The 57,671-nt window shown below is 57.9% G+C and carries 46 protein-coding genes, 1 tRNA gene and 1 pseudogene (2 of these 48 cut by a window edge); 16 read left to right on the top strand and 32 right to left on the bottom strand.

Annotated elements, in window-relative coordinates:
• Together JHX88_RS04250 and JHX88_RS04245 are read right to left on the bottom strand one after the other, a co-directional pair.
• On the bottom strand, positions 1 to 270 hold the 5' portion of the coding sequence (locus JHX88_RS04250) for a CBS domain-containing protein (protein WP_076525558.1). The gene continues 192 nt to the left of window position 1, outside the view; 270 of the gene's 462 nt are visible here — the first part of the coding sequence; it begins with the start codon at positions 268 to 270; the stop codon falls past the left edge of the window.
• Between the two features lie 98 nt (positions 271 to 368).
• Positions 369 to 1,262, bottom strand: coding sequence for a LysR family transcriptional regulator (locus JHX88_RS04245; RefSeq protein WP_076525556.1), 894 nt, complete (start codon positions 1,260 to 1,262; stop codon positions 369 to 371).
• 101 nt (positions 1,263 to 1,363) lie between these two features.
• Here JHX88_RS04245 and JHX88_RS04240 point away from each other — a divergent pair, with 101 nt between their 5' ends.
• Together JHX88_RS04240 and JHX88_RS04235 are read left to right on the top strand one after the other, a co-directional pair.
• On the top strand, positions 1,364 to 2,863 hold the full coding sequence (locus JHX88_RS04240; RefSeq protein ID WP_076525554.1) for a CoA-acylating methylmalonate-semialdehyde dehydrogenase: 1,500 nt from the start codon (positions 1,364 to 1,366) through the stop codon (positions 2,861 to 2,863).
• A 378-nt stretch (positions 2,864 to 3,241) separates the two neighbouring features.
• Positions 3,242 to 3,931 (top strand): GntR family transcriptional regulator, encoded by a 690-nt coding sequence (locus tag JHX88_RS04235; RefSeq protein ID WP_076525552.1) that lies wholly within the window; start codon positions 3,242 to 3,244, stop codon positions 3,929 to 3,931.
• A gap of 33 nt (positions 3,932 to 3,964) precedes the next feature.
• Here the strand turns inward: JHX88_RS04235 and JHX88_RS04230 are convergent, their stop codons facing one another.
• The 10 genes from JHX88_RS04230 to ectA all read right to left on the bottom strand — a co-directional run bounded on the left by JHX88_RS04230 (position 3,965) and on the right by ectA (position 15,150).
• Positions 3,965 to 5,065, bottom strand: coding sequence for a substrate-binding domain-containing protein (locus JHX88_RS04230; protein WP_076525550.1), 1,101 nt, complete (start codon positions 5,063 to 5,065; stop codon positions 3,965 to 3,967).
• Positions 5,066 to 6,130: an ABC transporter permease gene (locus JHX88_RS04225; RefSeq protein WP_076525548.1), complete on the bottom strand. Its 1,065-nt coding sequence runs from the start codon at positions 6,128 to 6,130 to the stop codon at positions 5,066 to 5,068.
• Positions 6,131 to 6,132: 2 nt separating this feature from the next.
• Complete coding sequence (locus JHX88_RS04220; protein ID WP_076525546.1) at positions 6,133 to 7,683, bottom strand: sugar ABC transporter ATP-binding protein; 1,551 nt, start codon at positions 7,681 to 7,683, stop codon at positions 6,133 to 6,135.
• 20 nt (positions 7,684 to 7,703) lie between these two features.
• The gene (locus tag JHX88_RS04215; RefSeq protein WP_076525544.1) at positions 7,704 to 8,627 is read right to left on the bottom strand and encodes an SMP-30/gluconolactonase/LRE family protein; all 924 of its coding nucleotides are present in this window, start codon (positions 8,625 to 8,627) and stop codon (positions 7,704 to 7,706) included.
• A gap of 221 nt (positions 8,628 to 8,848) precedes the next feature.
• Positions 8,849 to 9,826 carry a YncE family protein gene (locus JHX88_RS04210; RefSeq protein ID WP_076525877.1) on the bottom strand — a complete coding sequence of 326 codons (978 nt, stop codon included), beginning with the start codon at positions 9,824 to 9,826 and terminating at the stop codon, positions 8,849 to 8,851.
• A 151-nt stretch (positions 9,827 to 9,977) separates the two neighbouring features.
• A complete protein-coding gene (locus JHX88_RS04205; RefSeq protein ID WP_272848185.1) occupies positions 9,978 to 11,045 on the bottom strand; it encodes a 4-hydroxythreonine-4-phosphate dehydrogenase PdxA in 1,068 nt (355 codons plus the stop codon).
• Positions 11,046 to 11,426: 381 nt separating this feature from the next.
• Complete coding sequence (locus tag JHX88_RS04200; protein ID WP_076525542.1) at positions 11,427 to 12,851, bottom strand: aspartate kinase; 1,425 nt, start codon at positions 12,849 to 12,851, stop codon at positions 11,427 to 11,429.
• Positions 12,852 to 12,853: 2 nt separating this feature from the next.
• Positions 12,854 to 13,249, bottom strand: a complete 396-nt coding sequence (locus JHX88_RS04195; protein WP_076525540.1) for an ectoine synthase — start codon at positions 13,247 to 13,249, stop codon at positions 12,854 to 12,856.
• A 7-nt stretch (positions 13,250 to 13,256) separates the two neighbouring features.
• On the bottom strand, positions 13,257 to 14,549 hold the full coding sequence (gene ectB / locus JHX88_RS04190; protein WP_141225816.1) for a diaminobutyrate--2-oxoglutarate transaminase: 1,293 nt from the start codon (positions 14,547 to 14,549) through the stop codon (positions 13,257 to 13,259).
• A 55-nt stretch (positions 14,550 to 14,604) separates the two neighbouring features.
• The gene (gene ectA / locus JHX88_RS04185) at positions 14,605 to 15,150 is read right to left on the bottom strand and encodes a diaminobutyrate acetyltransferase (RefSeq protein ID WP_076525539.1); all 546 of its coding nucleotides are present in this window, start codon (positions 15,148 to 15,150) and stop codon (positions 14,605 to 14,607) included.
• Between the two features lie 224 nt (positions 15,151 to 15,374).
• Here ectA and JHX88_RS04180 point away from each other — a divergent pair, with 224 nt between their 5' ends.
• Entirely contained in the window at positions 15,375 to 15,881 is a 507-nt protein-coding gene (locus tag JHX88_RS04180; protein ID WP_076525537.1) for a MarR family winged helix-turn-helix transcriptional regulator, read from the top strand.
• 98 nt (positions 15,882 to 15,979) lie between these two features.
• Here the strand turns inward: JHX88_RS04180 and JHX88_RS04175 are convergent, their stop codons facing one another.
• From JHX88_RS04175 to radA, 4 genes are all read right to left on the bottom strand, one after another.
• On the bottom strand, positions 15,980 to 17,575 hold the full coding sequence (locus tag JHX88_RS04175; protein ID WP_076525535.1) for a peptide chain release factor 3: 1,596 nt from the start codon (positions 17,573 to 17,575) through the stop codon (positions 15,980 to 15,982).
• A gap of 174 nt (positions 17,576 to 17,749) precedes the next feature.
• Positions 17,750 to 19,240: an amidophosphoribosyltransferase gene (gene purF, locus JHX88_RS04170; RefSeq protein WP_076525533.1), complete on the bottom strand. Its 1,491-nt coding sequence runs from the start codon at positions 19,238 to 19,240 to the stop codon at positions 17,750 to 17,752.
• Positions 19,241 to 19,374: 134 nt separating this feature from the next.
• On the bottom strand, positions 19,375 to 19,974 hold the full coding sequence (locus JHX88_RS04165; RefSeq protein WP_076525531.1) for a CvpA family protein: 600 nt from the start codon (positions 19,972 to 19,974) through the stop codon (positions 19,375 to 19,377).
• A 41-nt stretch (positions 19,975 to 20,015) separates the two neighbouring features.
• Positions 20,016 to 21,380, bottom strand: coding sequence for a DNA repair protein RadA (gene radA / locus JHX88_RS04160; protein ID WP_076525529.1), 1,365 nt, complete (start codon positions 21,378 to 21,380; stop codon positions 20,016 to 20,018).
• Between the two features lie 135 nt (positions 21,381 to 21,515).
• Here radA and JHX88_RS04155 point away from each other — a divergent pair, with 135 nt between their 5' ends.
• Genes JHX88_RS04155 through JHX88_RS04145 form a run of 3 tightly spaced genes read left to right on the top strand, consistent with a single transcriptional unit; the run spans position 21,516 to position 24,008 of the window.
• Positions 21,516 to 22,817, top strand: coding sequence for a lipoprotein-releasing ABC transporter permease subunit (locus JHX88_RS04155; protein ID WP_076525527.1), 1,302 nt, complete (start codon positions 21,516 to 21,518; stop codon positions 22,815 to 22,817).
• Positions 22,810 to 23,481 (top strand): ABC transporter ATP-binding protein, encoded by a 672-nt coding sequence (locus JHX88_RS04150; protein ID WP_076525525.1) that lies wholly within the window; start codon positions 22,810 to 22,812, stop codon positions 23,479 to 23,481. The genes JHX88_RS04155 and JHX88_RS04150 overlap by 8 nt, the downstream gene beginning before the upstream one ends.
• Positions 23,482 to 23,504: 23 nt before the next feature.
• Positions 23,505 to 24,008, top strand: a complete 504-nt coding sequence (locus tag JHX88_RS04145) for a phosphatase PAP2 family protein (RefSeq protein ID WP_076525523.1) — start codon at positions 23,505 to 23,507, stop codon at positions 24,006 to 24,008.
• Between the two features lie 1,462 nt (positions 24,009 to 25,470).
• Here JHX88_RS04145 and JHX88_RS04140 read toward each other — a convergent pair.
• The 3 genes and pseudogenes from JHX88_RS04140 to JHX88_RS04130 all read right to left on the bottom strand — a co-directional run bounded on the left by JHX88_RS04140 (position 25,471) and on the right by JHX88_RS04130 (position 28,959).
• Positions 25,471 to 26,714: pseudogene (locus JHX88_RS04140) on the bottom strand (IS3 family transposase).
• Between the two features lie 43 nt (positions 26,715 to 26,757).
• Positions 26,758 to 28,077 carry an IS701 family transposase gene (locus JHX88_RS04135; protein WP_272848116.1) on the bottom strand — a complete coding sequence of 440 codons (1,320 nt, stop codon included), beginning with the start codon at positions 28,075 to 28,077 and terminating at the stop codon, positions 26,758 to 26,760.
• Positions 28,078 to 28,201: 124 nt separating this feature from the next.
• Positions 28,202 to 28,959, bottom strand: a protein-coding gene (locus JHX88_RS04130) for an IS5 family transposase (RefSeq protein ID WP_272848100.1) whose coding sequence is annotated in 2 segments (ribosomal slippage) — positions 28,202 to 28,635 and positions 28,635 to 28,959 — 759 coding nt in all. Because the reading frame shifts where the segments join, the coding sequence is not laid out codon by codon here.
• Positions 28,960 to 29,072: 113 nt separating this feature from the next.
• Between JHX88_RS04130 and JHX88_RS04125 the strand changes: the two genes are divergently transcribed.
• Positions 29,073 to 29,936 (top strand): hypothetical protein, encoded by an 864-nt coding sequence (locus tag JHX88_RS04125; RefSeq protein ID WP_272848184.1) that lies wholly within the window; start codon positions 29,073 to 29,075, stop codon positions 29,934 to 29,936.
• A gap of 582 nt (positions 29,937 to 30,518) precedes the next feature.
• Here the strand turns inward: JHX88_RS04125 and JHX88_RS04120 are convergent.
• The 3 genes from JHX88_RS04120 to JHX88_RS04110 are packed head-to-tail and all read right to left on the bottom strand — an operon-like array spanning position 30,519 to position 33,873.
• Positions 30,519 to 31,412, bottom strand: a complete 894-nt coding sequence (locus tag JHX88_RS04120; protein ID WP_076527486.1) for a plasmid partitioning protein RepB C-terminal domain-containing protein — start codon at positions 31,410 to 31,412, stop codon at positions 30,519 to 30,521.
• Positions 31,409 to 32,305, bottom strand: a complete 897-nt coding sequence (locus JHX88_RS04115; protein WP_272848183.1) for a plasmid partitioning protein RepB C-terminal domain-containing protein — start codon at positions 32,303 to 32,305, stop codon at positions 31,409 to 31,411. Before JHX88_RS04115 ends, JHX88_RS04120 begins: the two co-directional genes overlap by 4 nt.
• Complete coding sequence (locus JHX88_RS04110; protein WP_076527488.1) at positions 32,302 to 33,873, bottom strand: recombinase family protein; 1,572 nt, start codon at positions 33,871 to 33,873, stop codon at positions 32,302 to 32,304. The genes JHX88_RS04115 and JHX88_RS04110 overlap by 4 nt, the downstream gene beginning before the upstream one ends.
• Positions 33,874 to 33,938: 65 nt before the next feature.
• Here JHX88_RS04110 and JHX88_RS04105 point away from each other — a divergent pair, with 65 nt between their 5' ends.
• Positions 33,939 to 34,328 (top strand): hypothetical protein, encoded by a 390-nt coding sequence (locus JHX88_RS04105; RefSeq protein WP_076527490.1) that lies wholly within the window; start codon positions 33,939 to 33,941, stop codon positions 34,326 to 34,328.
• Positions 34,329 to 34,516: 188 nt separating this feature from the next.
• Here JHX88_RS04105 and JHX88_RS04100 read toward each other — a convergent pair whose 3' ends face one another.
• The 5 genes from JHX88_RS04100 to JHX88_RS04080 all read right to left on the bottom strand — a co-directional run bounded on the left by JHX88_RS04100 (position 34,517) and on the right by JHX88_RS04080 (position 40,576).
• Positions 34,517 to 36,382 (bottom strand): TniQ family protein, encoded by a 1,866-nt coding sequence (locus tag JHX88_RS04100; protein WP_076527492.1) that lies wholly within the window; start codon positions 36,380 to 36,382, stop codon positions 34,517 to 34,519.
• Positions 36,372 to 37,334 carry an ATP-binding protein gene (locus JHX88_RS04095; protein ID WP_076527653.1) on the bottom strand — a complete coding sequence of 321 codons (963 nt, stop codon included), beginning with the start codon at positions 37,332 to 37,334 and terminating at the stop codon, positions 36,372 to 36,374. The genes JHX88_RS04100 and JHX88_RS04095 overlap by 11 nt, the downstream gene beginning before the upstream one ends.
• On the bottom strand, positions 37,327 to 39,486 hold the full coding sequence (locus tag JHX88_RS04090; protein WP_076527494.1) for a Mu transposase C-terminal domain-containing protein: 2,160 nt from the start codon (positions 39,484 to 39,486) through the stop codon (positions 37,327 to 37,329). The genes JHX88_RS04095 and JHX88_RS04090 overlap by 8 nt, the downstream gene beginning before the upstream one ends.
• Positions 39,483 to 40,172 carry a TnsA endonuclease N-terminal domain-containing protein gene (locus tag JHX88_RS04085; RefSeq protein WP_076527495.1) on the bottom strand — a complete coding sequence of 230 codons (690 nt, stop codon included), beginning with the start codon at positions 40,170 to 40,172 and terminating at the stop codon, positions 39,483 to 39,485. Before JHX88_RS04085 ends, JHX88_RS04090 begins: the two co-directional genes overlap by 4 nt.
• A 209-nt stretch (positions 40,173 to 40,381) precedes the next feature.
• Complete coding sequence (locus JHX88_RS04080; protein ID WP_076527497.1) at positions 40,382 to 40,576, bottom strand: helix-turn-helix domain-containing protein; 195 nt, start codon at positions 40,574 to 40,576, stop codon at positions 40,382 to 40,384.
• Between the two features lie 212 nt (positions 40,577 to 40,788).
• Here JHX88_RS04080 and JHX88_RS04075 point away from each other — a divergent pair, with 212 nt between their 5' ends.
• A complete protein-coding gene (locus JHX88_RS04075; protein ID WP_076527499.1) occupies positions 40,789 to 41,259 on the top strand; it encodes a hypothetical protein in 471 nt (156 codons plus the stop codon).
• A gap of 4 nt (positions 41,260 to 41,263) precedes the next feature.
• On the opposite strand, the gene JHX88_RS04070 is transcribed toward JHX88_RS04075, so the two are convergent.
• Entirely contained in the window at positions 41,264 to 41,866 is a 603-nt protein-coding gene (locus JHX88_RS04070) for a tyrosine-type recombinase/integrase (protein ID WP_076527501.1), read from the bottom strand.
• A 258-nt stretch (positions 41,867 to 42,124) separates the two neighbouring features.
• On the opposite strand from JHX88_RS04070, the gene JHX88_RS04065 reads away from it, so the two are divergent.
• From JHX88_RS04065 to JHX88_RS04040, 6 genes are all read left to right on the top strand, one after another.
• Positions 42,125 to 43,939: an McrB family protein gene (locus tag JHX88_RS04065; protein WP_076527503.1), complete on the top strand. Its 1,815-nt coding sequence runs from the start codon at positions 42,125 to 42,127 to the stop codon at positions 43,937 to 43,939.
• Entirely contained in the window at positions 43,939 to 45,183 is a 1,245-nt protein-coding gene (locus JHX88_RS04060; protein ID WP_076527505.1) for an McrC family protein, read from the top strand. The genes JHX88_RS04065 and JHX88_RS04060 overlap by 1 nt, the downstream gene beginning before the upstream one ends.
• A 756-nt stretch (positions 45,184 to 45,939) precedes the next feature.
• The gene (gene hsdR / locus JHX88_RS04055) at positions 45,940 to 49,395 is read left to right on the top strand and encodes a type I restriction-modification system endonuclease (protein WP_272848182.1); all 3,456 of its coding nucleotides are present in this window, start codon (positions 45,940 to 45,942) and stop codon (positions 49,393 to 49,395) included.
• Complete coding sequence (locus JHX88_RS04050) at positions 49,392 to 50,867, top strand: class I SAM-dependent DNA methyltransferase (RefSeq protein WP_076527511.1); 1,476 nt, start codon at positions 49,392 to 49,394, stop codon at positions 50,865 to 50,867. Before hsdR ends, JHX88_RS04050 begins: the two co-directional genes overlap by 4 nt.
• Positions 50,864 to 52,189: a restriction endonuclease subunit S gene (locus JHX88_RS04045; protein WP_076527513.1), complete on the top strand. Its 1,326-nt coding sequence runs from the start codon at positions 50,864 to 50,866 to the stop codon at positions 52,187 to 52,189. Before JHX88_RS04050 ends, JHX88_RS04045 begins: the two co-directional genes overlap by 4 nt.
• 720 nt (positions 52,190 to 52,909) lie before the next feature.
• Complete coding sequence (locus tag JHX88_RS04040; protein WP_141225899.1) at positions 52,910 to 54,097, top strand: hypothetical protein; 1,188 nt, start codon at positions 52,910 to 52,912, stop codon at positions 54,095 to 54,097.
• A gap of 400 nt (positions 54,098 to 54,497) precedes the next feature.
• On the opposite strand, the gene JHX88_RS04035 is transcribed toward JHX88_RS04040, so the two are convergent.
• The 4 genes from JHX88_RS04035 to JHX88_RS04020 form a co-directional block, all read right to left on the bottom strand.
• Positions 54,498 to 54,574: transfer RNA gene (locus JHX88_RS04035), tRNA-Pro, on the bottom strand.
• 48 nt (positions 54,575 to 54,622) lie between these two features.
• Positions 54,623 to 55,582: a DMT family transporter gene (locus JHX88_RS04030; RefSeq protein ID WP_336389926.1), complete on the bottom strand. Its 960-nt coding sequence runs from the start codon at positions 55,580 to 55,582 to the stop codon at positions 54,623 to 54,625.
• Positions 55,583 to 56,710 (bottom strand): 3-isopropylmalate dehydrogenase, encoded by a 1,128-nt coding sequence (gene leuB / locus JHX88_RS04025; RefSeq protein WP_076527517.1) that lies wholly within the window; start codon positions 56,708 to 56,710, stop codon positions 55,583 to 55,585.
• Between the two features lie 57 nt (positions 56,711 to 56,767).
• A complete protein-coding gene (locus JHX88_RS04020) occupies positions 56,768 to 57,403 on the bottom strand; it encodes a ribonuclease T2 family protein (RefSeq protein ID WP_076527660.1) in 636 nt (211 codons plus the stop codon).
• A 185-nt stretch (positions 57,404 to 57,588) separates the two neighbouring features.
• On the opposite strand from JHX88_RS04020, the gene JHX88_RS04015 reads away from it, so the two are divergent.
• On the top strand, positions 57,589 to 57,671 hold the start of the coding sequence (locus JHX88_RS04015; protein ID WP_076527519.1) for a DUF1013 domain-containing protein. It continues 679 nt past the right edge of the window; only the first 83 of its 762 coding nucleotides appear in the window; the start codon lies at positions 57,589 to 57,591; its stop codon lies beyond the right edge, outside the window.

The following is a 57,671-nucleotide window of genomic DNA, read 5'->3' as shown; positions in this document are numbered from 1 at the left end:
CTGAACGGATGTCGTCATGACATCCTGGATAACTGTATTCAGGGCTCCGGCACCTTTTTCGCCAAGCTGGCGAACGACATCGCGCTCGGACAGGATACCTTCGGGCTTGCGTCCGTCCGAGGATACGACAATCGCACCGATCCGCCGCTCAGACAGCATCTTCGCGGCGTCTTCCAGTGTTGCGTCCGGCTTGATCGTGACAATGGTTGCGGCTTCGACCCCCGGCTTGCCGGACAGGCCCTTCATCGACAACAGTTGATTGACAAGCATGGATATTCCTCCGTCCGGGTCATCACCTTCATCATTTTCCCACAATCGTCCCGCGTCAAGCCCGACATGTTCTGCGCGCGGATTATAGCGCTTTGGTCTTAGACCCGTGCCGCCTTTTCCAGCCGCGCCACCTCTTGCCTGACCCCCTGCCCCAACTCCTCTGCCAACAGCGTCAGCCGCCTGGAAGCGCGATCATCCGCGTGACGCAAAAGCCAGAAACTTCGTGTGAGCGAGATCTCATCGGGCAGCACCTTCCGAACACCAGGGGCAAACGGGATAGCGAAATCATGCACGATCCCCAACCCGGCCCCTGCCCGGATCGCCTGCATCTGGACCGAGACGGAATTCGAGGTGATCGCCGCCGTCTCGACCCCGGTTTCCGACAGGTAATCCAGCTCGCGGTCAAAGATCATGTCAGGGATATAGCCGATCATCCGATGGCCATGCAGATCGGCCAATCCAGCGATCTGCGGATATGCGTACAGATAATCCTCATGCGCGGCCAGATGCAGGTGATATTCTGTCAGCCGCTGCACCGTCAGCCGCCCGGTTTCCGGTGGCGAGACGGTGATCGCCATATCGGCCTCGCGTTTCGACAGGTTGACCACGCGGGGAAGCGCGACGATCTGGACCTCCAGCCCCGGATGCGCCTCGCACAGCCGTCGCGCCACCTGCGGAAGCAGGTAATTAGCGCAGCCGTCCGGCGCCCCTATCCGCAACTGCCCGCTGATTCCCGTCTCGCGCCTTGTCGCCTCTCCCGCAGCCACGGCGGCCTTCTCCGCCGCTTCGGCAGGTGCGACCAGCCGCCCGCCTTCGGCGGTCAGCACATATCCCTGCGGGGTCTTGGCAAACAGTGTGGCCCCCACCGCCTGCTCCAGCCGGGTAATCCGACGGCCCACGGTTGAAGCATCCAGCCCCAGTCTCCGCCCTGCGCCCGACAGGCTCTCCATCCGCGCCACGGCCAGAAAGATGCGCAAATCATCCCAATCCATCACCCCACCTTTGCGAATTTGCAAAACGCTTTTGTCACCCTGCCTCTTTCACGGGTATTTCCGCAAGGCTATGCTGGTCTCAACAAGCTCAGGAGGATGCGATGAAAGAGATTCACCACTGGATCGACGGCAAGGAAGTCAAAGGCACATCCGGCCGTTTTGCCGATGTCTACAACCCCGCCACGGGCGAGGTTCAGGCCAAGCTGGCACTCGCCACCAAGGCAGAACTTGACGCCGCCGTGGACAGTGCGGCCAAGGCACAGATCGCATGGGGGAGCACCAACCCGCAGAAACGCGCCCGGGTGATGATGAAATTCGTCGACCTGTTGAACCGCGACATGGACAAGCTGGCCGAGGCGCTGTCATCCGAGCATGGCAAGACCTTTCCCGATGCCAAGGGCGACGTGCAGCGCGGGCTTGAGGTGATCGAATTCTGCATCGGTGCCCCGCATCTGCTGAAGGGCGAATATACCGACAGCGCCGGAACAGGTATCGACATGTATTCGATGCGTCAGCCTCTGGGCGTCGTGGCGGGCATCACGCCGTTCAACTTTCCCGCCATGATCCCGCTGTGGAAAATGGGCCCCGCGCTGGCCGCCGGAAACGCGATGATCCTGAAACCCTCCGAGCGCGATCCCTCGGTGCCAATGATGCTGGCAAAGCTGCTGCAAGAGGCCGGCCTGCCCAATGGCATCCTGCAAGTCGTCAACGGCGACAAGGAAAGCGTCGATGCGATCCTCGACAGCCCGGTGATCCAGGCGGTCGGTTTTGTCGGCTCGACCCCGATCGCGCAATATATCTATGAACGCGCAGCGGCGACAGGCAAACGCGCACAATGTTTCGGTGGTGCCAAGAACCACATGATCATCATGCCCGACGCCGATCTGGACCAGGCCGCGGATGCCCTGGTGGGCGCGGGTTACGGCGCGGCGGGAGAGCGCTGCATGGCCATCTCGGTTGCCGTGCCGGTGGGTGAAAAGACCGCCGATGCGCTGATCGAAAAGCTGGTGCCGCGTATCGAGAAACTGAAAGTCGGCCCATGGACGGCTGGCGACGATGTCGATTACGGCCCGGTCGTGACCAAGGCGGCCAAGGAAAACATCCACCGCCTCGTGCAGTCCGGCGTCGATCAAGGTGCCGAACTGGTCGTCGATGGCCGTGACTTCAGCCTGCAAGGCTACGAGGACGGGTTCTTCGTCGGTCCACATCTCTTCGACCGGGTGACCCCCGACATGGATATCTACAAGACCGAGATCTTCGGCCCGGTCCTCTCCACCATCCGCGCGGGTAACTATGAAGAGGCGATCGGCCTGGCCATGAACCACGAATACGGCAACGGCACGGCGATCTTCACCCGCGACGGCGATGCCGCCCGCGATTTCGCCAACCGGATCAATATCGGCATGGTCGGCATCAACGTGCCGATCCCGGTGCCGCTGGCCTATCATACCTTTGGCGGCTGGAAGAAATCGGGCTTCGGCGATCTGAACCAGCACGGGCCGGACGCCTTCCGCTTCTATACCCGCACCAAGACGGTCACAGCACGCTGGCCCTCGGGCATCAAGGAAGGCGGAGAATTCAACTTCAAGGCCATGGACTGACTTCCAGCTATCGATCCGAACAAAGGAAGGCCCGCGATAGCGGGCCTTTTCACGTAAAGATCCCCGTATCGATGTGAAAACGGACAGTGGCATTTTCATGCCAAGTTCATAGCTGCGGGGCAGGCACGGTTCCCCTCAGCCCCTTTTCACCGGACAACATTCTCGGAACAAAGGCGGACGCGAAGCAATCCATGCCCTGCGTTAAGCAAGTGATATCACCGGAGAATCGTCATCGAATGCGATCAAGTGATCGACAAGCGCCATCACAGAGGTTAGTCATCCAACTTGTCGTGTAACTATGTGCAATTGAAACGGTCCGGCTGTTTGCGACCCGATACCTGGTTGCTATGCTGGCGAGGTACTAGAAAACGGACACGCATGAGCACGAATCACATCCCTCGTTCCGCCCGTCTGACCAGGTCATCGCTCTCCGAGCGTGCCGCTGTCTCGCTGCGCAAATTGATCTTGCGCAATACCCTCCCGCCGGGCAGCCCAGTGACCGAACGCGAGATCTCGGATCAACTTGGCATCTCGCGCACTCCGGCGCGCGAGGCTATCCGGACACTGGTGGGCGAGGGCCTGATCGTCGTCAGCGATACCGGGCGCCTGACTATCGCCAACCCGGATCTGGAGGCGATCATCAATCTCGTTCAGGTGTTACGTGTCCTCGAAGGGCTGGCAAGCGAACTGGCTGCGAAAAATGCCAGCGATTCCGAATTGAACAGTATCGAACAAAGCCACATCAAGATGGCCGATGCGGTCGCCGACTCCAGTGATTTCAAGTATTTCGACGCCAATATCGCCTTCCATCGCGCCATCGTCGCCGCCAGCCACAACCCGGCGCTGGTGCAAGCGCATAAGTTCATCGACGACCAGCTTTATCAAGCGCGTTTCCGCTCTTCGCGCAAGCAGGGCCGACGAGAGATCGCGATCGAGGAGCATGGCCGGATTGCCGCCGCCCTGCTCGCTCGAGACAGCGACGAGGCGCGGAGTGCCATGACCCATCATCTGACGACAACGATCCACAATCTCCATGCCATAGAGAAAGAAACGAAATCCGAAAGCTGACACCGCCGCGGGGGAACGGGTGACGAAGCCGGGTCAGTTCCCGTCCCAGATCTGTTTATAGGCTTCGCGATATCCGTTCTCCGGGTCGAAACGGTTCTCGGTTCCGCCATCGCGGTCTATATTCTCGGCAGTCACGATATGCAGCGGCGAAGTGTAGCCGGACCATTCCTCACCCGCCAAGGCACGGTTCATCTCGTCCACAAGCTGCCAGCCCTGCAGATTCAGCGGTTCGGCCACAGTCACGGCCTGAAACTGCGCGTTGCGGATACGCTGATATGCCGCCTCGGAGCCGTCACCGGCGGCGACATTCCGTGGAGCCGCGCTCCCGGCGATTCCCGCGGCTTCCAGCGACGGCCCCATGAAGTCGAAGTAAAGATCGTTGATCGCAAGTGAATGGGTCCATTTCTCGCCATGGCGTTGTAGCAGTGTCGTGGTCAGTTGCGGCATACGGGTCGATGTCTCGTCCAGCGGCGTATCGACATATTCCAGCACCTCGCCCCCCAATTCCTTGATGGCCTCCTTCATCCAGTCGGCCTTGTCGATGGCGATCTGGTAGGTCGAGTCGGTAAAGATCACCACGGCGGGCTCTTCCTCGGCATCGAGATAAGCCCAATAGGCGGCCGCGCGCGCAACATCTTGCGCATCGGTGGTGATATTGGCGAAAATCCCATGCTCTTCACTGGGGCCGTTCCCGGATACCGAATGCCATGTCACCATCGGAATACCGGCGTCGCGCAATTGCGCCATCCCGGCCTGCTGCTCGGTCGGATTATATCCGAGGATGATCACCCCGTCAGGTTTCAGCGTAAGCGCCTGCCCGAATGTCGAGCTGCGCCCAGAGACCGTGCCGCCGCCCTCGATGATGGTGACATCCCATCCGATGGCCTCGGCGGCCTCTTCGACGCCATTCGCCGCACCCAGCACCCCGCCATTGGTCATATCTGCTGCCAGCATGACGATGGTCTTGTCGCTGGCCGCTTCGGGTCCTTCGGTCGGGCCGGTCCATTCACTGACCGGGGATGCGTATTTTTCGATGAAGGCCTTGGCTTCATCAGCGGATTGCGCCTGCACGTGCTGGACCGCGGACAGCCCCAAACCCGAACCTAACACAAGGCATGCTGCAAGATGTTTCATTTAACCTCTCCTCTCCGGACAATCTGATACGGTCGGCTTGCTTATTGTTCCGCGTCTTGTTCCGCGTCTTCGCTGTGCGTATCCCGCGATCCCGATCGCGGCCAGCAGCGTCATACCGTTGAACATCGGCTCGACCCAGAATGAACCGCCGAATTGCTGAATCCCAGAGATCCCGACGGCCAGGATCGTGACACCGATCATCGTGCCCCAGACATTCACTCGCCCCGGCTTGATCGTTGTCGAACCAAGGAAGGCTCCGACCAGCGCGGGCAGGAGGTATTCCAGCCCGACACTGGCCTGACCTATGCGCAGCTTGGCTGCCAGCAGGATACCCGCGAAGCCGGACAGAACGCCCGAAATGACGAAAGCGGCAATCGTGTAGCGTGCCACCGGAATACCGTTGAGCATCGCGGCGCGGGGATTGGCACCGATGGCGTAAAGGAAGCGCCCGGCCGGTGTATATTCCAGCATGATCCACAGTAGGACGGCCAATGCCAGCACGTAATAGGCAGTGACAGGCAGTCCAAGGACGAATGTGGAATTGATCGCATGGAAACCAGAAGGGAGCTCTGCCACGACTTGCCGCCCTCCGGTATGCCATAGCGCCACGGCATAAATCACGGTTCCCGTTCCAAGTGTGGCGATGAAGCTGTCGATCTTGGCGATCTCGATCAGCGCCCCGTTGAGCAGACCGACCAGACCGCCCATGATGACCACCAGCAGACAGGCCGCCGGCCAGGGCAACCCGGCCTCCTGCAGGCTGATGACCAGAATATGCCACAGCACGATGCCGTAGCCCACGGTCAGATCGAGCTTGCCGGTCACCATGGGCATCATCGCCGCCAGGGAGAGAATGGCGATGATCGACTTGTCCCCAAGTATCGAGCGCAGGTTGAGCATGGTCGGAAATGTCTGCGGCAACAATAGGCTGAACAGCAGGATAAGCAGCACTGTCAGGACCGGCAGGCCGTAAACCGGTAATCGGCTCACCAGCCTTGCCCGCGCGGACATCCGCGCCAGCTCGGGACGCGTCGGCTCCAATGCGTCGGATTTCAGAGACTGCATTGTCAGGCTCCTCGCATCGCGGGCTGGTGGGCAGAGGCGGCAGCGATCAGCGTCTCGACAGTCAGGGCGTCTCCCTCGATCTCCTCGGTGATCCGGCCTGCGGTGAAAACCAATGCCCGATGACAGATACTGGCAACTTCCTCGAAATCGTTCGAAACGATCAGGATGCTGTTCCCCTTGGCTGCGGTCTCGTTCAACAGTTTATGGATCTCGGCCTTGGCACCGATATCGATTCCGGCGGTCGGATCCTCGCAGAGAAGCAGGCGGCGATCACTTTCCAGCCAGCGCCCCAAGGCCAGTTTCTGCTGGTTTCCCCCTGACAAGGCCTCGACCGGCAAATCGGGATCGTTGGGAAGCAGCGTGACAAGCTGGCCAACGGCTCTCGCCCTGACGGTTTCACCCGACCGCGCCATGGGTCCCCACCAGTCGTGCCCATAAATCTGGGGGTTGAGAAAGATATTCTCACGTATATTCAAGCCCGGCGCGACGGCTTCCCTCAGCCGGTCGCGTGCGACCAGCCCGATGCCTGCCTCTATGGCTCGCCGCAGGTGAGAAAGATCATACCTGACATCATCAATCGCGATCTCCCCCGAACGAGGCTCCACCCCGAATATCGTCCGCGCCACGCCTTCATGCCCGGCACCGCGAAGTCCGACCAGGCCCAGCACCTCGCCCGCAGCTATATCGAACGAAAGCGGACCGGCCTTCGCGCAGCGCAAATTACGTATCGTGGCAAGGGCACGCCCTTTTTCCGACACCGGTCTTTTGCTCGTCTTTTGCGCGGTGCGGCCCACGATATCCCGCATCAATTGCCCGGAATCGGTCTCGCCAATCGGACGGTCGGCAACCAACCGGCCATCACGCAAGACTACGGCCCGATCGGCGATCTCGAACACATCAGACAAGCGATGCGAAATATAGATCATTCCCACCCCCTGCCCTTTCAGCTGTCGTAGCATCGCCAGCAATTGCCCGACCTCTTCTGCGGGCAAGGATGCCGTCGGCTCGTCCAGCACCAGAAAGCGGCAATCGACGGCCAGCGCACGGGCGATGGCGACCAGGGATTTCTCCGCACGGCCAAGGTCCTGGACCCGGCTGTCGGGATCGATATCGCAATTCAGCCGGGCCAAGGCATCGGCGGCCAGTTTCCTGACCCTGCTCCAATGGATCAACCCCGCCCGCCGGGCGAAACCCGGAGCGAGTGCCATATTCTCGGCCACACTCATCCAGTCGATCAAGCCCAGATCCTGATGGATGAAGGCGACAGGCTGCGTCTGACCAAAGCGCGGAGCGTGATGATGATAGGGCGCACCATCGAGGGTGATCCTGCCGGAATCGGCATGATGGATTCCACCGAGGATCTTGATCAGCGTCGATTTCCCGGCACCGTTCTCACCCAGAAGCGCGACGATCTCACCCTCGCGGACCTCCATCGAAACATCGTCAAGCGCCTGTGTGCCGTCGAAACTCTTGACGATGCGGTGAAAATGCAACCCCAGTCCCGCCTCCCTCGACCAGTCGGCATTTGCTTGTAGATGGGCGGTTTCCTCCATGCGTTCTCCGAACCCCCAGCCTACGGCCGCTGCACGCCCATGCAATTGAGCGTGACGGCATAAAGCGATGTTGTGGCACAGATATAAAGCCTCGACTTGCCCCGTCCGCCGAAGCAGATATTGGCGACGGTTTCGGGTACCAGGATTTTACCCAGAAGCTCTCCCTCGGGCGACAGGCAATGCACCCCGTCTCCGGCCGAGCTCCACAGGTTACCATCGCTGTCGAGCCGGAAGCCATCGGCTGCGCCAGGGCTGACGCTATGAAAAACCTCTCCGCCCGTCAGGCTGCGTTCGTCGGCACCGATATCGAAGACGCGAATATGCCGTGCCGCGTCCGCATCGAACATCAGGCCGGTTTCGGCGATATAGAGACGGCTTCCATCGGGCGAGAAGGCCAACCCGTTGGGACAGGCGAAATCGTCGCAGACGGCCTGAAGCTCGCCGCTGACCGGATCGATACGATACACAAGGCAAGGCAGTTCCTGCGGTGCCTGATAGCCCTCGTAATTCGTCATGATCCCGTAATGCGGATCGGTGAACCAGACCGAACCGTCGGATTTCACCACCACGTCATTGGGCGAATTCAGCCGCTTGTCCTGATAATGCGAAGCCAATGTGGTGATGCTTCCGTCATGTTCGGTCCGGGTGACGCTGCGCGAGCCATGTTCGCAGCTGATCAGCCGCCCCTGCAAGTCGCGCGTATGACCGTTGGCGAAATTCGATGGGCAACGATAGACTGAGACCTGTCCCTCTCCCGGTCCAAGTGGCGGGGTGTAGCGCATGATTGCATTGGCGGGAATGTCGGAAAACAACAGGCATCCGGCATCGCCGCACCAGGCCGGACCTTCGAGCCAGCGAAACCCGCCCGCCAGCCGTTCCAGCGGCGCGTTATGCATCACAAAGCGGTCAAAGCGCCGATCAAAGGATTGATGCCATTCCGTCATTTGTCGATCACCTCGAAATCAACTAAACACTACTCGTTTCAGTGCCGGCCCAGGTGCGGTCTCGGCCCTGGGCTTTCCTTTTAACGCATAGCGGGAAAGTTCGTTGCCTTTCTCACTGTATATATAGAAAAATAATCCAAAGTAGAGGTGGCAGACCCGGCAACAACCATTCACAGCAGTGGGCCGTATCGCTGGCCCCTGCGATCCCCAAAAGTGCAAATTCAGGATGTGGGAAGTGACCCGGCAATCGCCTCTGCCTGTTCATCCAGCGTGACGATGGCCGAAACATCGGGTTCCCGGAAAGTCGAGAATTTCTGCGTCACCGTCAGCTCGCCCAGGTCCAGAACATGGATCTCATCGCTATCCATACTGACGAAAGCCCGTTTCATCCCACGATCGAAGCTCATCGAGATGGGGCGGGAATCGAGTGCCACCCGCCTGGTTATCTTCAGGCTTCTATCATCCAGAAGCGATATCGTCTGTCCAAGATAGTCGATTGTCATCAGCCGCTCACGCTCGGGATCATGAAAAATCCGCACAGGGTCTCCGGACACGTGCTCGTGGGCCACGATCTCGAGTGTCGCGGTATCGATGGCGACCACGGTCTCGCTGATCCTGTTGGTGACGAACAGCATCCTTTCATCTGCCCGCAAAAGCCGGCCCTCGGGCTTTTCGCCGGTCGAGATCGGCACCGGCGTCACCGAGGAATCCCGCGGATCGAAAACCGTTACGTCATTGCTTCCAAGATTCATCGAATAGCAGCGCCGCCCATCGCTCGTCACAGCAAAGAGATGCGGCTTGAGCCCCCCGACCGGGACTGTGCGATCCGGTGCCCCGCCCCTGGCCGGATCGTCCCAGACCGCGATCCGTCCCGCCCCTTCGGACAGTGCGTAAAGCCTGCCTTGCCCGTCCAGGCCGACACCATGCGGTCGGGTCATTCCGTCCCCGAGGCTCAGCCGGTCGATGATCCGCCCTCGCGCGACATCCAGCGCCATGACTTCATGCCCGCCGGCGTCGGCGCTGCCCGAGTTCGCCACACCGTAATGGCCTATCCATGCCATCGCACGCCCTGCATTCAACGTGAACTCATGCGGGAAATCCGGCAATGGCACGCTATGCAGCCTCGTGCCGCTATCAGCGTCGTAATAGGATAGGCAATGCGCACTCTTTTCGATCAAGAGCAGGATTTGGCGAGCCATCGAGTTCAGCTCCCTGATTTGCGGGCCATCGGAACCGGCGCGCCATCCATGGGCACGCAGCGGGTACGTCACACGGGATCCATAACATCGCCTCCTCGCCCTTGACGAGAGGATGCATCGCCTGATTCTTGTCGCATCGAATCGACGTCTCTTATTCCGCCGCCGCCAGATGGTGACGGGCCATCCCGACCACCATGTTAAAGGCGTTTCGCGTGGGCGTCATCTTGGCCTTGTTCTGCCCGGCAATGTCGAAGGCGGTTCCATGCGCGGGTGTGGCAATCGGAATCGGCAGACCCGCCAGCACCGACACCCCCTGGTCAAAGCCCAGCAACTTGATCGCGATCTGTCCCTGATCGTGATACATGCTCACGACTACGTCATATTCCCTGTCTCGCATTTTCAGCCACAGGGTATCGGCCGGAAAGGGCCCGGCCACATTCACCCGGCGCTCTTGCATGGATTTCACGGCAGGGGCGATGATGTCGATCTCTTCGCGCCCCAGCAATCCTCCCTCCCCGGCATGAGGATTATATGCGGCTACCGCGATCCGTGGGTGGACATAGCCTGCAAGGCGCAGGGTGCGATCCGCCAATGCGATGCCGTCCATGATCTTGGACTGGGTCAGCATCCCCGGCACATCCTTCATCGCAACATGCGAGGTAATCCGTCCGTTCCACATGTCATGCGCGACGTTGAACTCACTCACCGCTCCGGTCGTCCCCAGGAAATGCCGGGCAAAGCCGATCTCATCGGCAAAAGGATTACCGCCAAGATACATGGATGCCTTGTTGAACGGCATGAACAGGATGCCATGCACCGCAGTCGTTTGGGATAGTTCCAGCGCCATGCGCATCTCTTCGAGCGAGGACCGCCCACCCTCTGCCGAAACCTGGCCCAGAGCTGTTTCGGCGATACCAGGAATATGTATATCGAGATGTAGCAATCCGGTCTCTGAAAACTCGATCTCCTCAGTCTTTGCGATCGAGCGCATCCCCGCCACCCTGCGGCCCACGATCCGCTCCCCTCGCTGGAAAATCTCGGGATCGCCGAGAACCACGATATTGGTTATCTCGCGGATATCATCGTTCAGCAGCTTGACCAGAAGTTCAGGCCCGATGCCCGCCGGATCCCCCTGCAAGATTGCAATAACGGGCTTTCTCATGGCGGTCTGAACCCGGCCCACCGCCCCGACGGTCATATTCTGTATGTCATCCGCCATGCATTCCACCAAACCGGGCTGAACAGGCTCTGATTAGCGCATAGGCGAAGGGTCCGCCCATAAACGAAAGGAAGAGCAGCCATCAGCCCCTGAAAGTGAGTCAAGCTCCCGATCTTGCAACTCACTCTTCGAATATAGCATCATTCGATGTAATTTTGGTATACTATATTTCGTACAACTTTCGGACCAAGCAGGTAAGCACAATCCGCCTCGCCGCTATCGTCAGAAATAACAACTGTGAACCACAGATGGCCTCCGGCCCTCGCACCAACCATTCCCTGGTCCCAGAACATAAAACGCCCCGGCACTTCGATGAGATGCCGGAGCGTTGCATTCAAATCCACCCGCCGCCTTGATCGACGACTGGTAAAAGGCGACGCCTTACGCCGCTTTCAGCATCTCGCGCTCAGAGCTTTCGATCAAAGCGTGGTGCAGCGCCTTGATCGCCGGCTTCATCACCTCGCGCTCGACAATGAATTGCACATCCACAGGACGTGGTCCCTGCGTCGCGCCGATCGCCTCCAGCCCATTATCGGCCAGCGCGTTCAATCCGCGGCTCAGGACCGCCAAGCTATTCAGATCGCGCCCCACCGCGGCAACCATCGAGATCGCGCGCGATGTCACCCGCGCCGAAGGATAGCGTTCCATCAGGTCCTTCTCGACCCGGCGAAGCACCTTCAGCGAGCTGTCGACGTAATGCGTGACCGTGTTGGCATTCGAGACCTTGGACACGATGCGGACATTGTGCCGCGTCAGGATATCCAGAACGGCGCTGTCATAGCCCTTTGCGCCGACCATGTCCTGCTCGAACAGTTCCAGCGCGAACAGGTCGAGGCCAGTCACGATCTCGACATTCGGGCCATCGGCGGGCTGATCGTCGATCAGCGTGCCAGGGTCTTCGGGTTCGAATGCGTTGGTCACGCGCAGCGGTACACCCGATTGACGCAGCGTCTTGGCTGCCTTGGGATGGATCGCTTCCATGCCCAGGTTGGAAAGCTGATCCGCGACATCGTAATTCGTCCGGCCCAGCTTGCGCACGGCATCCTGCCCGACGAGCTTGGGATCGGCCGAGGACAGATGAAATTCCTTGTGGATGATCGCCTCGCGCGCGCCGGTCAGCGATGCCAGCCGCGAGAAGGTCACCTCGGAATAACCACGGTCGAATTCGCGCATCAGCCCCTCGGCACATTGCGCATAGCCGGTAACGATGGGCATCTCGGCTGCCGGATCGATATCCTTCATTGCGCCCTTGATACGCTCGTCGAGGCTGACATCGCCCTCGTCACGCCAACCCGACAGGTCGACAAAGCGGGCATTCACGCCGGCACGTTGCAGCATCAGCGTGGTGACAAAGGCCGAATGCGCCTCGCCCAAGCCCGACAGCAACTCGCGGGTCTGCAGCATGTGCTCGGACAGGCGGAAATGGCCGTAAGTGCACAGGCGCTGCAGATCGATCAGGCAATTGCGGGCGCCAAGGAGGCGGTCATGCACGAAAGCATCCGCGCGCTCGATATCGCCGGGATGATCCAGCACAGCCTTATGCGCCGCGACCATCGCATCCGAGACGCGGTCCAGCGCCTCGTGCCAGCCATGATCAGAATCCGAATTGGCGAATGCCGCATAGACCCCCGCCTTGCCGGATTTCTTGTGTTCCAGCAGCAGATCGGTGATCCCGCCAAAGGCCGAGACGACAAAGATACGTCCGTAAAGATCAGCCTCTTTGCGGTCACCGATGATCAGCGTGTCGCGCAATTCATGCACACGTGACATGGACGTGCCGCCGATTTTCTCGACAGTATGGGTCATGTTCAATCCGTCAGTTCATCCACCGGGGCATACGAGCCGTCTTCACGGTGGACTTCCTTGCCCGTTACCGGCGGGTTGAAGCAGCAGGCCATGACCAGCTCTTCCTCGGCCCGCAGGGTATGCTTGTCATGCAGGTTCAGCGCATACATGACACCGGGCTTGATTTCATGCGTCTCGCCGGTCGCCAGATCAGTGATCGAGCCCTTGCCCGACATGCAATAGACGCTTTCGAAATGATGCTTGTAGTGGAAGGTATGTTCGGATCCCGCCTCAAGTGTGGTGATGTGGAACGAGAACCCCATTCCGTCATCGGCCAGCAGCATCCGCACCGAGTTCCAGCGCGCATCCGACACCGAACGGTCAGTGTCTTTCAATTTGTTGAAATCGCGAATGATCATCTCTGTCTTACTCCGCAGCAATCTTGGTCGTGTCGAGAATTTCCTGGGCCGCATCCAGCAGGATGTCAAAGCCCTTTTCGAATGTCTCGACCGGGGTGGTCAGCGGGGCCAGAACCTTCACGACCTGATCTTCGCTGCCCGAAGTTTCGATGATAAGCCCTTTTTCATAGGCGCGTCCGCAAATCTTCTCTGCCAGCTCTCCCGAACCGACATCGACGCCGCGCATCAGCCCGCGGCCTTTCAGGAAGGCGCCGGGAACCAGATCTGCAAGCTCGGTCAGCCGCTTTTCGATCAGCGCGGCCTTCTCAGCCAGTTCGGCCTCGAAACCCTTGTCGGCCCAGAATTTCTCGATCGCGACACGGGCGGTGACGAAGGCATGGGTATTACCCCGGAAGGTGCCGTTATGCTCGGCCGGGCCGAATATGTCATGTTCGGGCCGCACCAGGACCAGTGCCAGTGGCAGACCGAAGCCCGAGATGGATTTCGCCATGGTGACGATATCGGGTGTGACGCCCATCTCCTCGAACGAGAAGAAGGTGCCGGTCCGGCCGCAGCCAGCCTGGATATCATCGACGATCAGCAGAGCGCCGTGCTTCTTGGCGACGGCAGCAATGTTCCGGACGAAATCGCCCGAGGCAGCATTCAGCCCGCCCTCGCCCTGCACGGTCTCCAGCATGATGGCGGCGGGCGCGTCGATTCCGCCCGAAGCGTCGGACAGCATCTGATCCAGCAGTGCGGCCCCGTCGACACCATCGGCATAGCCGTCATAGGGCATCCGGGTAACGCCCTGCTTGTCCATGCCCGCACCGCCACGGTGATAGCCGTTACCTGTCGCCGCCAATGCCCCCATGGTAACGCCATGAAAACCGTTGGTGAAGGCGACGATGTTCGTGCGGCCGGTCGATTTGCGCGCGATCTTCATTGCCGCCTCGACGGCATTCGCACCGGTCGGACCGGTGAACATCACCCGGTGATCCATCCCGCGCGGGGCAAGAATGTGTCGATCGAAAGCGGTCAGGAAACCGGCCTTCGTATCGGTATGCAGGTCCAGTCCATGGGCCAGCCCGTCGGCAGTGATATGCTCGACCAGCGCGGCCTTCATATCCGGATCGTTGTGACCGTAATTCAGCGAAGAGCAGCCGGCCAGGAAGTCGATGTAGTCGGTGCCGTCCTGCGCACTCAGAATCGAGCCGCGCGCGGCGGTGAAGACTGCCGGAATACCCCGGCAATAGGAACGCGCCTCGCTTTCGCGACGCGTGAAAATATCGGTATCGATACCGTTGGTCATATCCTTGGGCATAAGAAGTCCTTTCGCACCTTGTGCGTTTTTATGGGGTCAGGCGATCCGGTCGCGGTCAGGCGGCGACCGAGGACGCGCCTTCTTCTTCCGGCAGGGTGATCGTCACCATATGTTCGGTGGCGTGCTGGCCATCGAAATGGGCATCGCGCTTGTAATGCGCCTTGTCGGAAAGCTCCCCACCGACCCCGCGGGCAAAGCTGCGGAACAGCGCCCAGGAGGCCTCGTTATCCTTGGTAATGGTCGTGTTGAGCTGCTGTGCCTCGGCACAGGCATCGCGGCCGATCAGATGCTCCAGCATCTTGCCGCCAAGACCGAGCCCGCGCGCGCGCGGGCTAACAGCCACCTGCCAGACAAACAGCGCATCCTCGTTCGGGATCATGTGACCGGAGATCCAGCCGACGATATCGCCATTCATTTCCGCCACCACGCAGGTGTCACGGAAATGCTCGGCCTGAACGATATTGCAGTACATCGAATTCTCATCCAGCGGCTTGCACTCGCGCACAAGCTCCCAGATGGCGGAGCCATCGGTGCTGCGCGGTTTGCGCAGGATGAGCGTCCGATTACGGTGCTTTTCGATCTCGTTCACGTCTTTGGGCATAGAATCTGATCTCTGTTTTGCTTCGCCTTACTAACTAATGAACCCGCCCTCTGGTTGCAACCGATACGGCAAAATTTAGCCAATATCAGCTAAATAGCTGGTATAACGGGGGTTTTAGCGATATCATCGCCGAAACCCTGCAAAAAACACCTTAGTCAAGCAAAATATTTTCTCGAATAGTTTATCAATTGAACGATTCCTGTATTTCATGTGATGATCGCATCATGAGCAAAGCCGCAGACAATCGCCTGGATGAAGCCCTTATCGCGTTGCGCCGCATTCTGCGCGCAACCGAGCTTTATGAGCGTGAACTGGCACAAGCAGCCAGGCTGACCCCGGCCAAATTGCGCGTGCTGCAAATCCTGGCCAGCCGCGAGGGCGGCAGCGCCACGCCTACGGCACTGGCCAATCAAATGGGTGTCAGTCAGGCGACGGTAACCGCGCTGGTCGATCAGCTGCAAAAGCGCGAGATGGTCAACCGCCAGCGCTCCAGCATGGATCGCAGGCAGACCAATGTGGTCATCGCAGAAGCGGGAACCGAGGCATTGAAAAATGCCCCGAACGCCTTGCAGCAGCATTTCGTCAAGAATTTCGAGAAGCTCGAAAACTGGGAACAGCAGATGGTTCTTGCCGTTCTGGACCGCGTTGCAGGGATGCTCAACGCCGGGGAAATCGAGGCATCCCCCGTGCTGACCATCGGCGATATCCGTAAGGATCGCGGCCGCCTGTGACATCGGGCGGTTCCGGAGGCGGCGAAAACCGCCTCCTCCCGGAAGCCCCGCTCACAACCAGCCCCGCGCATGACACCAAGCTGTTACGGGCATGATGTTCAGACCATCATCTCTTTCGTCGCGGTCAGCTTCAGGTCAGGATGGTCGCGCTCAATGCGGTCGATATCCCATTGCAGCCGCGTCAGATAGACTAGGTCGCCGTCATGATCATAAGCCATATGTCCCTTGTTGGCGTTGGCGAAGATATCGACCTTGTCCTTCGCCCCCTGCACCCACCGGGCAGATGTGAATTGCGAACCCTCGAAGCGCACCGGGATGCCGTATTCCAACTCGATCCGGCTCGCCAGGACCTCGAATTGCAGCGCGCCGACCACGCCGACGATGAAGCCCGACCCGATGGCAGGCTTGAAGACCTTCGCCGCTCCCTCTTCGGCGAATTGCATCAGCGCCTTTTCCAGATGCTTCGCCTTCATCGGGTCCGTGGCGCGCACCGATTGCAGCAGTTCCGGTGCAAATGACGGAATGCCGGTAAAACGCAACGGCTCGCCCTCGGTCAGCGCATCGCCGATACGCAACTGCCCGTGGTTCGGAATGCCGATGATATCGCCCGCCCAGGCCTCTTCGGCCAGCTCCCGGTCGGCGGCAAGAAACAGCACCGGGTTCGACACCGCCATCGGCTTTTTCGTGCGCACATGAGTCAGCTTCATCCCGCGTTGGAAATGTCCCGAGGCCATGCGCAAAAAGGCCACCCGGTCGCGATGCTTGGGATCCATGTTGGCCTGCACCTTGAAGACGAAACCGCTCACGGACTTCTCCTCTGGCGCGATCTCGCGGCTGGCAGAGTTCTGTGGCTGTGGTGCCGGGCCGTATTCGCTGATCCCCGTCATCAATTCACGCACGCCGAAACTGTTGATCGCGCTGCCGAACCAGATCGGTGTCAGATGACCTTCAAGGAAGGATTGGCGATCGAACTCCGGCAGAAGCTCGCGCGCCATCTCGATCTCTTCTCGAAACTTTCCAAGCAGGTGCTCCGGCACATGATCGGCCAGTTTGGGGTCGTCCAGCCCGTCTATCTTCACCGATTCCGCCACCCGATTTCGGTCGGCCCGGTCCATGAGCTCCAAGCGGTCGTTCAACATATCGTAACAGCCGACGAACTCGCGCCCCACCCCGATGGGCCAGCTCGCAGGAACGACATCGATGGCCAGGTTTTCCTGAATCTCGTCGATGATCTCGAACGTATCCCGGCTTTCGCGGTCCATCTTGTTGCAGAAGGTCAGGATCGGCAGATCGCGCAATCGGCAGACTTCGAACAGTTTGCGGGTCTGGCTCTCTACCCCCTTGGCCCCGTCGATTACCATGATCGCCGCATCCACGGCAGTCAGGGTGCGATAGGTATCCTCGGAAAAATCGCTGTGCCCCGGCGTATCGACAAGATTGAAGCGATGACCGTCGAAATCGAACGACATCGCCGAAGCAGAGACTGAAATGCCGCGATCCTGCTCCATCTTCATGAAGTCCGACCGCGTCCGCCGCGCCTCGCCCTTGGCCCGTACCTGCCCGGCCATCTGGATGGCGCCGCCATAAAGCAGGAATTTCTCGGTCAGCGTGGTCTTGCCCGCATCCGGATGCGAGATGATCGCAAAGGTCCGGCGGCGGGCGATTTCGGGCGGGAGTTCGGGGCGGTTGCTCATGCTCCGGCATGTAGCCTGCAGGACCGCGCGGTGCAATCACCCTTCATCCATATCAAGACGCCCCGGTCTCTATGGGGCCATTCTCTTCTTCTTTGTGCAAATACCTTGCAGGGGGTCTGGGGGATGCAAAATCCCCCAGTTGTCGCGGGATGCAATCCGGCAGGGTAAAGAGCGCTATTCCGCAGCCTCGTTATGCGCCGTTTCAGAACCGGGTTTCATGCGGAACCCACGCTCCAGTTGATCGAAGGGCGCGACAGGGTAATCGCCCGAGAAGCAGGCATCGCAATATTGCGGGCATTTGGCGTTGCGCCCGCTCGCCTCACCCACGGCGCGATAAAGCCCGTCCAACGACACGAAAGACAGCGAATCGACACCGATATATTCGCGCATCTCATCGGGCGTCATCTGTGCGGCCAGCAGCTTGTCGCGATCGGGCGTGTCGACGCCGTAAAAACACGGCCAGGCAGTCGGCGGGCTGGCGATGCGGAAATGCACCTCGGCGGCACCGGCATCGATGATCATGTCCTTGATCTTGCGGCTGGTGGTGCCTCGCACCACGCTGTCATCGACCAGCACGACCCGCTTGCCACGGATCAGGGCGCGATTGACGTTCAGTTTCAACCGTACACCCATATTGCGGATCTGGTCGGTCGGCTCGATGAAGGTGCGGCCCATATACTGGTTGCGGATGATCCCCATCCCATAGGGAATCCCCGATTCCTGCGCGAAACCAATTGCGGCGGGGGTGCCGCTATCGGGCACTGGGCAGACCAGATCGGCCTCGATCGGAGCCTCGCGGGCCAGTTCCACCCCGATCTGGCGGCGGGTCTCATAGACAGAACGGCCACCGATGATCGAATCGGGGCGTGAGAAATAGACATGCTCGAAAATGCAGAAACGCCCCTGAGAGGGGCCGAAGGGGCGCGATGTCTGGACCTTGCCCTTGGAAATGACGACCATTTCGCCCGGCTCCACCTCGCGCACGAACTCCGCGCCGATGATGTCCAGCGCACAGGTTTCTGAGGCCAGCACGAAGCCGTCATCCCCGACCCGGCCCAGCACCAGCGGGCGGACGCCAAGCGGGTCGCGCACACCGATCAGCTTGGTCCGGGTCATCGCGATAACCGAGAACGCGCCCTCGATCCGCCGCAGCGCATCCTTCATCCGCTCGGGAATGTTGCGCTGGATCGAACGGGCCATCAGGTGAATGATGCATTCGCTGTCCGAGGAGGACTGAAAGATCGAACCGCGTTCGATCAGTTCCCGGCGCAGGGCGGCGGCATTGGTGATATTGCCGTTATGGGCGATGGCGCATCCGCCCATGTGAAACTCGCCAAAGAACGGCTGCACATCGCGGATGGCGGTATTGGCCTTCGATCCCGCGGTGGAATAGCGCACATGCCCGATGGCCAGGGGGCCCGGCAGCGTCGCCATCACATCGGCCTTGGTGAAATTGTCGCGCACATAGCCAAAGCGATGCGCGCTGTTGAACCCCTGATCCGCGTCGTGGGTAACGATGCCGCCCGCCTCTTGCCCCCTGTGCTGAAGGGCATGGAGCCCCAATGCGACGAAGCTGGAAGCGTCGGCCACACCGATCGCCCCGAAAATTCCGCATTCCTCGTGAAGACGGTCCGAATCGAACGGATGGGCCAGAAATGGTTGCATTGGCGATCCTGAATAGCGTCTGGCTGTCATTGGGTATGTAGTGCGGCGGACATCAAAAGTCACGCCCCCGCGTGGCTGCGAGGGCGGATTTCCTTCATCATTTCGTCATGAATGTCACCGAATCGATACCCGGATCAGTTCGCGGCAGGCGGCGTCTGTTCCGCATCGACCGCTTCGCCGGTCGAAGTGCAGCCATCGACCAGCTGCTCGTAGCGGCGAACGATCCAGCCGGGCGCGTCGTCGGGGATCTGCTCGTCCATCTCTCCACGCAACCGCTCGAACACCTGGGCCGAGCGGGAATTGTCGACCATGGCGACCTGCGAACTTGTCATAACGCGGTCATAAACGATGAACGCGATTGCGACGATCAGGATGCCGCGAGCCGCGCCGAACAGGAAGCCCATGCCTTGGTCGATGCCGCCAAGGGCCGATCGCTGCACAACCGAGGAAAACAGCGGCGTGACAATCGAGAAAACCACCAGTGCAAGCGCGAACACCACCGCGAATCCGGCGATCGTTGCCAGTTCGCAACTATCGCCGAGAAAACGTTCTAGCACCGGAAGCTGTGCGATCATCGGGCGCACGGTCGCGGCGAAAATGAAGGCCAGCACCGCTGCGGCGATCCAGCCGAGGATGGCAAGCGATTCGCGCACGAATCCCCGCGACCATGCCAGAATCGCAGAGAGGATGATGACCACGGCCACCACCGCATCGATTATCGTGAAACCGTCCATAGCATTGCCCCTGCGCCGGATATCGTTGCATTTCAGGCGGTTCAGCCGGCGCCGAAAACCTCGCCCACAAATCCTGTCAAATCGGCAATACGCCTGAGGCCCATGCCGCCCAAGCCCTCGACCTTCTGGCCTTCGGGTAAAATCGCTTGTGAAAAACCAAGTTTTTGCGCCTCTTTCAACCTGTTTTCCGCCTGAGCGACCGGTCGAAGCGCCCCGGACAGGCTGATTTCACCGAAAAGCACTGCCTCCGGTGGAAGAGCGCTGTCCTCTCTCGCGGACAACAGCGCCCCCGCGATGGCAAGATCGGCGGCGGGTTCGTTGACGCGCATTCCGCCCGCGACATTCAGGAAAACGTCCAACCCCGTGAAGGGGATGCCGCAGCGCGCCTCGAGCACGGCAATGATGGTCGAAACGCGCCCCGAATCGAGCCCGACCACGGTGCGGCGCGGCGAGGCCAGCGTCGAGGGGGCCACCAATGCTTGCACCTCGGTCAGCACCGGGCGGGTGCCCTCGATCCCGGCGAAAACGGCGCTGCCGGGCACCGGCTGGCCGCGTTCGGACAGGAACAGCGCCGAAGGGTTGGCGACCTCGGCCAGCCCCGCCCCGGTCATCTCGAACACGCCGATCTCGTCCGCGGGACCGAAACGGTTCTTGACGCTGCGCAGGATGCGGAACTGGTGACCGCGCTCGCCTTCGAAATACAGGACGGTATCGACCATATGCTCGACAACGCGGGGACCGGCGATCTGGCCATCCTTGGTGACATGGCCGACGATGACGATGGCCACGCCACTCCGCTTTGCAAAGGTGACCAGCTCATGTGCGGCGGCGCGGACCTGCGCCACGCTACCGGGCGCCGCCTCGACATGGTCGGCCCAGAGCGTCTGAACCGAATCGATGATCGCCAGGTCGGGTTTCTCGCGATCCAGCGTGGTGAGAATATTGCGCAGATTGGTCTCGGCACCCAAGCGCACCGGCGAGTCAGTCAGGCCAAGGCGACCGGCACGCATCCGCACCTGCGCGCTGGCCTCTTCGCCACTTATATAGACGGCATTAAGCCCGGCCCGCGCAAAGGCCGCGGCGCCTTGCAGAAGCAATGTCGATTTGCCGATCCCCGGATCGCCACCGACCAGAACCGCCGATCCCGGCACCAGCCCGCCGCCCAACACGCGGTCCAGTTCGGCCAGCCCCGAATGACCGCGCGGCGGAGGCGCCTCCTCCGTGGCAAGCCCCGACAGGGGAACGGCACGCCCCTTGGCGGCCCCGAGACTTCGGCCCGGCCCTTGCGACAACGGCGCCTCCTCGGCGATGGTGTTCCACGCACCACAGGCATCGCAGCGCCCGGCCCATTTCTTGTGGGCGGTGCCGCAGGCGGTGCAGGTGAAGCTGGAGACGGGTTTTGCCATGCACCGCTTGTCGCACCAGATGTCGGGTGCCGCAATATAGGTATTTGAGCAAAGAAGAAGACCTCACGGCATTGTCGGCTTGATCTTTCCCGGCGGTGCGGTCAGGGTCTGCGCGCAATTTCAGAGGCTTCACGCATGTCCAGCCCCGCGCCCTTTTCCCGGTACGAATTCATGATCGCCTGGCGATACCTGCGCGCACGCCGCGCAGAGGGCGGTGTCAGCGTCATGACATGGATCAGCCTGATTGGCATCGCCCTTGGCGTCATGGCGCTGATCGCGACGCTCTCGGTGCGGGCCGGGTTCCGGGCCGAATTCGTGGACACTATTCTTGGGGCGAACGCGCATACCACCGTCTACATGGCGCCGCAGCGGGTCGAGAACGAGTTGACCGAGGATGTCTATGTCGTCCCCGGCCGAATCCAGGATTACGACGCCATGGCCACGAAGCTGGCCGAATTGCCGGGGGTCGAGCGGACCGCCCCGATCGTGCGTGGGCAGGTCATGGCGACGGCAAACGATTCCTCGAACGTGGCCGAGGTCTTCGGGGTGTCGCTGGATGCGCTCAAGGCGATGCCGAGGATCGTCGATCCCCAGACCTCGCAGGGCAATGTCGAGGATTTCGACAAGGGCGTTGCCATTGGCGCCGGAATCCAGCGCGAACTTAACCTTAATATCGGCGACAAGATCAAGCTGATCGCACCGGAAGGGGCCAAGACCCCGGTCGGCACGACCCCTCGGGTGAAATCCTACGAGGTGACCTATGTCTTCAGTGCCGGACGCTATGACATAGACCGCACGCGGATCTACATGCCGCTAGCCGAGGCGCAGGATTATTTCAACCGAGAGAACGTGGCCGACGAGATAGAGGTTTTCGTCAGCGATCCCGAAAAGGTGGATGACTGGACGCTGCCGCTGTTGCAAGCAGCGGGGGACGGCACGCAGGTTTGGAACTGGCGCGATGCCTCGGGCAGTTTCCTGTCGGCGCTGGACATGGAGGACGACGTGATGTTCGTGATCCTTTCGGTCCTTGTGCTGATCGCTTCGATGAACATCACCTCTGGCCTGATCATGCTGGTCAAGAACAAGGGCGGCGATATCGGAATCCTGCGGACCATGGGCCTGACCGAGGGATCGGTGTTGCGTGTCTTCTTCCTCTGCGGGGCCTTCACGGGAATCATCGGGACATTTGCCGGTGTGATCCTTGGCGTAGCCCTGGCGCTCAACGTGGATAGCATCATGGCGGGGCTGAACGCCCTGACCAATGGCGGGGCGTGGCAGCCGGAAGTCCGGGGCATCTATCGCCTGCCGGCCGAATTACGGGCATGGGATATTTTCCGCGCCGTGGCCCTGTCGTTGACACTGTCCTTCATCGTCACGATTTTCCCGGCGCGCAGGGCGGCGCGGATGAACCCGGTGGAGGCATTGCGTTATGAGTGAAGTCCTGCGGCTGGAAGGCGTCTCGAAAACCTACGGCAAGGACGGCCCCGCTCCGGTCGAGGTGCTGCACGGGCTGGATCTGAGCGTTGCCCGTGGCGAGGTGGTCGCCCTTGTCGCCCCTTCAGGTGCGGGCAAATCGACGCTGCTGCATATCGCCGGGCTGTTGGACACACCGGATTCCGGACGAGTGTTGTTGAACGGCCGTGACCTCACCGGGCTGGGCGACCGTGCCCGAACGGAAGCGCGACGGCAGGAACTGGGATTCATCTATCAGTTTCATCATCTTCTGCCCGAGTTCAGCGCCGCCGAGAACATCATCCTGCCGCAGCTTGCCAATGCCACCAGCCAGCGGGCAGCAGCGGAACGGACCACGGATTTGCTGGATCGGGTCGGGCTGGCCCATCGCGCCGATCACCGGCCCGCGCAATTGTCGGGCGGCGAACAGCAGCGGGTGGCCTTTTGCCGGGCGTTGGCGAATACCCCTGCCCTGCTGCTGGCGGATGAACCCACCGGCAATCTCGATCCCGAGACCTCTGACCGCGTCTTCGAGGTGCTGATGACGCTGGTGCGCGAAACCGGGCTGTCGGCCCTGATCGCCACGCATAACCACGCGCTGGCCGAGCGGATGGACCGGGTGATCGGGCTCACCGGAACGGGCTCCTGACCGGTGGAGAGGCAAGGGGCACAATGATGAAGGCGATGGTTCTGGCCGGGCTTTGCGGCACGGCGGCCCTGCCCGCCGCAGCCGATCCCTTCGAGGATTTCGGCACCGCGATGAAATACGGCTTGCCTGCCGTGGCGGCGGTCTGCGCAGCGCGCGACGACCGGCTGGAAGATTTCGCGGTTCGCGGGCTCTTGCATGTGGCGGTGGTGGTAGCGCTGAAATCATGGACGGATGGCAGCCCGATTTCGCGACGACCGTCGGGCGAAGGCAGCGGCTTTCCCTCGGGCCATGCCTCGTCCGCGAGTTTCGGCGCAGCGGATTTGGCCGGAAAATGCTTCGATGACGAGCCCCTAGCAGGCGCAGCCGCCTATGGCGCAGCCGGACTGGCCGCAGCAAGTCGGGTTCATGCCGGAGAGCATACGGCACAACAAGCCATGACCGGTGCTCTGATCGGCTTCAGTTTTGGTGCCGCAAGTTTCGGAATCGGCGGCGAAGGCGCCGAGTTCAGCATCGGCATGCGGTTCTAGGCTCAGGACCCATTGATTGGCTTTTGGGTTTGCGATTCATCGCCAGACAAATGAGCGGTGACATGAGCAATCTCCTTGCAGAACCTGAATCACGTCGAACAACCAAAATCAATGGGTCTGGAGCCTAAGACGCAACGCCCGTCTGGATTCCAACGGATCAGGATCGTCCAATAAGATTTCGGGTGATGGTGTGAGAGAAAAATTGCTGAGAACCAAACTTCGTGAACTAGGTGCTTGATGCCGATCAATCGAGGGCTAAGAGTGAGTCGTGGAGTCTCAGCTGGGCCGGACAAATGGTCAGGAAAAGTGTTCCGGACTCAAAAACCGTCAACCCGTAATTCATTGATATATCTGGATAATATTTGGAAGCACCACAAAGATTTGCCCTCGGCACACGAAATAACACAATGAAATCAATTGCGGCTTTGTCACATCGAGCGTTGGTTCTGCCTTTTTTATCAAAAAGCCTTGCCTCCTTCCGAGCATGACAAAAGCTGACATTACGCCGGCTCTATCAGATATCAAGGTCAGATCAGACGACGTTGGAACGCCGAAGCATCATGATGTTCCGCAAACCTAACGGAAGTGGTATCGCACCATTGCTCAGTTGATGATTGAATTCATCGTCGCTCGATCGCCCGGACAGTTCAGCCAATTCGTTCGGGGAAATGTGCGAGGCCTGAAATTCCTCAAAAGATGTCCTGCAGCTGTATTTTCCATAGCGAATCCTCGGACTCTTGCGCTTCGTGGGTGGTTTCAAGAAACCTGCTTCACGCAAACGATACACTGTCGGTCTGCTAAGGAAATCTTGACAGACCGAGCAAAGCGACGCAGATAGGATGCACAAGGCTTTGAGGTTCGCGGGTGCTTGCACCTTCCCTCATGGTCAAAAGAGTTAGAAGGCTCGTTGCCATTAGGCAGCGGGCCTTTTTTGCTATCAACCTTCAAGGAAATGTCCTGACAAAACAAGAATGGAAACGAAGCGAGAACATATTGAGCGCATAGCATGGGGTGGCGGATTGAGAGCAGACCATTGGAGGCTTGAAACACCTAATCGCCGGACGCTCACAAGACTTGTCCTCAACGCACGAATAATACATTGAAATCAAATGACGGGGGAGAAATATGCCGATCTGGCGCCAGCATACTTCGTTTTCATCGGCATTAAGCGACTTGGTTTCGCGGAAACACCACGTTTCGTCGCTTGCCGAGAACTAATGGCTGAGCGCCGTGTTTTCGCTGAAAGGCAGCCTCTTCTGACTGAGATCGCCCAGATTGATTGGCAAGTGTTACAAGGGCAATATACTTCGAACGGACATTCTTCAGAGATTGAGTGCAAACGTAGGTTCGTTCCCTATTGCTCCAGTATTCCCACACCAGGACCGAACGAAGAATGCCGGCAGCAATGAGACTGTGCACGGTACGGACTGGCCCGCCCCATCTGATTGGTCCGGTTTGATTGTTAGTGCATGAGCAGGCTCGGGTCTATCGATACGATGGTTTCCGGTGCCGGCGGGCGATAGCCCAGAGCACTATGCGGTCGTTTCGTGTTGTAGTGTTTTCTCCATTGTTCGATCAGGATTTGTGCTTCTCGCAAGCTGTAAAAGATCTCGCCGTCGAGCAGTTCATCCCTGAACCGGGCATTGAAGCTCTCGCAATAGCCGTTCTCCCAAGGTGAACCTGGCTCGATATAGGCCGTTCTGGCACCGACAGCCTTGATCCAGTCCTGAACAGCCTGGGCCACGAACTCGGGGCCGTTGTCGGAGCGAATGAACCCCGGCACGCCCCGCATGATGAACAGGTCGCTCAAGGCATCGATCACGTCATTCGAACTCAGCTTGCGCTTGACCCTGATCGCCAGGCATTCCCGGCTGTGTTCATCCAGGATGTTCAATGTCCGGAACACCTTGCCATCATCGGTGCGGCCATGAACGAAATCATAGGACCAGACATGATCACGATATTCCGGCCGGAGCCGGATGCATGATCCGTCGTTCAGCCAGAGCCGGCCTTTCTTCGGTTGTTTCATTGGCACTTTAAGCTTCGTCGGGCAAACAGTCCCCCGGACTGTTTCCTGATCCTCCTCAGTCTCGCCGCCACAGCCTTTCGACGCGTTTATCGTTCACCTGCCATCCAGCTTCTCTCAGCAGAGCTGCGATCCGACGATAGCCTGAGCTGCCATATTGACGGGCCAGTTCGATCATGTCTGCGACCAGCCGCTCTTCGTCGGCACGTCCTTGCGGTGGATATCTTTGGGTGGAGCGATGTTGGCCCAGCACACGACACACACGACGCTCGGAAACCTTCATCTGGCTGCGCACATGATCGATGCAGGCGCGACGGCGAGCGGGGCTCAGAAGTTTCCCTTGGCATTCGGCATGTCATTCGAACCAGTGGCATTCCATGCCTCATTCCCCCAAGATCAGCTTGTCCAACGTCAGCTCCGACACAGCCCTTCTCAGCCGTTCATTGTTCGCCTGCTCTCTCGAACCGGTGGCGTTCACAGGCTCAATTCTGAAGTCGCTTGAGTTCTTTCAGTTGGTCGCTTCCCATACCGCCATATTGCTTGCGCCAACGGTAATAGGTCTGTTCGGTAACGCGAACTTCACGGATCGCATCGACACGCGACATTCCTTGGCCGACCAAGACCTCAACTTGCCGCAACTTCGTGACAATTTCTTCGGGTTTGTGACGCTTGTTCGCCATTTCTGATCCTCCGTTTTCCTAGCACTACTTTGGCAGATTTTTCTCACCCGCTGCGATACGCCTTTCGCAATGAGGGCATCGAATAGGCGGTGGACGCTCCAGGATATCGAGGATTGCTTGCCTGACGGCTGGCATGGTTGGTTGTGGGGGTGGTCCCGGGACTCTTTTTCCCCCGTCCCGCAGCCTTGAGGCGGCGGGATTGGAGGAAGGCGTAGGCGATCATCGTCATCAGTGCGTGTCGGTGAAGACCCGTCCAGGACCGCCCCTCGAAATGATCGAGACCAAGCTCTTCCTTGAGTTGTTGATGCGCCTGTTCGCAGATCCATCGGGCCTTGACGGTAGCGGCGAGCGTCTTGAGGCAGGTGTCGGCTGGCAGGTTCGAGGCGTAATATTTCCGTTCGCCGGTCGCACGGCGTTCACCGATCAGCCAAACCTCCTCGTCACCAGGCATAGCCTGCACACGGCCATCCGCCATGCGATGCCGATAGCCATCGGCGATGCGGACACGGATTGCGGCGAACTGGCAATTCAACCTGCCTTTGGTCCCACGCCTCCAGCTGACCTTCCGCCATTTCTCGTCCTTCAGCATCTGTTCAGCGGAAACGGCCACGCGGTCGGGGAGGTGATATTTGCGGCGGCGACCGCGTCCCACCTCGGGAAAGACCAGCCCGACATCCGCCGGATAGACGTTCTGGCGCCGCGACAGGCCGACCGCCCATGCAAGGCCGCGCTCGCTCAGAGACTGGCGGAAAGGCCCGCCCGATCCGTAACCCGCATCGGCCAGCACACAGCCGAAGCGGACGCCCGCATCCCTCACCCGGTCAATCTCCTCGATGGCAATCTCAGGTTTACTCAGGGCCGCTCGCCGATATTCCGGCACCCGGGCTCGGGCCATGCGGTCGGGATCGTCGGTCCAGACTTCCGGTAGAAACAGCCGCAACCCCACCGCCACCGGCACCTCGCGCGACGCCAGTGTTACCGAGACCAGCGACTGGCAATTCGCGGTCTTGCCCAGCGAGGAGGCATATTGTGGCGCAACCCCAACCGAGCGTTCGCCCTTCTTCGGCAGACAGGTATCATCGATGACCAGAAAGGCCTCCGCGCCGCCAACCAGCCTGTCGGCCTCGGCCAGCAAGGCCGCTTCCAGCGGCGCGCTGTCCCAGACCCCGTCGGCGATGAAATGATGCAGTTGGTCATAGCTGACCGCCCTGTCCCGCTCGGCCATCGGCTGCACGCTCTTGCGATCACCCGGGCCGATCAACCCGGCAACATAGGCCGGACACATCCGCCCCCGCGTCTTGTGCCCAAGCCCCGCAATAAACGGTGCCAGCCATGTCTCCAGATCGTCCCGCCAGTTCTCCATAATCCGCCAGCCTCCCTCAAAGCTGGCTCCCTATGAATCACCCAAAACACCTCCCGTGAATCCGGAGATTGTCGTATCAGCAAAAATCTGCCAAAGTAGTGCTAGGCTCCAGACTCATTGCGTTTCAGAGCCAAAATAGGATCGTCGCGGCAAGTGCGATGGCGGAGAGGAAGGTCTCCGGGCAGCGGTCATATCGGGTTGCGACTCGCCGCCAATCCTTCAGCCGACCAAACATGATCTCAATCCGATTGCGGCGTTTGTATCGCCGCTTGTCGTATTTCACCGGCTTCTTGCGGGACTTTCGACCCGGGATGCAAACCTTTATCCCCTTGTCTTTCAATGCTTCTCGCAGCCAGCCGGCATCGTATCCCCGGTCCCCCAGGAGCCAATCCGCCTTCGGCAAGCCGTCCAACAGGGCCGCCGCGCCGGTATAATCGCTCACCTGTCCCGCCGACATGAAGAACCGGATCGGGCGGCCCTTCGCATCTGTGACCGCATGCAGCTTGGTGTTCATGCCGCCTTTTGTGCGCCCGATCTGGCGGTTTCGCCCCCCTTTTTAACCTGCAGGCTCGAGGCCGTGCGGTGCGCTTTCAGATATGTCGCGTCGATCATGATCGTCTTGTGGTCCGTGCTTTCGGCGGCCAAGCCCATCATGATCCTCGCAAAGACCCCGCGGTCGCTCCAACGTTTCCAGCGATTGTAGAGTGTCTTCGCCGGGCCATATTCCTTCGGTGCATCGCACCACCGCAAGCCGTTGCGATTAATGAATATTATCCCGCTCAGAACACGTCGGTCATCCACCCGGGGGCGACCATGCGACTTCGGGAAGTAAGGTTCGAGGCGCGCCATCTGCGCGTCAGTCAGCCAGAAGAGATTGCTCATGTCACCGCTCTTTTTTCTGGCGATGAATCACAAACCCAAAAGTCAATCAATGGGTCCTGAGCCTAGAGTGGCTGGTTCAGGCATCATACTTGGCATGGCCGCCTGAGAAGGATGTGAAGCACGAGACTGTCTACTCGCCGGGCAAAGAGGACCACGCGGAGAGCAACAGGCGAAACTACATCAATATGTTGGCGGCGATTCAAACACCCGATGTTGTCAGTGCATTTGAAAGACTTGCAAAGTCAAAGGTACTTTCGAGCTACCGAGACACTTTCTTGTATCAGATCGAGTTGATGAAGCGAGGAGCGGGGAGAAGGCCGGAAATCTTACCTGATGAAGCAATTCAGTTTCTCAACGATCAGTCCAAGCCACCATCGACTGTGGAAGAGTTCAGGAAGCTCTGCCAAACGCATCTAGAGACGCTCCTCGAGCGGCTGCATACTTCCGACGATGATGAAAGCGCCTTCTTCCGGCGGGGCGAAGCGAAAGAAGGCGATTTAAGAAATTGGCTTGCCGCCCGCCTGAGAGACGTGGGGGAACGCTACTACACCGTTGTCAGGGAGCAAGAAGTTGCGGGTGAGAAGCGGCCTGATCTCAGGATGCACTCAAGAGTTGATGCTTTAGGGAAGGTGTCGGTCGAAATTAAGCTTGCCGATATGAAGCATTGGACTGGGGATGAGCTGGTCAACACTCCGGGTGAACAGCTTTCGAAGCAGTATCTGTTTGAGCCTTCGTCCCACACAGGTATCTATGTTCTTGTAAATGCAGCTCGTCCAAGAAAGCTCGAGAAAGACAAGACCAAGAAGGTCAAAAGAAGCGCCTTTCGTAAGACCGTCGCTGGCAAAGCGGTGAACTTCGAGGAACTCGTGGCGCGCGTGGGAGAGAAGTGTGCGGCAGTAAATGAGGGACTCGCTGACGGTAAGATGGTGGCCGCAGTGACGCGCGACATCTCCGAGAAACCGTCTGATACTATGTAAACGGGTTCCGTGAACCAAACGGCCGCTTTGCCAAGTCTATCTTTTGAAAGCAGCACTTGCAGCGAACTTCCGGTTTCCGCCCCAAGAGGCACGACCTCTTGGCCCTAGGTAGCGCGAATCACATAGAACAGTCGAAATATCAATGTATTGGCTATCATATGCAGATGCGATTGAGGCAAAATCACCGATAAAAAGGGCAGAACTATCTGCCTCTTTCCAAATTGTGAATTGCCACCTAATTCGCCCTCACAAAACACGAAAAATCAAATGGTTAGCCGAGGCTTTGCGCACTATTTCTTCCTTTCTCGCCAAGAAAAGTTTCCTTCGCCATCCCGCAAAGCCGATAGCGAAGCGCATGACAAGGCAGAGTTAAGCCGCCTGTCTTTTCTGGCCCGTATCGAGCTGATATAGTGGTAGAAGCTGATCCGTCTTGAGGCCTATGTGCCGTCAGCTACCGCCAGGGCGAAACACGGAATGGGCTGCCGCTGCGGGGTTTCCGGTAATCCTGACACATGAAAACCGGGCCAACAAAGTGCAGAGTAATTTCCCTATTCAGAGAATAAGATGGCACTTCTGGCCACCTCATGCGGCCTCCAACATGTCTACAATCTTCTGTAATTCGGTGAGGATATCAGCATGATGCTGCGCAAGATGCCTGACGATGCGAGCGTTTCCCAGCAAATGGTTCACATAACCAACAGCCTGAACCAGGTCGAGCTGATCTGCGCCATAGCTCTGCTCGACCAATTTGAACTCTCGGTCTAGATTTTCCGATTCGCGCTGCATTACCGCGATTTGCTCCTCCGTCAAACCGCGCGGGCGTCGCTCGCGACCTTCAACCAACTGGTCCTCTGGTGTCGATGCAACCAGAGAGCGGGCATAGCCTGTAGAGTAGCGATTCATCGTAATCATCGATTGCGCCGCCTCTATCTGCCGCATGGGCTTCAGGTAGCGCAGTTCCGTGAACACAGTAATCGGGACGTGTTTATCACGTAGAAGCTCGGCTGCTTCGGGACAAATACCAACAAGCAGGTTCCGCTTCATGCGGATATTCGCGATATTGACATTAAGCGCTCGCGCCAGACGTTCCTCGGAAACTCCCTTGCGGATCGCGTTCAAAATCATCTTATGCTCTTGGATGATCGCGATCCGGCTGACACGCTTGTTGTAAGTAAAAGCTTCATCATCAAGTGCAATCAGGCAGACAACCTCAGCTTCACCGCGATTTTTAAGGATGTCGATACGTAAATGACCATCGAGGAGATGGAACCGATCCCTATCATCACGGTCACGAACGATAACTGGGGGCTCGATGATGCCGACCTCCGCAATCGACGCGGCGATTTGACTATATTTGACCGACTTTCGAACTCTCTCAGAGATTTCGTGCAGCGGGAGTATGGCATCAATCGATATCCGCAGGCTGGTTTCCTCGAAGCCGATTTTCACCTGAGGTGCGGATTGTTTCCTTGTCATATCCGTGTCTCCCGGGCCTCCGCCAAACGTGTGGCGATGCGCTCAGGCATGATCGCAAGCCCTTCATCCTCAAGTATTCCTATGAAGGTCTCGTCATGTGAAAGCCGCCTGAAGGCTTCGATGATCAGAACCAACCTGTCGCGGGCAGCGTTGGCTCGCCGGATCATGTCGCGCTTGCGCTCGGCTTCCTCCTGATAAGCCTTCATCAAAGCAGCGGTGGACAAGCGCTTCGTTGCAGAAGATTTTTGTGCAGTAAGCCCCTTGCCCCGACGACGACGAGTCTCGACCAATTTCTTGGCTGCCAACAAACGCTTGCCTCGCAGAAGCCCCTTGTCATAGGCGTCCTGCAACACTCGCTGGACATCGTGGTCGCCAGCCTCCGCGATTTCCACTGCCACGCTAATAGGGATCGTTCGGGCTTCCACCGAACTCAGGAGGCGTTGCTCTCCTTTCTCGAGCAAATGAGCCACACCATTGACATATTCCGTCGACAAGCCGGTTTTTCTGGCAATATCAGCTGACGAATAACCGCGCTCGCGCATGGCACCAATATCTCGCAGCAAGTCGATTGCCTTGTGCTGACGGCGGGCACAGTTTTCGACCAGGCTCGCTATCATGCAATCTTCGGCATCCGCAGTAACCACGAGCGCAGGTACATCCTGCTGGCCAAGTGCCTGATAGGCTTCGAGCCGTCCTTGTCCACAAACGAGATCATAATAGGGACCGCCAGCTTCCATCCGACGGGTCACGGTAATTGGCCGTTTTAGCCCGATTTTTGAAATATTATCAACAATTTCCTTGAATACTCGCTTATTCCGGAGGCGAGGGTTGAGGACATTGATGCGCTCAATTGGGATCCACTCGACGCGCTGTGCAGGCCGGGCTCCCATCATGCCGCCCTCGGAAACGGCTGCCGCGCGGCCATAGCGTAAAAACAACCCAATGAATCGAAGCGATACGCGTCGAGCGATAAACCGTTGTGTTCGCTCAGCCTGAGCAGCGCGGTTCTCATGTCCAACCTCGGTAGTAAATAATAATCATGGGGTTCATGATTGTCCGCATCCATGCGCACAGCGACGGTCAGATCAGGTTTCAACGCGGTGTCGAGCCGCAGCTTCCACCGCAAGGAGCCCGCTGACGTATGAAAACACCGGGCAATAACGATCGTGGCGGTGAATTCGTCATTGATCGTCAGGATGTCTGTTAACGGATCCTGGGTGACCGTTCCCCCTGCCTGGCGCAAACCGGCAAGAACTTCCCCAACCACCGTCGGATGAAGTGCGCGCAGGTTCCGGTTGATCTCGATATAGCGATAATCCCGATCGGGTGAGAACCCGACCAAAGCGTAAGCCCGGAGCAGCCCGCCGAAGCGGGTACGGTAAGAGCTGCTTGAAGGCGCTCCCTCGATCTCGTCGATGATCAGTCCGGACAACATTCCGTTGCGTTCGAAGATTTCTCGCAGGATCTCCAGCATGGCTTCATCACTCATATGCTGTGCACGCGCTGTGATGATCGCCTGCGCCCTATCGAACAATTCTTGATCGACAATCGGCGTGAACACACCGTCCGCGCGAACCCAAGACTCACGGGGGTTGGACACATGTTGATTCTTTAATTTGAACGAGGTCCGCGCCCAAACATTGTTACCGATATACTTTTCGTTTGTCAGAAGCTGATGAACTGTTCCGCGTGTCCACGGTCGGCCTAAATCGGTGAGGATATGACGAGAATTCAGTAGATTCGTGATGTCCGATTCTTTGCTGCCCTCCACGAATAGTTGGTAAATTTCTCGCACGATTTTCACCTCGGCCTCAGGGCCGGGAACGAGGATCACGCGATCGGTGGCAATGCTCTTCTGTTGCCCCTGTTCAAGCTGCTCTTTGGCCACGCCATGCTGATCTACGAGAAGGCGTCGCAACCCAAAACCCGCGGTACCGCCCTGACGAAAACCCAAACGAATAAGGTTCGATTGTCCTGCGAAGACTTTGACCGACAACTCGCGACTGTACTCGCCTGCCATTGCGCGCTTAACGGTTTTGATAATTGAGGAACCGACGCTGCCGTCATTCTCGAACTGCTCGGCACAGTAATGAACCGAGATGCCAGCACGCCGGCAACGGAGCTCGTGGCTGGCCGCCTCATCGGTATCCTGCCACCGGCCCAACCTGCTAACATCGTAGACAAGCAAGGCGCGATAGTCGGCGCGGTCGTTGTCGATGTCATCGAAGAGTTTCTGCAGAGCGGGTCGGCCACCAGTGGTGAGGCCACTCCGTCCTTCGTCAGCGTAGGTACGCACGATGCGGAAACCGCGTTCGTCAGCATATTTACGAATAGCTGCAGCCTGGTTATCGGTCGAATACCGCTGATGTTCGGTTGACATGCGGACATACTCAGCAGCCGGTATGCCCTGCAGCTCGGTCGCAGGGAGTTCGTCACTGCCGTTGTTCCACTTAATGATCATTGCCTGCCCTAGTGGCTTGCGCTGCGTAATTCACAGAACAGCATTAACCCGAAAGGAGCAGAAGAATGCTTCCCAATAACGGTAGAAAACTTCCTAGAATGCAGCGTGCACCATCAGAGACCGAGTATATCGTGCAGATCAGCAATGCCTTGCGCGGCGAACTGGGTGGAACTGGTGTGGCCGTGAAGACAATTATGCGTTGGACGGGCGCCAGTGACCGGAGCGCCAGAACCTGGATGAACGGTTCAGGAAGCCCTAGCGGTTATCATCTCCTGTGCCTCGCCCGCGAATGCGACGCGGTATTTGAGGCTATGCTCGACCTCACGGGCCATCCGGAAGCGAGATTAGGCTTCGATTTGCACGCGGCAGAAGTAGCGATCGCAAGAGCTATGGGCGCATTCGAAGCCCTCAGGCGGCAAAGATCAGAACGCGGCACTACGCATCGCCCAGTCTGACGCCTAAAGGTCGAGATCCCAAGGGTTGATCACTTCCACACTGAGCGCAGCAAAAGGTTCACAGGCGCGTGTCGCAGCAGGCGCGGTGTTACTTGCAACGGCTATTGCCGCTATTTGCCCGTCGACGTGTCCGACGGTGAAGCTCTCTCTCTGCGCCTCGATTGTACCCGTCGCGTAGCTGATGTTCGCTACGCAGGTGACGCAGACGTCTTACTCCAACGTGAGAACAGTAATGTCAGGTTGGGAAGCTTTGATCGCTCATAGAATTGCGGCAGGTCGCTCCCTGAACACACTGGGAGTGCGCCCAACGCTTCAAGGTCCTTGCGAAGATGGGGCGAGCGTCGATGTAGCTCTACAGCCAGCATAACAAGCGTAGCAAAACGCGCTCGAAATCTGTCCAATGTTTCGGCTTCAATGACCTTGCGCATACAGCCGCTGTCGGGATCCCGGCGCGATGTCATTCTCAGATACCCCATCGAAGCCAGGGAATGAAGCTCCGCACTTCGAAGCCGAAGGATTCCAAGTGCTTCTGTGAATAGGATAAACTTCGGATCCCGGTTGGTAATTTTGGATCGCACCTGTTCAAGATCCACCAATAGCGCGTTGATCCCCTTGATCCGCTTGTCGCGATAGGTCGGGGAGAGTTCACCCTGCATGAATAGCGTCAATATTTCCGATGCTTTGCATGCAATCCGTTCTCGAACCTGCGCGGCCGTGAGGAAATTTCCGTGTTGCCTGGTAGCTGGAAGGTCCTCGACGGCACGGAGAAGTTCGTGTGCGTCTCTTCTGCTGATGTAGCGGGCTTTGCCCCCACGCGTGTGGAACGGAAGGATGCGGCAATCGGCAAGTTTCTGAACAAGGTCAAAGGAACAGTTCAAGATTCGCATTGCTTCCTTAATCGTAATCTGGTCATCTATTTGATCCTTGAGTGCCGGAAGCAAATCGACGCGCACGCCTTGACGTTCAACCGCCCCAGTTGAGACTGATTCCCCGTTCGCCATTTGGAACCTGAGGAATTGGTCAGGCTTCATCCTGAGTTCCCTGGCGGCATCAGTGACGCTGAGCAAGCGAGGTTGTTTGACCACCGTCCCAAGGACGATCGCCCCTGACTTGATCGGAAAACTCTCGATGATATGATCTCGCACCACCGATTTGAGCAGTTTCATTTCCGGCGCAGCACGGCTGGATGACAGCCATGTCAGAAACATTCCATAGTCTCGCCGATGAAACTTCTGGCTGTCGGACGATTCACGTGTCAGATCATCAAGACATGATTTGAGGGCGTCCGCACCGCCAGACAATATATCAAACCCTTTGGCGCCGGCGGCATGCAACATGTCATCGGACAGATGGGTGAACTTTACTTGCGTACCATATAGAATGCGGCCACCGAGAGATTCCGCGGCGCGTGCCACCACAGGCAGGGTGAAGCAGTCAGGCCAGAAACCAGCATGGGGCGTACCGCGAAGACGTGTCCGCAAATAAGTTTCCAGCGAGCTCTCTTGACGATGTATATCGATATGACCCGTGATCAGATCGAAACGCTCTCGGATGATTGCCGCAATGTCGTAGTTTTCCTGCGAGTGCTTTCTGGAGGGTAGCCGAATGAGCGGGACATGATGGATGTCGCATGTTCGGATCGAAACAATCTGCCAATCCGCCCGAAGAAATGCCCCGCTAAAGCCGTGCTGATCGACCGACGCCCTGATGCATGCTGGACAAACCCTCGGAATTGATCGGCAGACGGTCCTGATCGTCCCCATCTCTCGCCCAATCCGAACACGTAACTTTCCGACATTTCTAAATGTCCATCTTTGAAGGTTGCTGTTATCCACCCCGGCGATTTGAGCGACCCGCGAAACTTCTTTCTGCTCTCCCCGGATAATCCCGAACCAGTCAAGTCCGAGATCAAGGCAGAAATCCCGTGCCGATCCATAGAAGTTCCTTTGCGCGATCCCGGAAACAAGGGAGACGGGCGTTTCGCGCTCGAACATTTGTCTCGTCAATGCCAAGGGCATAAGCCCGCCTTCCGACGCCGCATATTTATTGGACATCGCACTCTCCGTGATTCAGCAACTTTCGGGTGTCAATTCGTTCGAAATCGCCCGCTACGAATGGGTTGAGGCCGTCGATGCAGCCGGCGCGCTTACCGAACATCCGCGTGAAATGAAGGATTTCCAAAGTCTCGGCACCGGACAGCATCGCCTCTTCCAATGCGGCGATAACCAGTTCGATCAGCAACCCGAACTCCCGCGCCCCGGCATGGATGAGCCGTGCGGCAAATTCGGTTGTGCCGACTTCATTGCACGGCGTCATATCCGCACGCCGGGAATAGAGGCAGAGCAATTGCCGGACGCGCTCGGCATCGAGCACAAGATCGAGCCGGGGAAACTCGATCGGGTAGACCCGGCGTGCCAACTGGGCGTCGTGGTTAATGATGGTTTTCAACTCCGCCGTACCGGTCAGGATCAGACCAACCGGCCAGACCGGGTGCTGCATCAGTGACTTCAGGGTGTTGACGACCGAGGTCAGCTCCTTTGGAGTCTGATGAGCCGAAAGGTCCTGCGCTTCGTCGTAATGCAAGAACAGCGTTTGGCGGGCGGCGAGGTGATCTTTCACCATATCCCAGATGGTTTGGGCGGTTCTTTCGCGGCGAAGCGGGAAACCGAGTGCCGTAAGCGTGGTTTGACCGACGAATTTCAGGGTTGCCGGTGTTGGCACCGGCAGGCTCGCGACCTCCATGCGCGGGGTTTCCGGCTCCTCCAGAACCAGATCCGGCTGCACCGCGAACAGGTGTCGCGCCGCAGTGGTCTTGCCGCTGCCGGAGGCACCTATCAGTGCGATGCAGCGGGCCTCGGCTACAACTCCGGCTGCAATCTCTGCCCGCCGTCGCTCCAGCAGGTAGCGGAAACGCTCTTCGAATTGCCGATAGGCCCGATTACTCGAGAAGATGGATCGCAGCGCGAGAACGCGCTGCGGGATGCCAATGTTCAGAGATTCAGTCATCGAAGGTCCATTCGTCGCCGTCATCGGAAACCTCGCGTATATTTTCTCCGAACGAAGCGCCGCCAGACATGGGTTGAGGGGGTGGTGCATCCGGGGTGATGACATCGCCAAGAAGATCATCTGGTTTGGGCCGGTTTCGGTCGTTTGGCCGTTCGAGATCACCCGTCGCGGCCGAACCCTCGGGACCAATGCGCAGCCCTGTAAAGAGCTGCCGTTCCTCCCGGTCCAATCCTTCGGCCGTGAGATGCGGCGGTTGTACGCGGCGCAATTGCCGGGCACGGGCATCGATCGCAAAGATTTTTTTCCGGGTATCCCGAATGATCTGCTCGGACAGGACCGCCTCCTCTCGGAACCGCGTCCGCAGCTCGCGCACCATCTCCAGCCAGTCGCTGAGACACAGGCCCCATACGGCATGCGAAACGGCCTCGGCGCTGAACCATTCATGGCCGAGGCAGATGGAAATATACGTCAAATCCTCGGGATCTACCCGAATAGGAATCTCGCCACTTGCCCCGCGTAGTAAAGCTTCCTGCAGTTGCGAGCAGGTATAGTTGATCCCGAAGGCTCGCACCCCATGTCGATCGAGTTTGCGGTTGAGCGGAATACCAAACACGGCACGGCGATGATTGGCATCGGGTGGTGGCGTTACCCCCTGCTCGGCCGACAACCGTTTCCAGGCGTTCGCCGGGGTCTCTCCCTTGAGGCCGGCATGAGGTGAATTGTGGTAGATATCGACGATGAACAGCGTAAGGATCTGTGCCAATTCGTCATCAGTCAGAGCCGCCCATTGTTCCGATGGATAATCGCCGCGTTCCACTGGGTTACCGAAGGTGCGGCCGATCAGCATCGGCGCGAGCTGTTGACCGAAAGTACGGAATAGACGCTCAATTCGGCCGCGGAGTTTTGGGACCCCGGCAGGTGGTGCCTCATAGGTTGCGCCGAGATCGGCGACCGCCATCCGGAACTTCTCGGCGGCGAAGGCTGAGCCCTGGTCGGTCGCGAGAACGCCAATACCGCCGCATTGGTCCCAGGATGTTTGACAGCCTGACGCTTCGGCGATGGGGGTTTTGTCCTGGATGATCAGGTTCAAAGTTCGAATTGCATCATCGGCATTCGGCGTCGACACAATACGGAACCCAAGCACACAGCGTGTCGCGCAATCAAGGGCAACATAGATCCAGCGTCTGCCGACCTCAAATTTTGCCCGATCTTCGCCTGGCCAGCCGTCCAGCGCACCACTTTCACCCAAAAGGGAACAAATGTCGATCTGCCACTCGTCCATCTCGATACGCTGCAATGGATAGTCGGCACTCAGTCCGTCCTCGTAGAAACCGAACTTGCGGCGGGCAGCATCGATCCCTTTGCGCTGTGCGATGACCTCAAACGGATCAAGAGCCTTGATGCGGCGCCGCACCGTCCGGGCCGATGGTACGGGCAAGGGCGCGATGCCTGCGGTCGATCGACCGCGATTGATTTTGGCAAAGCGATCACAGACATTCTCGACGATCTGTTGCTGCGTGGGTTCGTTGCGATCAAGATAGCCGACCACGCATTCGGCAAGGACGGCTTCGGCCTCCGCTATCAGCTTTCGGGTAGAAAGGTCGGGCCGACGCTTGCGCAGAAAAACCAACGGGCTATGACCGCCAGCCTCATACATTCTGACCCATTGCAGCAGCCAGCGTGTAGACGGAAAACGGCGTCGCTCGAACAGCTGACCCGCGCGCGGATTGCGTCCGACATCCTGACCGCTTTCCTCGATGTCATTCACGCGGCGTTCCAGGATGGGTATAATCTTTTCCACCACCTGTTCGGAGCGATTGGTTTCGCCACGCGCCTCGGCTTCGAGAAACGTTCTGGCACATGTGGCTTGCCACAATATCTTTGCGCGCTGTTCCGGAGGCATGGTTTGGACATAGTCGATATCGCAGCGCAATCGACGAAACGCGGATTGATCCGAGAAGGCCCCGCGTTTGAGTCGCACGTCGGGGCGTGACAGCAGCCGCATGAAATCATCGCTGGTAAACGACAGGCAGACGGACGAATCGTCGAGCCGCGACCAGATCGAGCCGCTGCGATCGCTGGTCAGCAGCCGGTGCTCTGCCCCTGCAATTTCGAGGCAGTCGATTTCAGAAAGACGGAAATGGCGGGTCATTGGACAACCTCCGGCGTAATGCGGGTGGAAGGAAGAATGTCGCCGCTATCCACTGCGCGCAGAATGCCGGCGAAGATGGCGCGGAAGGCCGCGCGGAAGGCCCGGCCACCGAGCCCCGATCGCCGAACAAGATCGGCAATCGGAGTTGGGCCAGACATGTCACGGGTCAGTTCTGCAATGATCCGGTCGGCTTCGGGATCCGGAGTGCGGCGAAAGTCGTGCAGCTTTTGGGCGTTGCGTGCGGCGGAAGGGCAGTAGCGCTGTTCCGTTATCAGCACGACCTCATCGGCGAAGTTGAGCGGGGTCGCGGCCCGGATCCGCTTCAGGGTTTCACGAAAGCCATGGCGTTCAACAATGGCCGCGGGCTTGACGGCAATCGCGATGCGGCGGCCGTCAGCAAGCGTGATCAGGAAATCGAATGTATGCGGCTTGCGCCGGCCCTCGGCGGCCCGATATTCTACCGGGGGTGGCTGGTCCCAGATGTCTACGACATCCGGACGCGCGAGAAGTTGGTAAAGAACATCCTGTTCGCGTTTGCTCTCGAAATAGCGCAGTCGGGGACGCGGATCGTGCGGGGTCTGGCCGGGGAGAAGCCCGCGCGAACTGGCGCGTGACCGGGCCGGCGGTTTCCGGGTCGCCTTGCTGGGCAAGGGGTGCGTGAACGATGGGTTGAATGGATGGCTCATCTTGTCTGGCCCGGCGAACGGTCATGCATGGCCATTCGCCCATGGGCACTTCTCCTGTGTCAGAACAAAAAGGGATTCTGTGCCGCGAAGGGCGGCACTCAGGCTTGACTTTCTGAAGCTGTCGCGGGAGGATGAGCTATCGAGTACCAATCGATTAGCGGCCTCGTGAGCGACAGCTTTCGGGGTCGTTTTTTGTGCAAATAGCTACATTAGCTTGCTCCTTTCTCGTTGCTGTACCTGCCGGGAAAAACCTCTTCGACCGGCTTCCCGACCGCCCTAGCCAAGGCGGCTTCGATGCGCTTGGAGCGTCGCAGCCCCTGGCTGACGGTCGTCACGGATCCTGGAAGGACGCCCATCTCTGCGGCGATCTTGCTCAATGACGTACCCCGGATACGCAATTCCATCTTTAGGCGTTCATGATCGGGATGTACGCATGGCGCTTCCAATAGAGCCTCCTAGCAAAGTTAGTTGCCGGTGCATGAAGAGAATCACGTTTTGGCGAATCACGTCAATCAATGAAGGGGCGATAGCGAAAATACGTGCAAAATTACGGTAAAGTCAGCAAAATACTGGCAATGTTGATATCACCGGATTTTTGCACTCCGAGGGAGGGCACATGGCGTGGACAAAACACTGGGTGAAACCGATCGAAGATCGCCTGGCTGTGGGTGGTCACAACCACGCCGATTTCCATGCACCCGACGAGTTTCTGAAGATCATTCGAGAGACGAGTTCCCTTGCCGCGCTGAAAGCACATTTTCCGGCACCGCGCCGCCAATTGATTCAGGCGCTGGAGCATTTTGGATTTGATTTCATGGAACTCCTGCGCACTCAGATACGCGATGGAAAAAACGATAGCGAGCTTGCAGCGCTGCACGCGGTCGATGCGAAATGGATTGCGGACATACGCGGGAAACTGGGTATTCCGTCACATCGTGGAAGACCGAGCAGGCAGGTGGCGGATGAAATCTTGCGGGATGCATATGCCAACCACAAAAATTACGCGGGGGCGGCGCGTGAGCTTGGGATGGATCCTCGAACATTTGGCCGGCGCTATCGCGCCGCGGTTCGAAGGCCCGCACAATAGCAGCTCAATCCCAGAGACCGGTGAAGCGACTGGCCGCGGTGCGGGTGTAGCGGGCGGTATGGCGGGGATCGCGATGGCCGAGATAATCCTGGATCAGGCGCAGGTCGCGCCCGGCATGGGCAAGCGCATGGCCGCAGGAATGGCGCAGCATATGCGGATGGACCGGCCCGAGGCCGGCCCGCCTGGCGATCGCGGCAATGAGATAGTTGACGGCCTGGCGGGTCAGCGGCTGGCCACGTTCCGAGAGAAACAGCCAGAGCATAGCATCCTGCCGCACCGACAAGACACGCCGCAGGGCACGGAGCTCGTCTCCGGCCAAGGGCTGGTTGGTGGCAAGACCGCGTTTCAGCCGCCGGACCCAGATGTGTCCGGATGCGAGGTCGAGATCATTGCACCGCAGCGCAATCAGCTCACTGACCCGCAGCCCGTGGCGGTACATCAGCAACAGCATGAGATGATCGCGCGCGCCGTGCCGACCGGATTTCGCCGCCGCCAGCAGCCGCGTCATCTCGGCCGGGGTCAGGTAATCCCGGTCGCGCCGATGCGCATCGACCGGCTCGGTGCCGCCACTCTTGACAAAAGGCCGGTTGGGACGCGGATCGCTCATGTGATACCTGCCCTGGAATTGCCGGGGTCGCTTTCCCCGACTCTCGACAAAACGCACTTTCTGTAAAGAGTTTAATCCCTGTTCAGCCTATCGCGAAACGCTACGGGTGACGAGCCTTGAGGCTGTAACGGTTAGCTTCACTTCTCAAAGGCGTAGATTTTTTTGTGAGATCAAGAGGGTGGTGCAGAAGTGGGATTGCCGGCCTCGCCCCGGTACTCGTATGCTGAGGCAGTGGCCGCTTTTGCACCGGGATTTACCATGGCTCGATACAATCCAAGCGCCGACCTTTCGCCGCTTTATGAAACGATGGATCGCCTTCGCACCGATTGCCTGATCAATGATGGTTCGCTTCTATCACCAGGTCGGTCACTTTGGACCGCTGATAACTTTGCCGGACTCCAGCGAACCTATGTCCAAAACCTTGACGCCGGCGACGGAAATTTTTTCGAGAAGCTCAAAGCTCAGCTTTCTGATTCCACGAGCGACGGCCGCTGTCTGATGGCCGAGTTGATCTGGTTGCTCTACGCGTTCCAGCGCTCTGATGTCGCCCCCTCGACCAAAGATCAAAAGGTTCGCGAAGTCTGGTCATGGTCCGGCGGGGAACTGCAGCCAGAGGTTGCGGCACTTACCGACCCAGTACTTCAAGGCGTCGGGCGCGCCGGACAGGGATATAATAACAATAAATGGCGCGAACTCGTCCTACTGATAACCGCCATGCAGGATCTGAAAGCGAAACCCGAGAACGAGCGTCGTCATTTAGTCTCTGACGGAGAAGCATTCGCTTCATGGATGGACGTGCATGTCGAAGGTGATAACCGTCAATTGCGGCACATCCTGCCGTTTCTGTTTTTCCCTGATGACTATGAGCGCATCAGTGCTGCATCGAATAAGCGTGACATCCTTGTAGGCTTTGGCGCAGCTTCGCCGGCGGAAGTGCGAAGCATGAGTTTTGTTGAGCTCGATGCGGCGCTCGTAACACTGCGGAAGGAACTTGAGGCAAAACACGGTTCGCGGGTCGATTTTTACGAAGGGGATTTCAGGACCGTCTGGCAGAAACCTAAAAAGAAAAAGAAAACTTCTGCACAGGAAATGAACGAGGATGAGGTCGTTCCACCCTGGAACAACCATGAACTGAATACGATTTTCTACGGCCCACCTGGTACAGGAAAAACATTCAGCACCGCGAGACGTGCTGTCGAGATTTGTCTGGGGCAGGCACCGGAAGACCCGATCGCTATGCGTCAAGCATACAACCAATTGGTCAAGGACGAACGCATCGGCTTCGTCACTTTCCATCAGAGCTATACCTATGAGGACTTTGTCGAGGGACTGCGGCCTCGCCCGATGGCGTCAGGCGCGGGTTTCACCCTCGAGCCGGAAGCTGGAATCTTCAAAATAATGGCAGAGCGTGCGTCGGAACAACAAGGCAATCATGTTCTCATCATCGACGAAATCAACCGCGCGAACATTTCCAAGGTCTTGGGCGAACTCATCACACTGCTCGAGAGCGACAAGAGAATGGGGGCATCAGCAGCGACAACGGTGACATTGCCTTATTCGAAATCCGCCTTTTGCTTGCCACGAAACCTTTACATCCTTGGCACCATGAATACCGCGGATCGCTCGATCTCGCTGCTGGATACAGCATTACGACGCCGATTCGTCTTTGAAGAGCTGCCACCTGATATGTCGATACTCGTGGATATCGAACTCGATGACAGTGCGCTCGATCTGGCGGCCGTCCTAACAAGCATCAACCAGCGACTGATTTATTTCCTCGGTGAGGACGCTCAGATCGGCCACGCATGGTTTATGGAGGCGAAGACGAAAGCCGATCTCGACCGGATCATGGCCTTCAAGGTCATCCCTCTGCTGCGCGAGTACTTTCATGATGATCTCGAACGTGTCCGGATCGTTCTGGGAGGCGGCGACGGCTTTCTATCGCGGTCGCAGCTGCCTGTCCCCAACGGGGCGGAAGGTTATGCGGAGGATCGGTATCGTTATTCGGACATTTATCGCGAAGAGGGGGCTTATCCGGAAGAGGCTTACATCACGCTTCTGGATCGATCATAATGTGGCCTGGCCGTCACCACTATACGGTGCCGGAATGGTCGTCCCTGCCTGTCGGGCCGGAGGGCATAAGTGAACTACAGGCGGAGCAACTCCATCTTGCTGCGATTACAGCAGCTAGGCGACTTGGTGTTCCCGAAAACGGTGTGTTGGCGCGGGGCTTCCGGCGGTTGGAAACACGACAAGTCTGCGGGATCATTGCTGCGCCGGGAATCTCTTTGGAAATCCTGCCCAAGCTGAAGGATAACGACGGTGCGTTGCGCGCGACCCTAATCCGGATGCTCGCCTTGGCTTTTGATGTTCCACTTTCGGAGGGCCAAATCACTGGCTTGAGCACACAGGACAATGATCTCCTTGAAGTATTCATCAACTTGTTTGTGACGCGTCTTGCGCAACAGGTGCAGACTGGACTCATGCGGGCCTATGTCCCGAAAGAGGAATTGTTGCCCAAGTTGCGTGGCAATCTTGATCTACGGCAACAGATACTGCGCCGTGCGATTGATCCTTCCCGGCTGCATTGCCGTTTCGAAGAATTTTCCGAGAACACACCTTTGAACCGCCTGTTCAAGACGTGCCTTTTGTATCTCGGTTCCTTCGCGCGAACTGAACCGCTTCGTCGGCGTATTACCAGTCTAACAGAACGGTTTGCGGGAATTCCGCAAAGTCGCGCACCGTTAAAGGAGCGGATCGTCTGGAATCGGTTGAATGAACGTTTCCGCGACACTCATACTTTGGCACGCATGTTGCTTGAGGCGGTGTGGCAAAATACGACATACGGCACTTTCACTGGAGTGGCCCTGTTGTTTCCAATGAACCTGTTGTTCGAGCGCTATGTATCGCGCTGGCTGCAAAGGGTGCTGCCTGCAGGAACGGTGTCGGTGCAACGCCGGACGTACACATTGCTGCAGCACGGGGCTTACCCATTGATCCCCGACATCGTGATCGAAACCGATGCCGGACCGCTGATCGTTGATACCAAGTGGAAGGATCTTGGCGATCCAATCGGATCAGTCTCCAAAGTCAGCCAAGCCGACCTCTATCAGCTCGCATCCTACGGGGCGGTTTATGACGCCAACCGCGTCATACTTCTGTATCCGGGAACTGCACAGGATCGGCAGCCAACGGTGTGGCAATATACCGCCACAGATCGACAGGTAGAAATTCGGCTGGTCGATTTGCGGGTCACTCAGACAAGGAAGGATTGGGAAACGCTAGCGCGACAGCTCGTCACGCAAAATTATAAGTAAGAATTGTCAGCACAGATACTTTACAAAACGCGTGTTCTGTAAAGAGTTTTTGCACTCCAGAAAGCAATTTGGACCGAGGAGAGACCGAAATGAATTCTCTGGAATTCTCGCGACGCCTGCCGGAAGAATTCAGCGAGGCGGAATTCATCGCCGCGCTCGCGAGGTGATAGATCTAGACGAAATTCAGTATCTGAGTGATGCGGAATGTCAGAGCCTGTTCGACCCCGTCATTTTCCTCGCTGATTACGTGATCCTGCTGCGGGAATTCTACCAGTAGGCGAGAATCAGAAGCGGGGATCCGGTTCTCGATTACCGCGACCCGGTGATCTGGAACCAATTGAGCCGGGCGCCAGGCGAAAAGCCAGATTTCACCCAACCAACATGTCTTGGCGTCAGCGAAGATCCAGCGCGATAGTGAACTCGGTGCGAGGCCAGTTGCTGTAGGCCCAGTTCGTTGCCCCGCTTGCCGCGTGATCTTGATCCCGGCGCGAATCTTCGCAGGCCATGACGACCGGTCGGTCACTATCTTCCGGTTGACTCAGCGTGTTTCATCGGCCTCCCCCCAGCTCTCGTCCATGAAGGCCTTTCTTTCTAAAGGGGAGGAGCTCGCCCGAAAGCCTTCCGCCTCGGCACGTTTCTGGAGTTGGTGCACCCGGAGCCGCAGATCATTCGCGTGGTGCGTCACTGCGGGCCTGCTATGCCGATCATCCTGTTCCATGCGGTCACCTTCATTCTCAAATCGGTTCAGAGTATATTATGATCCGCGGAACGCATTCTGCAAAGCGCCGCGACGAAGATCCAAGTTATTGTTCCACTATCTCGTTGCATTTGCAGGATAACAAACGCAACAATTGCATTATGGGACAGTCGGTCGGTAATTTTGGTTTCCTGGATCACCTCGATGGCGAGCTTGCCAATCTGGGGCGATTGGCCGAGAGTTATTTTCAGGACGATCCGAGTACGAGCATCATAAAACTCAGGCAGTTTGCCGAACGCCTCACGCAGCGACATGCTGCGCTTGTCGGGATAGAACCGCAGCATAGTGACACCCAATCCGATCTCTTGCGGCGCCTGAAATATGAACGGGCAGCACCAGAGCAGGTTCTGGATGTCCTTCACTATATCCGCAAGCGGGGAAATACGGCGGTTCACGAAGGAAAGGGCAATCACCGGGATGCGCTCACCTGTCTTAAGATGTCCGTGCAGCTTGGCGTTTGGCATGTTCGTGCGAGCACCCCGGACCATGAGTTCTCGACAGGGCCTTTCATTCCGCCGCAACCGCCATCCGACAGCAACACGGAATTGCAGCAAGAGCTGGATCGTCTTCGCGCCGAACGAAATGAGGCTCTGACAGCTGCGCAAAAAGCCGAAGAAGAGCGACAGCAGGCCATTCTCGCGGCAGAAACGGCCGAGGCGCGGCATCGGCGGGAGATCGAAGAACGCAAAACCTGGGAAGCGCTCGCTCAGGACGCAGACCGTCAACTTCAGCAATTCGTCTCCAAGGCACAGCATCAGGCCCCGGCCCAAAAAGCATCCATTGCAAAAGCTGGGCATGAGGCCGCAAGCGTCATTGACCCCGATGAGCAAGCTACCCGCGCACTGATTGACCAACAACTCCGGGACAGCGGCTGGGAAGCCAACAGCATCGACATCAGATACAGTAAGGGTGTTCGCCCGGCCAAAGGCCGCAATCTGGCAATCGCCGAGTGGCCCACGAAATCCGGACCAGCCGACTACGCACTGTTTGCCGGGGAAACATGCGTCGGAATTGTCGAGGCCAAGCGTTATCGCAAGAACGTCTCGGCGGCCATCGACCAAGCCGAAAGATATTCAAAAGGCTTCGAATGGCCAGAAAATGCAGAGAGCTGGGATGACGGCTACTCTGTACCGTTTGTCTTTGCGACCAATGGCCGCCCTTATCTCAAGCAGGTTGAGACAGAAAGCGGCATCTGGTTCCGTGATGTCCGCCTCGCCAGCAATCTCCGACGCGCATTGATGGGCTGGTTCCGCCCCGATGAGTTGCTGTCAATGCTAGAGGTCGAAAAACAGAAGGCGCAGGAGGCACTGGAAGCCAGATCATTCGATTTTGGTTTCCAGCTTCGCCCCTATCAGAAAGCCGCAATCAAGGCCGTGGAAAAGACGCTTGCTACGGAAAGGCGGGAAATGCTGGTGGCGATGGCCACCGGGACCGGCAAGACCAAACTTGCTATCGCGATGCTTTACCGCTTGCTGGCGACGAAAAGGTTCCGCCGTATCTGCTTTGTCGTGGACCGCTCGGCCCTTGGCACGCAGACCAGCGACGAATTCATGAGCACCGCGATTGAAGGACCTAAGACCTTCGGCCAGTTATTCGGCATCATGGGGCTCGAGGATATCCGGCCCGATCCGGAAACCCGAGTCCACATCTGCACCATTCAGGGACTGGTTAAACGAGTCCTCTATAATAACGACCCTGCCGATGTGCCGCCAATCGGCCAATATGATCTGATGGTGATTGATGAATGTCACCGGGGCTATCTGCTTGATCGGGAGATGTCGGATGCGGAGATGAGTTTCCGAAATCAGGAAGATTATATCTCCAAGTACAGACGCGTCCTCGAATATTTCGACGCAGTTAAGATCGGCCTTACCGCAACGCCTGCACTGCATACCGCACAGATTTTCGGCGAGTCGATCTATACCTACAGCTACCGTGAGGCCGTCATCGATGGCTGGTTGATTGACCACGAGCCTCCGATCCGGTTCCAGACCGCGCTAGCCAAGGCAGGGATTACATTTGACGCCGGTGAGGATGTCGAGTTGCTGGACAGCAAGACGGGCGAGGTCCAGACGGAAACCGCACCGGATGAGTTGAGTTTTCAGGTCGAGTCTTTCAACCGCAAGGTCATTACCCAGCCGTTTAATCGAGTTGTCGCCGAAGAGCTCGCCAAGCACATTGATCCGAGCCTTGAAGGCAAAACGCTGATTTTCGCGGCCACCGACGCGCACGCTGACATCATCGTCAACGAGCTGAAGAAAGCCTTCGCCGCGCAATATGGCTCGATTGAGGATTCCGCCATCCGCAAGATCACCGGCAGCGTTGACAAGGTCGGCACGCTGATCCGGTCTTTCCGCAACGATGCCTTCCCCCAGATCGCCGTGACCGTTGACCTGCTGACCACGGGCATCGACGTGCCGAAAATCACGAATCTCGTCTTCATCCGCCGCGTCAACAGCCGTATTCTCTATGAACAGATGCTAGGCCGCGCGACGCGCCGATGCGACGATATCGGCAAAGAGGTTTTCCGCATTTTCGACGCGGTCGATCTGTACGCCACGCTGCAGGACCTGACGCAGATGAAACCGGTCGCCAGCAATCCTAAACTGACATTTGAGCAGCTTTTTGACGAATTGGCGACTGTTACCGAAGAAGATCAGCAGGCTTTGATCCGGGATCAAATTCTCGCCAAACTACACCGCAAGCTGCGGAAGCTACCCAGCAAGGTGGCGCAATCCATTGAGGACTTGACCGGCGAAACTGCCGAGCAGCTGCGCGACCGGCTCAAAAATGAGCCGCCGGAAAATGCCGCTGCACATGCCAAGAAATTCACTGGATTGGGAAAAATCCTCGACTGGAATCCGGATGGCTCGGGACCAAATCTCCTTCCGATTTCACACCACGAAGACAGCATGCATGCCGTCACCACGGGGTATGGCGAGCACGACAAGCCCGAAGACTTCCTCGAAACTTTCACCTCATTCGTGAAAGAGAACCAGAACCGCATTGCCGCCCTCTCGGTCGTGGTCCAAAGGCCGCGCGATCTGACCCGCGCCGAATTGCGTAGCCTGCGCCTCGAACTCGACAAACTGGGTTTTTCCGAAACCAGCCTGCGCCGTGCATGGAACGACGCCTCGAATGAAGATATCGCCGCCTCGATCATCGGTTTCATCCGCCAAGCCGCACTTGGCGATGCTCTGATCCCATTTGAAACCCGCGTACAGAATGCGACCAAAGCCATTCTGGCCAAGGCGAAATGGACCGACCCGCAGAAACAATGGCTGCGCCGGATCGCCGATCAGATCACACAGGAAATCGTGCTCGACCGTGCCTCCATCGACGAAGGCACCTTCAAGCACCACGGGGGCTTTAACCGGCTCAACAAGGTGTTTAACGGTCAGCTTGAAAGCATACTGCATGACTTCAACGAAGAACTCTGGAAAGTGAGCGCATGAATCCGAATACCGCCGATATCGTCAACAAGCTCTGGCGCGAATGTAAAACGCTGCAATCCGCAGGCGTCTCCTATGCCAATTACGTCAACGAGCTGACATATCTGCTTTTTCTGAAAATGCTTGAGGAAACCGAACAGGAGCACCGGCTGTCGAACGGCCATAGCTGGCGCAAACTGGCAACGACCGAGGGCGGCGATCAGCTTGACTACTACAAAATCATGCTGCTGGAGCTCGGCAACCCCAAGGTAACTCATGACCCGGTGACGCTCGCGATCTTCACCGATGCCACGACGCATATTCGCCTGCCCAAAGACCTCAAGATTCTGACTACCAATATCGACAAGCTCGACTGGTTTTCCGCGCGGGAAGACGGGCTGGGCGATATGTATGAAGGGCTGCTGGAAAAGACCACATCGGCCACGAAATCCAAGGCGGGCCAGTACTTCACCCCACGCGCGTTGATCGACAGCATCATTCGCCTGATCAAACCGCAACCGGGCGAAATCATCCAAGACCCCGCCGCCGGGACCGCCGGTTTCCTGATCGCCGCTGACCAATATATCAAGGCAGCCACCGACGACCTGTTCAAAATTTCGGAAAGCCAAAGCAATTTTCAGCGCAAGCAGGCATTTCGAGGGCATGAATGGGTGCCGGACACCCACCGCCTCTGCGTCATGAATATGCTGTTGCACGGCATTGAAAGCCTCGTCGGCTGCGAGGATAGCTGTTCCCCCTCGGGCGAAAACCTTGGTCGCGCCGATGTGATCCTGACCAACCCGCCCTTCAACAAGATGTCGGGCAATGTGAACCGTCCCGATTTCACACTGACAGCGGGCGAGCGCGTCGGCCCGATGCCGTTTCTTGAACACGCCATCCGCAACCTCAAACCGGGCGGACGCTGCGCCATAGTCATGCCCGATAACATCCTGTTTGGCGACGGCACCGGAACCGAGCTGCGCCGGTTCCTGATGGTCAACTGCAACCTGCACACCATCCTGCGCCTGCCCACCGGGATTTTCTATGCTCAGGGTGTCAAAACGAATGTGCTGTTCTTCACCCGTGTGACGGACAGGGTCTATCCCGCCAATCACAGCACGCAGGCGACCGATGCGGTCTGGTTCTATGACCTGCGCACCAATATGCCCTCTTTCGGAAAAACCAACGCCCTGACTGCCGCGCATTTCGAGGAATTCGAGACTCTGTTCGGCCCCGATCCCTTGGGCGGGTCAGAGCGTGAGGATCAGGGAGAGGCCAGCCGCTGGCGCAAACTGACGCGCGAGCAGATTGCGGATCGTGGCGATAACCTCGACTGGACATGGCTGCGCGATGAAAGCGGCGACCCAGAGGACGAGATGACCGAACCCGACGAGATCGCCGCCGCGATCATGGGCCATCTTCGTGCCGCGCTGGAGGAGATCGAAGCGCTGAGCGAGGAACTGGACCCCGCGCCGGTCGTGGAGGCGGCAGAATGACGGAACTGCCGAAGGGGTGGGCGACTTCACCACTTGGAGAACTATTATCGATACAAAGTGGATTTGCATTCAAGAGCACGGAGTACCGACCAAGCGGGCATTTTCTAATTCGTATCGGAAACGTCCAAGATGGGCGCGTTTCACGCGACAAGCCTCAATTTGTGGAACTGGACGCGCGGACCAAAGCATTCGAACTGGCGGCAGGTGATATATTGACGTCTTTAACGGGGAATATAGGGCGTGTCGCCCGTATTCAGAATAAGCACCTACCGGCAGCGTTGAACCAGCGCGTAGCAAGACTCAAACCGACAAAAGCTCTGCAATTCGATGGTTATTTATATGCCTTTCTCACATCGCCTTCGTTCAGGACAGAATTGGCATTGCATGGAAAGGGCGGGGCTCAACAGAATGTGAGTCCTGCGACCATTGGAGAACTGAAAATCCCCCTTCCCCCACTCCCCGAGCAGAGGCGGATTGTGCGGAAGCTTGTCACCCTCACCGCCCGCACCACCACCGCCCGCACCCACCTCTCCGCCATCGAAAAGCTGGTGGAGCGGTATAAGGCGGGTGTTTTGGATCAGGTGTTTTCCACAGCCGAAAACCGTGTTGCGCTTGGTTCGTTATTGACTGGCATTAAGGCCGGGAAAAACCTTAGATGTGATGAACGCCCGCCGTTGCCGCATGAACGCGGGACTGTAAAGGTAAGCGCCGTATCATGGGGCAGATTTCAGCCCGATCAATCTAAAACACTCCCGCCCACGTTTGAACCAGATCCCAGTAGCTTAATTCGTCCGGGAGATTTGCTCTTTTCCCGAGCCAATACCGTTGAGTTGGTAGGGGCCGTGGTCATAGTGGATGTTGCGCCAAAGAATTTGTTCCTTAGCGACAAGGTCTTACGTCTTGATACTTCAGATCATTTAAAACCGTGGATTCTGTGGTATTTGCGTAGTGGAGAAGGCAGAAGACAGCTTGAAGAAGTTTCGTCTGGCAATCAAATGTCAATGAGAAACATCGGACAAGCAAGTTTGAAGGCAGTGACCATCCCTCTGCCTGACACCGAAGAAAGGCGTAATGCGCTAAATCTAATCGAAACCGGCTTCGCCAAAATCGACCGCCTTGCCGCCGAGGCCGAGAAGGCCCTGAAACTGACCGATCGCCTCGATCAGCGCATTCTGGCCAAAGCCTTCGCCGGTAAACTCGTCCCCCAAGACCCGAATGACGAACCCGCCGAAACTCTCCTTGCCCGCATCCGCGCCGAACGCGCCGTCGCACTTAAGCCGAAGCAGGGCAGGAAAAAAAGGCCACCGCATGATCTCGTCTAACCCAGCTTCGGGAGAGCCGACTGCGCCTAACTACCCGGCGCACGCTGTCGAGAATATCCCGAATCCCGGCCTTGCCAGTATCAAACCGCTCATCATCGAACAATAAATGGTCTCCGAATGTCAGGTTCATCGCTCTGCTGGCGATGGACTCCACAGCGGCGAGTTAGTCATCAATGGGTAGAAGAGGACCGCAATATAACCATTGTTTTGGCTGATCAACTTCGTACATAATTAACTGACGACAGAAATGCTTGATCTTGCCGCTATCCCAGAGCATGATTGCTCTCGCTCGGCGCCAAATGAGAAATGCTAGGTACAATGACGTTTGACGAAGGAATACCGGACACGTGCCCCCCTCATGAGGCAGAGCATATAGTTGACGATGAGCAATTCTTCAGAGCTGTAAGCGCAGAACAAATAGGTGAAGTCGATTTTCATTCTTGGGTCAAACGTGGTCTTCCTTCGGCGCGCCCCGAAAAATGCCAGCATTGGGGAATATCTGTCTGGCGTGAGCTTGAGGCCGTACATCATGCACGAAAGGTGATACCTTCTCTTGCCGAAAAATACGTTGCGGAAGGTCGTTTAAATAAAGGCGACGGCTTGTGTTTGGCAACACCCTCCCGTAACCAGCCTAGCCACTGCACTCTATGGTACAATATCGAATGCGACATAGCATTCAAGTTTCGTGTCGTTCTGCCTCCCCTTTTTGAGGACTGACCTATGGGAGAATGGACATTCAATAGGGAACCGGATGGCTCCATCAGGGAACAAACAATAACTCCCAAAGATGTTCTTTTTGAATTTGATGAGCCTCTCATTTTTAGATCAGATGTTGGCGTATTAGATTGTTTGCTGAACAAGGTTTCGTCACGGCAGGAAACCTCATATTATTTGGCATGCGAAACAAATGATCTCACTATTAATGCGCTTAGGCATGGTCGAATTTCTGTTCTAGGTGCGTTTAACTCAAACAATTTTTGGATATTTGGAACCAATCCACACGGAGCGATAGAGGCATACTGGCGACTAAGCGCCGATGAAGTGCCCACCAAATTCAAGCCAGAGGCAGGCGTTCCGTTGTATCACTGGATGGATTCGGCGCCGGATACCCTTGCTCAAGCAACAGCTTTGTTTTCCATAAAATTCAGAGGGAAGAATCTAAAGCAAAACTCAATTGCACTGGGACAGATGAAGGGTTTGATTGATAAAAGTTTTTCGACCGTTCGCGCATTACTAACTCCGATTGAATTGATGCACTCAAAGTCGTCAACACTCGACTTCGATTGCGAAATCGCTTTATCATCATTTTTAATATCTATACATGAACCGCTAGTTAATATGAGTTCAGTTCGACGAAGGAAGGATTTAGAAAGTCTTTCAAAAGAAGATATTGAGGCCGACGTTCGAAAAATGAGCTTTTTACTTGCGGAAAAGCTTGGACAATTTTCATTAGCCGCAAAAGGGGAAGGTGCACTTGCAGATTATATGGCAAAAAATCTTGCAGTGACTTCCGCCTTGAGTCAAATCCTTCCAGAGGAAGGCGGATTTTTCAACTCTGTAGAAGTGAACGTACTATCAAACGGAGTGATTAAGAGTATTGTTTTTGATGAAGAAGATGCTACGCAAATTTACGCCGCACTTCATGATATAGAAAATAAACAAGTTAAAGATAGCGGAAAAATTGTTGGTGGTTCGGAAAAGTCTAGAACTGTAAGAATCATGTCTGTGCGTGGCAAGCAAGTTACTTGTCATTTCGAACCTGACACCTTCAGTCTTGTAGCCCCGGATGGGAAGTTGGATTTAAGCCGGTATATACATATATATGGCATCTTAGAGCAGCGTCCTAGGGTAGATCGTATGGAAGTCGAACACTTTGAATTCTACGATCCTCGCAACATCGTTGCCTGACGCACATGGTGCAATCGTTCGTAGTTTTTTCAATACTATATTGGCGTATCTATTGAGCCAGACACATTCGAGGACAAGCGAGCGCTGCAGGCCGATCCGCCTTCATAACCATTTCAGCCGCCGATACTGATGCCGATTTACTCCACGGCAACCGAGAGCAGACTTGTTGGAACCAGTGCCTACATCAAGTTATTCCTTGGTGGTTGCTAGCCAAGTCGATCGGATCTCGCATAATGGACAGTAGGCACGATAAATCAAAGGTCGAAAAAGAATTCTTTGCCTCGTTCACTATGCCCTGACTGAGTGTCTCATTGTTTCCGAAAGCGTCAACCATCCTGCCACAAAGGAAGAAATGTGGCGAAACAGGACGACTATCGTGGCAATCCACACAAATATTAACTGGTCGGAGCGAGAGGATTCGAACCTCCGACCCCCTGCTCCCGAAGCAGGTGCGCTACCAGGCTGCGCTACGCTCCGACCGTAGGGTGGGCAGGTAGCGCGAGCCGAAGCCGAATGCAAGACCTGTCAACGGCGAGGATGCAACAATCTTTGCAGGATGGCGGCTCTTGGCGCGGTGACCGACTCGTTTCGCAAACGTGCCGCGGTTGCGGGGCGGTTCACCGAATTTCCACCGCTGCCTTCGCGCCAGACGATATAGAGGCCCGAGACGATGATCACCAGCGCCCCGATCAGCGTCGGCAGATCCAGGACTTCACTGAACAGGAACCAGCCATACAAGGTGGCCCAGATGATCTGCGAATATTGCATCGGCGCGACGATGGCGGCCTCGCCCGCGCGATAGGCCGCGATGACCAGTAACCCACCCGCCAGACCGAAGATCGAGATCAGGCCGGCAAGGGCAAGATCCTGCAGAGGCATCGGCTGATATTGGAGTGTCAACGCTCCGCCGGTGACGACAAAATTGCCCAGCATGGGCCACATCATCAGCACCAGCGGCCGCTCGCGACTGCCGAGTTTGCGGGTGACGACCGCAACCATGGCACTGGCCAGGGCCCCGATCATCGCGGCGAAATGACCGGGCTGCAGCGGATGGGTGCCGGGCCGCAAGACGATCAGCACCCCGCATAGCCCAACGATCACCGCGCCCCATCGATGCAGGCCCACCTTTTCCCCAAGTACCGGGATCGACAGGACGGTGATCAGCAGCGGCGTGGTGAACAGGATCGCGTAGACCTGCGTCAGCGGCAGGGTCGAGAAGGCGAAGAACCCGGCAAGCCCGGCCGAGATCGCGCAGGCGGTGCGCAGGACCAGCCAGCCGGGATTATTGGGACGCAACGTGCCCGAGGTCGGGTCGCGCAGCAGGATGACCGAGACCAGCGGAAATGACAGCAACGAGGCGAAGAACAGGATCTGGTGCGATGGGTAGCTGCCGCCAAGGACCTTGATGACGGCGTCATGTGTCGCAAAAACCCCCATTGCCGCGAGTTGCAGCAATACGCCCCGAACATTTCCGGTCAGTTGCACCTATTTCCCGGCTGCCAGGGCCGCGACGATCCTGTCGCCCATCTCGACGGTGCTGACCGGCGTGCCCCCGTCAGGCCCCATCAGGTCGGGGGTGCGGACACCGTCGGCCAGCACGCGCTCGACCGCGCGTTCCAGTTCCACCGCGGCATCGCCCTGGTCGAAACTGTAGCGCAGCGCCATGGCGAAGCTGAGGATGCAGGCGATGGGATTGGCCTTGCCCTGCCCGGCGATATCGGGCGCACTGCCATGCACCGGCTCGTACAGCGCCTTTGGCCTGCCATTGGCCATCTTTGCCCCAAGGCTGGCCGAGGGCAGCATGCCAAGGCTGCCGGTCAGCATCGCCGCCGCGTCCGAGAGGATGTCGCCGAACAGGTTATCGGTCACGATCACGTCGAATTGCTGCGGATTGCGGACAAGCTGCATCGCGCCGTTATCGGCATACATATGCGACAGCTCGACCTCCGGGTATTCGTTGTCATGCACCCATTGCACCTCTTCGCGCCAGAGGATGCCGGATTCCATGACATTGGCCTTCTCCATCGAGCAGACCTTGTTGCCGCGCCGCTTCGCCAGCTCAAAGGCCGAGCGCGCCACGCGCCGGATCTCGCCGCTGGTATAGCGCTGCGTGTTGATGCCGACGCGGCCGCCCTCGTTCTCGGGGTTGTTGTTGTCGTCATGGATACCGCGCGGTTCGCCGAAATAGACGCCCGAGGTCAGTTCGCGCAGGATCAGGATATCCAGCCCTGCCACGACCTCGCGCTTGAGCGACGAGAAATCCGCCAGAGCCTCGAAACACTGCGCCGGACGCAGATTGGCAAACAGGTCCATCTCCTTGCGCAGCCGCAGCAAGCCCCGCTCGGGCTTCACACTGAAATCGAGATCGTCGTATTTCGGCCCGCCCACGGCCCCCAGCAGCACCGCATCGGCCTGTTGCGCGCGGGCCATCGTCTCGTCGGCCAGCGGCGTGCCGTGCTTGTCATAGGCCGCCCCGCCGACCAGGTCATGGCCGATGTCAAAGCGCATGCCGCGATTGGCCTGGAACCAGTCTATCACCTTGACCACCTCGGCCATGACTTCGGGGCCGATCCCGTCACCGGGCAGAATAAGCAGCGAATAGGGGGTGGTCATGCGTGTCTCCTCAATGTCTTGTCGTCGGGTTAGAGCCGGGGTGATGGCTGGTCAAGATCAGCGCACCTGCTCCATCAGGATTTTCGGCATCGAACAATCCTCGCGCGCATCCGTCGCGCAATCGCGGGGTTCAAACTCGCGGGTCAGGCAGATGCGTACCTCCTGCAGCGACCGGTCGCGGCAGGTGACGGTGATCCCGTCTCGCGTCAGCTCGGGATTGGCCTCGATGAAGGCATCCTCGACCACCGAGGGCGGCAAGCTGATATCCCGGTCGAGATCGTCGAATACTTCGGGGATCGGCGCGCGCTTGGCGGCCTCGCGGATCGCATCGTAATAACCATGCGCCGACAGGCCCGAGCAGCGCCCGTGTTTTTGCCACTGATACCAGGCCAGCCCGCCCGAGCCCATGATATCGGCCATGGTGGCACTTTCCCGCCGGGACGGATCGCGTTCCTGCGTGCGGCAATCCTGCGGCCAGCCATCCTCGTATTGCGGCCACAGCCCATGCACGATGAAATCCGTATCGCGTTCCGGGTCGCATTGCTCGGCATCGCGCTCATCGCCGGTCAGACTGCACCATGTCGGCGACCAGCTGAGCGCCAGCACGTAATAATCGAACTCGCCCGCGACATCTTCGGCATGGGCGGTGAATGGCAGCAGGGCGATCAGGGCGGCGCGGAACAGGTATCTCATGGCAGCCAAACTAGCCAGGCAGCGGCCGCCGTCTAGCCCCATTGCGCGATTCCTCTTTTCACTTCGCATCTGAATCGCTATATCCGCCCTCAATTCCCCCGATTCCGAGGAATGGCGCCCGCCAAAAGCCGATTCCCGGCCCAAGCAGGCCATGGGTTCGGGGCAGAGACGCGAAGGAGACTGACATGAACAAGCCACTGATGGCCAAGGCCACCGCCGTCTGGCTGGTCGACAATACGACGCTCAGCTTCAAGCAGATCGGCGATTT

The organism is Paracoccus saliphilus, assembly GCF_028553805.1.
Lineage (GTDB): Bacteria > Pseudomonadota > Alphaproteobacteria > Rhodobacterales > Rhodobacteraceae > Paracoccus > Paracoccus saliphilus.
This window is presented reverse-complemented; position numbering and strand designations above follow the sequence as displayed.

Coding starts and splice junctions, on each gene's coding strand:
- JHX88_RS04045 (WP_076527513.1), top strand. CDS start 50,864: ATGACGGAACTGCCGAAGGGGTGGGCGACTTCACCACTTGGAGAACTA.
- ectA (WP_076525539.1), bottom strand. CDS start 15,150: ATGCCCAAAGACGTGAACGAGATCGAAAAGCACCGTAATCGGACGCTC.
- JHX88_RS04215 (WP_076525544.1), bottom strand. CDS start 8,627: ATGACGGAATGGCATCAATCCTTTGATCGGCGCTTTGACCGCTTTGTG.
- JHX88_RS04225 (WP_076525548.1), bottom strand. CDS start 6,130: ATGCAGTCTCTGAAATCCGACGCATTGGAGCCGACGCGTCCCGAGCTG.
- JHX88_RS04095 (WP_076527653.1), bottom strand. CDS start 37,334: ATGACTGAATCTCTGAACATTGGCATCCCGCAGCGCGTTCTCGCGCTG.
- JHX88_RS04050 (WP_076527511.1), top strand. CDS start 49,392: ATGAATCCGAATACCGCCGATATCGTCAACAAGCTCTGGCGCGAATGT.
- purF (WP_076525533.1), bottom strand. CDS start 19,240: ATGCAACCATTTCTGGCCCATCCGTTCGATTCGGACCGTCTTCACGAG.
- leuB (WP_076527517.1), bottom strand. CDS start 56,710: ATGACCACCCCCTATTCGCTGCTTATTCTGCCCGGTGACGGGATCGGC.
- JHX88_RS04165 (WP_076525531.1), bottom strand. CDS start 19,974: ATGGACGGTTTCACGATAATCGATGCGGTGGTGGCCGTGGTCATCATC.
- JHX88_RS04150 (WP_076525525.1), top strand. CDS start 22,810: ATGAGTGAAGTCCTGCGGCTGGAAGGCGTCTCGAAAACCTACGGCAAG.
- JHX88_RS04180 (WP_076525537.1), top strand. CDS start 15,375: ATGAGCAAAGCCGCAGACAATCGCCTGGATGAAGCCCTTATCGCGTTG.
- JHX88_RS04155 (WP_076525527.1), top strand. CDS start 21,516: ATGTCCAGCCCCGCGCCCTTTTCCCGGTACGAATTCATGATCGCCTGG.
- JHX88_RS04100 (WP_076527492.1), bottom strand. CDS start 36,382: ATGTCCAATAAATATGCGGCGTCGGAAGGCGGGCTTATGCCCTTGGCA.
- JHX88_RS04230 (WP_076525550.1), bottom strand. CDS start 5,065: ATGAAACATCTTGCAGCATGCCTTGTGTTAGGTTCGGGTTTGGGGCTG.
- radA (WP_076525529.1), bottom strand. CDS start 21,380: ATGGCAAAACCCGTCTCCAGCTTCACCTGCACCGCCTGCGGCACCGCC.
- JHX88_RS04085 (WP_076527495.1), bottom strand. CDS start 40,172: ATGAGCCATCCATTCAACCCATCGTTCACGCACCCCTTGCCCAGCAAG.
- JHX88_RS04195 (WP_076525540.1), bottom strand. CDS start 13,249: ATGATCATTCGCGATTTCAACAAATTGAAAGACACTGACCGTTCGGTG.
- JHX88_RS04220 (WP_076525546.1), bottom strand. CDS start 7,683: ATGGAGGAAACCGCCCATCTACAAGCAAATGCCGACTGGTCGAGGGAG.
- JHX88_RS04110 (WP_076527488.1), bottom strand. CDS start 33,873: ATGATCATTAAGTGGAACAACGGCAGTGACGAACTCCCTGCGACCGAG.
- JHX88_RS04235 (WP_076525552.1), top strand. CDS start 3,242: ATGAGCACGAATCACATCCCTCGTTCCGCCCGTCTGACCAGGTCATCG.
- JHX88_RS04105 (WP_076527490.1), top strand. CDS start 33,939: ATGCTTCCCAATAACGGTAGAAAACTTCCTAGAATGCAGCGTGCACCA.
- JHX88_RS04070 (WP_076527501.1), bottom strand. CDS start 41,866: ATGAGCGATCCGCGTCCCAACCGGCCTTTTGTCAAGAGTGGCGGCACC.
- JHX88_RS04175 (WP_076525535.1), bottom strand. CDS start 17,575: ATGAGCAACCGCCCCGAACTCCCGCCCGAAATCGCCCGCCGCCGGACC.
- JHX88_RS04205 (WP_272848185.1), bottom strand. CDS start 11,045: ATGGCGGATGACATACAGAATATGACCGTCGGGGCGGTGGGCCGGGTT.
- JHX88_RS04200 (WP_076525542.1), bottom strand. CDS start 12,851: ATGACCCATACTGTCGAGAAAATCGGCGGCACGTCCATGTCACGTGTG.
- JHX88_RS04065 (WP_076527503.1), top strand. CDS start 42,125: ATGGCTCGATACAATCCAAGCGCCGACCTTTCGCCGCTTTATGAAACG.
- JHX88_RS04145 (WP_076525523.1), top strand. CDS start 23,505: ATGATGAAGGCGATGGTTCTGGCCGGGCTTTGCGGCACGGCGGCCCTG.
- JHX88_RS04060 (WP_076527505.1), top strand. CDS start 43,939: ATGTGGCCTGGCCGTCACCACTATACGGTGCCGGAATGGTCGTCCCTG.
- JHX88_RS04020 (WP_076527660.1), bottom strand. CDS start 57,403: ATGAGATACCTGTTCCGCGCCGCCCTGATCGCCCTGCTGCCATTCACC.
- JHX88_RS04240 (WP_076525554.1), top strand. CDS start 1,364: ATGAAAGAGATTCACCACTGGATCGACGGCAAGGAAGTCAAAGGCACA.
- JHX88_RS04135 (WP_272848116.1), bottom strand. CDS start 28,077: ATGGAGAACTGGCGGGACGATCTGGAGACATGGCTGGCACCGTTTATT.
- JHX88_RS04080 (WP_076527497.1), bottom strand. CDS start 40,576: ATGGAATTGCGTATCCGGGGTACGTCATTGAGCAAGATCGCCGCAGAG.
- JHX88_RS04040 (WP_141225899.1), top strand. CDS start 52,910: ATGGGAGAATGGACATTCAATAGGGAACCGGATGGCTCCATCAGGGAA.
- hsdR (WP_272848182.1), top strand. CDS start 45,940: ATGATCCGCGGAACGCATTCTGCAAAGCGCCGCGACGAAGATCCAAGT.
- JHX88_RS04120 (WP_076527486.1), bottom strand. CDS start 31,412: ATGACAAGGAAACAATCCGCACCTCAGGTGAAAATCGGCTTCGAGGAA.
- JHX88_RS04090 (WP_076527494.1), bottom strand. CDS start 39,486: ATGACCCGCCATTTCCGTCTTTCTGAAATCGACTGCCTCGAAATTGCA.
- JHX88_RS04115 (WP_272848183.1), bottom strand. CDS start 32,305: ATGATGGGAGCCCGGCCTGCACAGCGCGTCGAGTGGATCCCAATTGAG.
- JHX88_RS04245 (WP_076525556.1), bottom strand. CDS start 1,262: ATGGATTGGGATGATTTGCGCATCTTTCTGGCCGTGGCGCGGATGGAG.
- JHX88_RS04210 (WP_076525877.1), bottom strand. CDS start 9,826: ATGGCTCGCCAAATCCTGCTCTTGATCGAAAAGAGTGCGCATTGCCTA.
- JHX88_RS04075 (WP_076527499.1), top strand. CDS start 40,789: ATGGCGTGGACAAAACACTGGGTGAAACCGATCGAAGATCGCCTGGCT.
- ectB (WP_141225816.1), bottom strand. CDS start 14,549: ATGCCCAAGGATATGACCAACGGTATCGATACCGATATTTTCACGCGT.